General features: G+C 69.2%; 44 protein-coding genes and 1 pseudogene. 28 read left to right on the top strand and 17 right to left on the bottom strand.

The features are described from left to right. Positions 1–318 precede the first annotated feature (318 nt). From AB0D57_RS33210 to AB0D57_RS33195, 4 genes are all read left to right on the top strand, one after another. Entirely contained in the window at positions 319–2874 is a 2556-nt protein-coding gene (locus AB0D57_RS33210; protein WP_362081601.1) for a sensor histidine kinase KdpD, read from the top strand. After that, positions 2871–3554 carry a response regulator gene (locus tag AB0D57_RS33205; protein ID WP_362081598.1) on the top strand — a complete coding sequence of 228 codons (684 nt, stop codon included), beginning with the start codon at positions 2871–2873 and terminating at the stop codon, positions 3552–3554. The genes AB0D57_RS33210 and AB0D57_RS33205 overlap by 4 nt, the downstream gene beginning before the upstream one ends. Before the next feature lie 77 nt (positions 3555–3631). Then, positions 3632–4030 carry an OB-fold nucleic acid binding domain-containing protein gene (locus AB0D57_RS33200; RefSeq protein WP_362081595.1) on the top strand — a complete coding sequence of 133 codons (399 nt, stop codon included), beginning with the start codon at positions 3632–3634 and terminating at the stop codon, positions 4028–4030. Between the two features lie 3 nt (positions 4031–4033). After that, positions 4034–4789 (top strand): DUF3159 domain-containing protein, encoded by a 756-nt coding sequence (locus AB0D57_RS33195; RefSeq protein WP_362081592.1) that lies wholly within the window; start codon positions 4034–4036, stop codon positions 4787–4789. A 262-nt stretch (positions 4790–5051) separates the two neighbouring features. On the opposite strand, the gene AB0D57_RS33190 is transcribed toward AB0D57_RS33195, so the two are convergent. Together AB0D57_RS33190 and AB0D57_RS33185 are read right to left on the bottom strand one after the other, a co-directional pair. After that, entirely contained in the window at positions 5052–5729 is a 678-nt protein-coding gene (locus tag AB0D57_RS33190; protein WP_362081589.1) for a TrkA family potassium uptake protein, read from the bottom strand. Beyond that, the gene (locus AB0D57_RS33185; RefSeq protein ID WP_362081586.1) at positions 5729–6400 is read right to left on the bottom strand and encodes a TrkA family potassium uptake protein; all 672 of its coding nucleotides are present in this window, start codon (positions 6398–6400) and stop codon (positions 5729–5731) included. The genes AB0D57_RS33190 and AB0D57_RS33185 overlap by 1 nt, the downstream gene beginning before the upstream one ends. Before the next feature lie 456 nt (positions 6401–6856). Between AB0D57_RS33185 and AB0D57_RS33180 the strand changes: the two genes are divergently transcribed. Both AB0D57_RS33180 and AB0D57_RS33175 read left to right on the top strand, forming a co-directional pair. Beyond that, positions 6857–8905, top strand: coding sequence for an APC family permease (locus AB0D57_RS33180; protein WP_362081583.1), 2049 nt, complete (start codon positions 6857–6859; stop codon positions 8903–8905). Between the two features lie 74 nt (positions 8906–8979). Then, on the top strand, positions 8980–10308 hold the full coding sequence (locus AB0D57_RS33175; RefSeq protein ID WP_362081580.1) for a TRAM domain-containing protein: 1329 nt from the start codon (positions 8980–8982) through the stop codon (positions 10306–10308). Between the two features lie 305 nt (positions 10309–10613). On the opposite strand, the gene AB0D57_RS33170 is transcribed toward AB0D57_RS33175, so the two are convergent. After that, positions 10614–11081 carry an AMP-binding protein gene (locus AB0D57_RS33170; RefSeq protein WP_362081577.1) on the bottom strand — a complete coding sequence of 156 codons (468 nt, stop codon included), beginning with the start codon at positions 11079–11081 and terminating at the stop codon, positions 10614–10616. Here AB0D57_RS33170 and AB0D57_RS33165 point away from each other — a divergent pair. Next, a complete protein-coding gene (locus AB0D57_RS33165; protein WP_362081574.1) occupies positions 11074–11484 on the top strand; it encodes a DoxX family protein in 411 nt (136 codons plus the stop codon). The two genes, AB0D57_RS33170 and AB0D57_RS33165, sit on opposite strands and share 8 nt — an antisense overlap. A gap of 16 nt (positions 11485–11500) precedes the next feature. Here the strand turns inward: AB0D57_RS33165 and AB0D57_RS33160 are convergent. The 3 genes and pseudogenes from AB0D57_RS33160 to AB0D57_RS33150 all read right to left on the bottom strand — a co-directional run. Continuing rightward, positions 11501–11635 (bottom strand): annotated as a pseudogene (locus AB0D57_RS33160) (sigma factor-like helix-turn-helix DNA-binding protein); the annotation flags it as partial. Between the two features lie 580 nt (positions 11636–12215). Then, on the bottom strand, positions 12216–13595 hold the full coding sequence (locus tag AB0D57_RS33155) for an APC family permease (RefSeq protein WP_362081571.1): 1380 nt from the start codon (positions 13593–13595) through the stop codon (positions 12216–12218). Positions 13596–13643: 48 nt separating this feature from the next. Continuing rightward, positions 13644–14525 (bottom strand): carbon-nitrogen hydrolase family protein, encoded by an 882-nt coding sequence (locus tag AB0D57_RS33150; protein WP_362081568.1) that lies wholly within the window; start codon positions 14523–14525, stop codon positions 13644–13646. 107 nt (positions 14526–14632) lie between these two features. Here AB0D57_RS33150 and AB0D57_RS33145 point away from each other — a divergent pair, with 107 nt between their 5' ends. Further along, a complete protein-coding gene (locus AB0D57_RS33145; protein ID WP_362081565.1) occupies positions 14633–15367 on the top strand; it encodes an FCD domain-containing protein in 735 nt (244 codons plus the stop codon). 94 nt (positions 15368–15461) lie between these two features. Here AB0D57_RS33145 and AB0D57_RS33140 read toward each other — a convergent pair whose 3' ends face one another. Further along, a complete protein-coding gene (locus AB0D57_RS33140) occupies positions 15462–17456 on the bottom strand; it encodes a hypothetical protein (protein ID WP_362081562.1) in 1995 nt (664 codons plus the stop codon). Between the two features lie 245 nt (positions 17457–17701). Between AB0D57_RS33140 and AB0D57_RS33135 the strand changes: the two genes are divergently transcribed. The 6 genes from AB0D57_RS33135 (at position 17702) to AB0D57_RS33110 (ending at position 25852) form a co-directional block, all read left to right on the top strand. Continuing rightward, entirely contained in the window at positions 17702–19093 is a 1392-nt protein-coding gene (locus AB0D57_RS33135) for a sugar ABC transporter substrate-binding protein (protein WP_362081559.1), read from the top strand. Beyond that, the gene (locus tag AB0D57_RS33130; RefSeq protein WP_362081556.1) at positions 19090–20031 is read left to right on the top strand and encodes a sugar ABC transporter permease; all 942 of its coding nucleotides are present in this window, start codon (positions 19090–19092) and stop codon (positions 20029–20031) included. Before AB0D57_RS33135 ends, AB0D57_RS33130 begins: the two co-directional genes overlap by 4 nt. Then, on the top strand, positions 20028–20879 hold the full coding sequence (locus AB0D57_RS33125; RefSeq protein WP_362081553.1) for a carbohydrate ABC transporter permease: 852 nt from the start codon (positions 20028–20030) through the stop codon (positions 20877–20879). Before AB0D57_RS33130 ends, AB0D57_RS33125 begins: the two co-directional genes overlap by 4 nt. Before the next feature lie 8 nt (positions 20880–20887). Beyond that, positions 20888–22708 (top strand): glycoside hydrolase family 36 protein, encoded by a 1821-nt coding sequence (locus AB0D57_RS33120; protein ID WP_362081550.1) that lies wholly within the window; start codon positions 20888–20890, stop codon positions 22706–22708. Continuing rightward, on the top strand, positions 22705–23703 hold the full coding sequence (locus AB0D57_RS33115; protein WP_362081546.1) for a LacI family DNA-binding transcriptional regulator: 999 nt from the start codon (positions 22705–22707) through the stop codon (positions 23701–23703). The genes AB0D57_RS33120 and AB0D57_RS33115 overlap by 4 nt, the downstream gene beginning before the upstream one ends. Before the next feature lie 397 nt (positions 23704–24100). After that, a complete protein-coding gene (locus tag AB0D57_RS33110; RefSeq protein ID WP_362081543.1) occupies positions 24101–25852 on the top strand; it encodes a right-handed parallel beta-helix repeat-containing protein in 1752 nt (583 codons plus the stop codon). A 370-nt stretch (positions 25853–26222) separates the two neighbouring features. On the opposite strand, the gene AB0D57_RS33105 is transcribed toward AB0D57_RS33110, so the two are convergent. The 6 genes from AB0D57_RS33105 to nac form a co-directional block, all read right to left on the bottom strand. Then, a complete protein-coding gene (locus AB0D57_RS33105; RefSeq protein WP_362081540.1) occupies positions 26223–26369 on the bottom strand; it encodes a hypothetical protein in 147 nt (48 codons plus the stop codon). Between the two features lie 96 nt (positions 26370–26465). Then, positions 26466–26618: a hypothetical protein gene (locus tag AB0D57_RS33100; protein WP_362081537.1), complete on the bottom strand. Its 153-nt coding sequence runs from the start codon at positions 26616–26618 to the stop codon at positions 26466–26468. A gap of 53 nt (positions 26619–26671) precedes the next feature. Further along, entirely contained in the window at positions 26672–27700 is a 1029-nt protein-coding gene (locus AB0D57_RS33095) for an L-idonate 5-dehydrogenase (RefSeq protein WP_362081534.1), read from the bottom strand. Positions 27701–27728: 28 nt separating this feature from the next. Then, positions 27729–28499, bottom strand: coding sequence for an SDR family oxidoreductase (locus AB0D57_RS33090; RefSeq protein WP_362081531.1), 771 nt, complete (start codon positions 28497–28499; stop codon positions 27729–27731). Beyond that, complete coding sequence (locus AB0D57_RS33085) at positions 28496–29494, bottom strand: D-glycerate dehydrogenase (protein WP_362081528.1); 999 nt, start codon at positions 29492–29494, stop codon at positions 28496–28498. The genes AB0D57_RS33090 and AB0D57_RS33085 overlap by 4 nt, the downstream gene beginning before the upstream one ends. 102 nt (positions 29495–29596) lie before the next feature. Further along, positions 29597–30568, bottom strand: a complete 972-nt coding sequence (nac, locus tag AB0D57_RS33080) for a nitrogen assimilation transcriptional regulator NAC (protein ID WP_362081525.1) — start codon at positions 30566–30568, stop codon at positions 29597–29599. 321 nt (positions 30569–30889) lie between these two features. Between nac and AB0D57_RS33075 the strand changes: the two genes are divergently transcribed. The 8 genes from AB0D57_RS33075 (at position 30890) to AB0D57_RS33040 (ending at position 38999) form a co-directional block, all read left to right on the top strand. Further along, positions 30890–31672, top strand: a complete 783-nt coding sequence (locus AB0D57_RS33075; protein ID WP_362081522.1) for a 5-oxoprolinase subunit PxpA — start codon at positions 30890–30892, stop codon at positions 31670–31672. Position 31673: 1 nt separating this feature from the next. Beyond that, positions 31674–32387, top strand: a complete 714-nt coding sequence (locus AB0D57_RS33070) for an allophanate hydrolase subunit 1 (protein WP_362081519.1) — start codon at positions 31674–31676, stop codon at positions 32385–32387. Further along, positions 32380–33366 (top strand): allophanate hydrolase, encoded by a 987-nt coding sequence (locus tag AB0D57_RS33065; RefSeq protein ID WP_362081516.1) that lies wholly within the window; start codon positions 32380–32382, stop codon positions 33364–33366. The genes AB0D57_RS33070 and AB0D57_RS33065 overlap by 8 nt, the downstream gene beginning before the upstream one ends. 89 nt (positions 33367–33455) lie before the next feature. After that, complete coding sequence (locus AB0D57_RS33060) at positions 33456–34766, top strand: MFS transporter (protein WP_362081513.1); 1311 nt, start codon at positions 33456–33458, stop codon at positions 34764–34766. Between the two features lie 45 nt (positions 34767–34811). Continuing rightward, positions 34812–35555, top strand: coding sequence for an SDR family oxidoreductase (locus tag AB0D57_RS33055; protein WP_362081510.1), 744 nt, complete (start codon positions 34812–34814; stop codon positions 35553–35555). Between the two features lie 4 nt (positions 35556–35559). Next, the gene (locus AB0D57_RS33050) at positions 35560–36774 is read left to right on the top strand and encodes an aspartate transaminase (RefSeq protein WP_362081507.1); all 1215 of its coding nucleotides are present in this window, start codon (positions 35560–35562) and stop codon (positions 36772–36774) included. A gap of 27 nt (positions 36775–36801) precedes the next feature. Then, entirely contained in the window at positions 36802–37476 is a 675-nt protein-coding gene (locus AB0D57_RS33045; RefSeq protein ID WP_362081505.1) for a 4-carboxy-4-hydroxy-2-oxoadipate aldolase/oxaloacetate decarboxylase, read from the top strand. A 350-nt stretch (positions 37477–37826) separates the two neighbouring features. Further along, positions 37827–38999 carry a N(5)-(carboxyethyl)ornithine synthase gene (locus tag AB0D57_RS33040; RefSeq protein WP_362081502.1) on the top strand — a complete coding sequence of 391 codons (1173 nt, stop codon included), beginning with the start codon at positions 37827–37829 and terminating at the stop codon, positions 38997–38999. A gap of 189 nt (positions 39000–39188) precedes the next feature. Here AB0D57_RS33040 and AB0D57_RS33035 read toward each other — a convergent pair whose 3' ends face one another. From AB0D57_RS33035 to AB0D57_RS33025, 3 genes are all read right to left on the bottom strand, one after another. Further along, positions 39189–39557, bottom strand: coding sequence for a cupin domain-containing protein (locus AB0D57_RS33035; RefSeq protein WP_362081499.1), 369 nt, complete (start codon positions 39555–39557; stop codon positions 39189–39191). A gap of 182 nt (positions 39558–39739) precedes the next feature. Beyond that, positions 39740–40159 carry a TOBE domain-containing protein gene (locus AB0D57_RS33030; protein ID WP_362081496.1) on the bottom strand — a complete coding sequence of 140 codons (420 nt, stop codon included), beginning with the start codon at positions 40157–40159 and terminating at the stop codon, positions 39740–39742. 141 nt (positions 40160–40300) lie between these two features. Continuing rightward, complete coding sequence (locus AB0D57_RS33025) at positions 40301–44395, bottom strand: bifunctional nitrate reductase/sulfite reductase flavoprotein subunit alpha (RefSeq protein WP_362081493.1); 4095 nt, start codon at positions 44393–44395, stop codon at positions 40301–40303. Positions 44396–44636: 241 nt separating this feature from the next. Between AB0D57_RS33025 and AB0D57_RS33020 the strand changes: the two genes are divergently transcribed. The 6 genes from AB0D57_RS33020 (at position 44637) to AB0D57_RS32995 (ending at position 48524) form a co-directional block, all read left to right on the top strand. Further along, positions 44637–45026: a cell division protein SepF gene (locus AB0D57_RS33020; RefSeq protein WP_362081490.1), complete on the top strand. Its 390-nt coding sequence runs from the start codon at positions 44637–44639 to the stop codon at positions 45024–45026. Positions 45027–45118: 92 nt separating this feature from the next. Continuing rightward, on the top strand, positions 45119–46288 hold the full coding sequence (locus AB0D57_RS33015; RefSeq protein WP_362081488.1) for an ATP-binding protein: 1170 nt from the start codon (positions 45119–45121) through the stop codon (positions 46286–46288). Further along, the gene (locus AB0D57_RS33010) at positions 46285–46617 is read left to right on the top strand and encodes a nucleotide pyrophosphohydrolase (RefSeq protein ID WP_362081485.1); all 333 of its coding nucleotides are present in this window, start codon (positions 46285–46287) and stop codon (positions 46615–46617) included. The genes AB0D57_RS33015 and AB0D57_RS33010 overlap by 4 nt, the downstream gene beginning before the upstream one ends. Positions 46618–46858: 241 nt before the next feature. Continuing rightward, positions 46859–47356, top strand: a complete 498-nt coding sequence (locus AB0D57_RS33005) for a DUF6099 family protein (RefSeq protein ID WP_362081482.1) — start codon at positions 46859–46861, stop codon at positions 47354–47356. Between the two features lie 156 nt (positions 47357–47512). Then, positions 47513–47869, top strand: coding sequence for a recombinase family protein (locus AB0D57_RS33000; RefSeq protein ID WP_362081479.1), 357 nt, complete (start codon positions 47513–47515; stop codon positions 47867–47869). Between the two features lie 166 nt (positions 47870–48035). After that, positions 48036–48524 carry a recombinase family protein gene (locus AB0D57_RS32995; RefSeq protein ID WP_362081604.1) on the top strand — a complete coding sequence of 163 codons (489 nt, stop codon included), beginning with the start codon at positions 48036–48038 and terminating at the stop codon, positions 48522–48524. A 95-nt stretch (positions 48525–48619) separates the two neighbouring features. On the opposite strand, the gene AB0D57_RS32990 is transcribed toward AB0D57_RS32995, so the two are convergent. Further along, complete coding sequence (locus tag AB0D57_RS32990) at positions 48620–49414, bottom strand: DUF559 domain-containing protein (RefSeq protein WP_362081476.1); 795 nt, start codon at positions 49412–49414, stop codon at positions 48620–48622. Between the last annotated feature and the right edge of the window lie 189 nt (positions 49415–49603).

Raw genomic sequence — 49603 nt, 5'->3', positions numbered from 1 at the left:
CGGTGAGCGGGGTCTGGTGCGTGCGGCTGCAAGGCGGAGGAGGGCGTCGATGCGGAGCATCGGCAACCGACGACAACGCCGCAGATGCGCGTGCCGGACCCCGCGTCCGCGGCGTGATCCACGACAGGCCCTAGCCCGGCCGGGCGCTCGGTGGCGACCGAGGCGCCCGGCCGACGTCCCTGGTCACCCCATATGTCGCGGCGCGCATCAGGGTTGTGTCAAAGAGGGCTGTCGACCGACCCGCTGCCCGATATGTCGAGATTGTTGGCCGTAAGGTCGACGCTGAGTACAAAGCGGTGACGGGAAGACAATAGGACCATGGGACGCGGCAAGCTTCGGATCTACCTGGGCGCGGCGCCGGGCGTCGGCAAGACGTACGCCATGCTGTCCGAGGCGCACCGCCGTATGGAGCGGGGCACCGACTGCGTGGTCGCCTTCGTGGAGCACCACAACCGGCCGCGCACCGAGGTGATGCTGCACGGTCTGGAGCAGATCCCCCGCAGGGACCTGGAGTACCGGGGCGGCGCCTTCACCGAGATGGACGTCGACGCCGTGCTGGAGCGTGCCCCGGCCGTCGCCCTGGTGGACGAACTCGCGCACACCAATGTCCCCGGTTCGCGCAACGCCAAGCGCTGGCAGGACGTGGAGGAGCTGCTCGCCGCCGGGATCGATGTCGTCTCGACCGTCAACATCCAGCACTTGGAGTCGCTGGGGGATGTGGTCGAGTCGATCACGGGCGTACGGCAGCGGGAGACGGTGCCGGACGAGGTCGTACGGCGGGCGGACCAGATAGAGCTGGTCGACATGTCGCCGCAGGCGCTGCGCCGCCGGATGGCGCACGGCAACATCTACAAGTCGGACAAGGTCGACGCGGCGCTGTCCAACTACTTCCGTCCCGGCAACCTCACCGCGCTGCGCGAGCTGGCGCTGCTGTGGGTCGCGGACCGGGTCGACGAGTATCTGACCGAGTACCGCAGCGAGCACCGGGTCTCGAAGATCTGGGGTTCGCGGGAGCGGATCGTCGTCGGACTGACCGGTGGTCCGGAGGGGCGCACGCTGATACGTCGTGCCGCGCGGCTTGCGGAGAAGGGCGCGGGCGGCGAGGTGATGGCCGTCTACATCGCCCGCAGCGACGGCCTGAGCTCGGCCTCACCCAAGGAACTCGCCGTCCAGCGCACCCTGGTCGAGGATCTCGGCGGCACCTTCCACCACGTCATCGGCGAAGACGTCCCCTCGGCGCTGCTCGACTTCGCGCGTGGTGTCAACGCCACGCAGATCGTCCTCGGCTCCTCGCGCCGCAAGACCTGGCAGTACATCTTCGGACCGGGCGTCGGCACCACCGTCGCCCGCGAGTCAGGTCCCGACCTCGACGTCCACATCGTCACCCACGAAGAGGTCGCCAAGGGGCGGGGCCTGCCGGTCGCGCGGGGTGCGCGGCTGGGCCGGTCCCGGATCATCTGGGGCTGGCTGGTCGGCGTGGCAGGCCCGATCGTCCTGGCACTGCTGCTGAACACCGTCGATCTCGGTCTCGCCAACGACATGCTGCTGTTCCTGGCGGTGACGGTGGCGGCGGCGCTGCTCGGCGGGCTCTACCCGGCGCTGGCCTCGGCCGCGTTCGGCTCACTGCTGCTCAACTACTACTACACGCCGCCACTGCACCGGCTGACGATCGCCGACCCGAAGAACATCGTCGCCATCGCGATCTTCGTCGGCGTCGCCGTCTCCGTGGCCTCGGTGGTGGACCTGGCGGCCCGCCGCACCCACCAGGCGGCCCGGCTGCGCGCCGAGTCGGAGATCCTCTCCTTCCTCGCGGGCAGTGTGCTGCGCGGCGACACCAGTCTGGAGGCCCTGCTGGAGCGGGTCCGGGAGACGTTCGCGATGGAGTCGGTGGCGCTGCTGGAGCGGGAGAGCGACGTCGACCCGTGGACCTGCGCGGGCAGCGTCGGACCGCAGCCGTCCGTCCGCCCCGAGGATGCCGACGTCGACATGCCGGTCGGCGACAACATGGCGCTCGCCCTGTCCGGCCGGGTGCTGCCCGCCTCCGACCGCCGGGTCCTGGCCGCGTTCGCCGCCCAGGCCGCGGTGGTCCTGGACCGTCAGCGGCTCCAGCTCGAGGCCGACCAGGCAAAGGAGCTGGCCGAGGGCAACCGCATCCGTACGGCGCTGCTGGCCGCTGTCAGCCACGATCTGCGTACCCCGCTGGCCGGCATCAAGGCGTCGGTGTCCTCGCTGCGTTCGGACGACGTGGAGTGGTCGCAGGAGGACCAGGCGGAGCTCCTGAAGGCGATCGAGGAGGGCGCCGACCGCCTCGACCACCTGGTGGGCAACCTTCTGGACATGTCTCGCCTGCAGACCGGCACGGTCACCCCGCTGATCCGCGAGATCGACCTCGACGAGGTGGTCCCGATGGCGCTCGGCGGCGTACCCGAGGACAGCGTCGAGCTGGACATCCCGGAAAGTCTGCCGATGGTCGCCGTCGACGCCGGGCTGCTGGAGCGCTCGGTCGCCAACCTCGTCGAGAACGCCGTCAAGTACAGCCGCGTCGACGACCGTGTGCTGGTGTCGGCGAGCGCCATGGCCGACCGGGTGGAGGTGCGGGTCGTGGACCGCGGCCCGGGTGTCCCGGACGAGGCCAAGGAGCGTATCTTCGCGCCCTTCCAGCGATACGGTGACGCTCCGCGCGGTGCCGGTGTGGGCCTCGGTCTCGCGGTCGCCCGCGGCTTCGCCGAGACCATGGGCGGCACCCTCAACGCCGAGGACACCCCCGGCGGCGGACTCACCATGGTCCTCACGGTCCGGGCGGTGGACGGCCGGCCCGAACTGGCCACGACAGCAGACCTGGCCACGGCAACAGCAGAAAGGCAGGCTTCATGACCAGGGTCCTCGTGGTCGACGACGAACCGCAGATCACCCGAGCCCTCGTGATCAATCTGAAGGCACGCAAGTACGAGGTCGACGCGGCCCCCGACGGAGCCACCGCGCTTCAGCTCGCCGCCGCCCGGCATCCCGACGTAGTCGTCCTCGACCTCGGGCTGCCCGACATGGACGGCGTCGAGGTGATCAAGGGGCTGCGCGGCTGGACCCGGGTGCCGATCCTGGTGCTCTCCGCCCGGCACTCCTCCGACGAGAAGGTCGAGGCGCTCGACGCAGGCGCCGACGACTACGTCACCAAGCCCTTCGGGATGGACGAGCTGCTGGCCCGGCTGCGCGCCGCCGTCCGCCGCGCGGAGCCCACTCGGGAGGGCGAGGACGATGTCGTCGTGGACACCGAGGACTTCACCGTCGACCTGGCGGCCAAGAAGGTCCACCGCGCCGGACGCGATGTCCGCCTGACCCCCACGGAGTGGCACCTCCTGGAGGTCCTGGTCCGCAACACGGGGCGCCTGGTCAGCCAGAAGCAGCTGCTCCAGGAAGTGTGGGGGCCGTCGTACGGCACGGAGACGAACTACCTGAGGGTTTACATGGCGCAGCTGCGCCGCAAGCTGGAGGTGGACCCCTCACATCCGCGGCACTTCATCACTGAGCCGGGGATGGGGTATCGGTTCGAGAAGTGAGCCGGGGCGTTGGTCGCCGGTTCGAGCGGGGGCGTCGCGGGTACGTTGTTGTCGGCGCACCCCGGTACGCTTTCGGTATGAGTGCTGTTCCTCGTTCCGAAAAACCGGCGGGCCGGTTCCGGCGCATGATGGACCGGCTCTCCTCGTCCCGGGAGGACCTGGAGTCCGAGGAGCTGCGGGAGGACGCCGAGACCGCGGGTTGTACGCGGATAGGCGACTGCCACGACCGACAGATCGTCACGGTTACTGGTACCTTGCGCACGGTCACTCTGCGGCCACGCGCCGGGGTCCCGGCCCTGGAGGCCGAGCTGTTCGACGGCTCGGCGGCACTGGATGTGGTCTGGCTCGGCCGACGTTCCATCGTCGGCATCGAGCCCGGGCGCAAGTTGATTGCATCGGGCCGCATTTCGATGAGCCGGGGCCGTAGGGTGCTGTTCAATCCGAAGTACGAACTCAGACCGCTTGGACGGGAGTAGCCGGTGACGTCGCTCGACAAGCCGACCCAAGACGCCCAGCAGGATGCGAGGGCGGTGACCGAGGCCGCGCTCTTCGAGGCGTTCGGCGGCCTGCGGGGCATGGTCGAGACGGTGCTGCCCGGCCTCCTCTTCGTCACCATCTTCACGATCAACAAGGACCTGCACTGGGCGGCGATCGCCGCCCTCGGGGTGTCCCTGTTGCTCGTCGTGGTGCGCCTCGTGATGCGTGACACCGTCAAGCACGCCTTCAGCGGCGTCTTCGGCGTCGCGTTCGGCGTGGTCTTCGCGATGATGACGGGCAACGCGAAGGACTTCTACCTGCCGGGCATGCTCTACACGCTCGGCCTGGCCATCGCCTATATCGTCACGACCCTCGCGGGCGTCCCCCTGATCGGCCTGATCCTCGGCCCGGTCTTCAAGGAGAACCTCTCCTGGCGCACCCGCAACCCCGGCCGCAAGAAGGCCTACGCGAAGGCCAGCTGGGCCTGGGGCCTGATCCTGCTCGCCAAGTGCGCGATCCTCTTCCCGCTCTACTGGTGGGCCGACACCACTCAACTGGGCTGGGTCCTGATCGCCTTGAAGATCCCGCCCTTCCTGCTCGCCGTCTGGCTCACCTGGGTGTTCCTGGCGAAGGCACCGCACCCCATCGACGTGTTCGCGGAGATGGAGGCCGAGGAGCAGGCCGAGAAGGAGCGCAAGGCCGCCCTCGCGACGGAGGACGCCGAGGCCACGGCCGGGCGTCACCGCCGGGACGCGTAGTTTCCCGTACGACGTTGGGGGCGCCCGGAGATCTCCGGGCGCCCCCAACGTCGTATCCCCTGGAAGAGAATGCGTTGGCCGGGTGTGTGCGCCGGCGTCAGAATCTCCGGCCGAGGGGCCTGATCTCCGGCCGAGGGGCCAGATCCTCGGCCAAGGGGCCTGTTTCGCTGGTGGGGAAGCCTCCGCCGTCGGACTGCCGTCAGCAGTGAAGCCTCCGCGGGACTGCCCGCGGAGGCTTCACTGTCAGGGCTGACAGCGGGGTTCAGCCCGTCGCGTCCTCGCGGCGGACCGAGAGCAGGTCCTCCAGCTGTTCCTCGCGGGCCTGGGCCGCCACGAAGAGGAGTTCGTCGCCCGCCTCCAGGGAGTCCTCCTGGGAGGGGGTGAGGACCCGGGTGCCGCGGATGATCGTCACCAGGGAGGTGTCCTCGGGCCACTCGACGTCGCCCACCTGTGTGCCGGCCAGGGCCGACTCCGGCGGGAGCGTCAGCTCGACCAGGTTCGCGTCGCCGTGGCTGAAGCGGAGCAGCCGGACCAGGTCGCCGACGCTGACGGCCTCCTCGACGAGGGCCGACATCAGGCGCGGGGTGGAGACGGCGACGTCGACGCCCCAGGCCTCGTTGAACAGCCACTCGTTCTTGGGGTTGTTGACGCGGGCGACGACCCGTGGGACCCCGTACTCGGTCTTCGCGAGCAGCGAGACGACCAGGTTGACCTTGTCGTCACCGGTGGCCGCGATGACCACGTTGCAGCGCTGCAGCGCCGCCTCGTCCAGGGACGTGATTTCGCAGGCGTCGGCGAGCAGCCACTCCGCCTGCGGGACGCGCTCGACCGAGATGGCGGTCGGCGCCTTGTCGACCAGCAGGACCTCGTGCCCGTTCTCCAGCAGTTCGCCCGCGATCGAGCGGCCCACGGCGCCGGCACCGGCAATGGCGACCCTCATCAGTGACCGCCTTCTTCTTCAGGTCCCTCGGCGAACGACGCCTCGACCTTCTCGACGTCGTCCGTGCGCATCATCACGTGCACCAGATCGCCCTCCTGCAGCACGGTCTGCGAGGTGGGCAGCATCGCCTCGCCCAGCCGGGTGAGGAAGGCCACGCGCACGCCGGTCTCGTCCTGAAGGCGGCTGATCTTGTGGCCGACCCAGGCCGAGGAGGCGTGCACCTCGGCGAGCTGCACCCCGCCGGTGGGGTCGCGCCACAGCGGCTCGGCGCCCGAGGGCAGCAGACGCCGCAGCATCTGGTCCGCCGTCCAGCGGACGGTGGCGACGGTCGGGATGCCGAGGCGCTGGTAGACCTCGGCGCGGCGCGGGTCGTAGATGCGGGCCGCGACGTTCTCGATGCCGAACATCTCGCGGGCCACCCGGGCGGCGATGATGTTCGAGTTGTCACCGCTGGAGACGGCGGCGAACGCGCCGGCGTCCTCGATGCCCGCCTCGCGCAGGGTGTCCTGGTCGAAGCCGACTCCGGTGACACGACGGCCGCCGAACCCGGAGCCCAGTCGTCGGAAGGCGGTGGGGTCCTGATCGATCACAGCGACCGTATGCCCCTGTTGCTCCAGGGTCTGGGCGAGAGCGGAACCCACTCTTCCGCAGCCCATGATGACGATGTGCACGACCGTCCTTCCGAATGTAAATGGTTACGGCTCAGGCTGAACAGGGTCTCAGACCGTCGCCCAAGCTACACACACGCGGTCTGCCGGGGGCACCCCTGTGCACGCTCGCCTGCGAGTTCTCGGCGACGGGGTGATCAGCGGCGGCTGATGCTGCGCACGCTCAGAAGAGTCAGGACCGCCAGGCCGACGAGTCCGGCGGCGGCGCCGATGAGCTCCGCGGTCGCATGCATGGAACCTCCAGGACGGTACGGGGTGGACTTTTGTCATATAGGCACGTGGATCTCCACGACTGCGGAATCCGCAGCGGGACCCGTCCCGGATTTCACCCGGAGAGCAGATGGAGAGCAGATGAAGATCGATCGGGGAGCGGACGGGGGGGCGCTCGAGGTGCGTTCGCGGAGGGGGTGTGAGACGGCGGGTGGGCTACCACCCGTTCGAACGCTTACGATCCTGTGCGTGTCCAAACTGACCGACGTGCCCAAACGGATCCTGATCGGGCGCGCACTGCGCAGTGACCGGCTCGGAGAAACGCTCCTGCCGAAGCGCATCGCACTCCCCGTCTTCGCCTCCGACCCGCTCTCCTCCGTGGCCTACGCACCCGGAGAAGTGCTGCTGGTCCTTTCCATCGCGGGCGTGTCGGCCTACCACTTCAGCCCCTGGATCGCGGTCGCGGTCGTCGTACTGATGTTCACGGTCGTGGCGTCGTACCGGCAGAACGTGCACGCGTATCCGAGCGGCGGCGGCGACTACGAGGTGGCGAACACCAACCTCGGTCCCCGGGCCGGCCTCACCGTCGCCAGCGCGCTGCTCGTCGACTACGTCCTCACCGTCGCCGTGTCGATCTCGTCCGGCATCGAGAACCTCGGCTCGGCGATCCCGTTCGTGATCGAACACAAGGTGCTGTGCGCGGTCGCCGTCATCGTGCTCCTCACGCTGATGAACCTGCGCGGGGTGAAGGAGTCCGGGAAGCTCTTCGCGATTCCGACGTACGTCTTCGTGGCGGGCGTCTTCATCATGATCGCGTGGGGCGCCTTCCGCGGGCTCGTCCTCGACGACACCATGAAGGCGCCGACCGCCGACTTCCACATCGAGCCCGAGCACCAGGGTCTCGCGGGCTTCGCGCTCGTCTTCCTGCTGCTGCGCGCCTTCTCCTCGGGCTGTGCGGCGCTCACCGGCGTCGAGGCCATCTCCAACGGCGTCCCCGCCTTCCGCAAGCCCAAGTCGAAGAACGCGGCGACCACGCTCGCGATGATGGGTCTGCTTGCCGTCACCATGTTCTGCGGGATCATCGCGCTGGCCATGGCGACAAACGTCCGGATGGCCGAGAACCCGGCCGCCGACCTGATCCACAACGGCGTGGCGGTCGGCTCCGGCTATGTCCAGAATCCGGTGATCTCGCAGGTCGCCGAGGCGGTCTTCGGCAAGGGCAGCTTCCTGTTCATCGTGCTGGCCGCCGCCACCGCGCTGGTCCTGTTCCTCGCCGCCAACACCGCGTACAACGGTTTCCCGCTGCTCGGCTCGATCCTCGCCCAGGACCGCTACCTCCCGCGCCAGCTGCACACCCGCGGCGACCGCCTGGCCTTCTCGAACGGCATCGTGCTGCTCGCGCTGGCGGCCGCGCTGCTCGTCTGGGTCTACGGCGCCGACTCGACCAAGCTCATCCAGCTCTACATCGTCGGCGTGTTCGTCTCCTTCACGCTCAGCCAGACCGGCATGGTCCGGCACTGGAACCGCCATCTGCGCACGGAGACGGACCAGGCCAAGCGCCGCCACATGGTCCGCTCCCGGGCGATCAACACCTTCGGCGCCTTCTTCACCGGCCTGGTGCTGGTCGTCGTACTCGTCACGAAGTTCACCCACGGCGCGTGGGTCGCGCTGCTCGGCATGGTGATCTTCTACGCGACGATGAGCGCGATCCGTAAGCACTACGACCGGGTCTCCGAGGAGCTCGCCGCCCCCGAGGGCCCGTCCGACGACAGCGTCCGCCCCTCCCGTGTGCACTCCGTCGTACTGATCTCCAAGATCCACCGTCCGACACTGCGCGCGCTCGCCTACGCCAAGCTGATGCGCTCCGACACCCTCGAAGCGCTCAGCGTCAACGTCGACCCGGCCGAGACGAAGGCCCTGCGCGAGGAGTGGGAGCGGCGCGGGATCGACGTACCGCTGAAGGTCCTCGACTCGCCGTACCGCGAGATCACGCGCCCCGTCATCGAGTACGTGAAGGGCCTGCGCCGGGAGTCCCCGCGCGACGCGGTGTCGGTCATCATCCCCGAATACGTGGTCGGCCACTGGTACGAGCACCTGCTGCACAACCAGAGCGCACTGCGGCTCAAGGGCCGACTGCTGTTCACGCCCGGTGTGATGGTGACCTCCGTGCCCTATCAGCTGGTGTCCTCCGAGGCCGCGAAGCAGCGGGCCGGCAGGCGGCAGGACTGGAGCGCGCCGGGTGCGGTGCGCCGTGGACCGGCGGAGGAGCGTCCCAAGGAGCCCAGCGCGAAGAACTGACGACGTCGGTGAGCACGTAGACTGGTGGGCTGTTGTCCGGCCGTTCCCCCTTTCTCATCTGGAGTCACCCCGCCATGCAGGCAGAACCGAAGAAATCGCTGGTGGGGGAGGAATACGAGGTCGAGGTCGGCCCCGTGGCCCATGGGGGGCACTGCATCGCCCGTACGACCGAGGGCCAGGTGCTCTTCGTCCGGCACACCCTGCCCGGCGAGCGCGTCGTGGCGCGTGTGACGGACGGCGACGAGGGCGCGCGCTTCCTGCGGGCCGACGCCGTCGAGATCCTGGACGCGTCGAAGGACCGCGTCGAGGCCCCCTGCCCCTACGCGGGTCCCGGCCGCTGCGGCGGCTGCGACTGGCAGCACGCCAAGCCGGGGGCGCAGCGCCGCCTCAAGGGCGAGGTGATCGCCGAGCAGCTACAACGGCTCGCGGGTCTCACGCCCGAGGAAGCGGGCTGGGACGGCACCGTGATGCCGGCCGAGGGCGACAAGCTGCCGGCGGGTGAGGTGCCGCAGTGGCGCACACGCGTGCAGTACGCGGTGGACGCCGACGGCAACGCCGGTCTGCGCCGTCATCGTTCGCACGAGGTCGAGCCGATCGAGCACTGCATGATCGCGGCACCGGGCGTCAGCGAGCTGGGCATCGAGCAGCGTGACTGGTCCGGCATGGAGTCGATCGAGGCGATCGCGGCGACGGGGTCGCAGGACCGCATGGTGATCCTGGAGCCCAAGCCCGGCGCCCGCCTGCCCCTCGTCGAGCTCGACAAGCCCGTCTCCGTCATGCGTGTCGAGGAGAAGGACGGCGGCATCCACCGCGTCCATGGCCGTGCGTTCGTGCGCGAGCGCGCCGACGGACGTACGCACCGCGTCGGCAGTGGCGGCTTCTGGCAGGTCCACCCGATGGCCGCCGACACCCTGGTCAAGGCCGTCATGCAGGGCCTGCTGCCGCGCAAGGGCGAGATGGCGCTCGACCTGTACTGCGGTGTCGGCCTCTTCGCGGGCGCCCTCGCGGACCGCCTCGGCGACAAGGGCGCGGTGCTCGGTATCGAGTCGGGCAAACGCGCGGTCGAGGACGCCCGGCACAACTGCGCCGACTTCGACCGCGTCCGCATCGAGCAGGGCAAGGTCGAGGCGGTCCTCCCGCGCACCGGCATCACCGAGGTCGACCTGATCGTCCTCGACCCGCCCCGCGCCGGCGCCGGCAAGAAGACGGTCGAACACCTCTCGTCCCTGGGCGCCCGCCGTATCGCCTACGTGGCCTGCGATCCCGCTGCGCTGGCCCGCGATCTGGCGTACTTCCGCGACGGCGGGTACAAGGTGCGGACGCTGCGGGCGTTCGATCTGTTCCCGATGACGCATCATGTGGAGTGCGTTGCCATCCTTGAGCCGGCGGTTAAGGGCTCCTGACCTGCGATTTTCCTCGCGCACATGATGTGCGGTGTGGGGGTTACGGGCGATATCCAGACGCTGGAACGACGCTCATTCGACGCTTTTTCTGGCGGGGTGTCAGGTTGGCGGCCAAGCTGCTGAGGCCGGTTGCGCCTGACGTTCGCTTTTCCGCGTGGTGGGACCTGGTTGCCTCGCGGACGGACGTGTCCAGCCTCGTCAGGAGACGCCGCAACGCTGGGGTCTCATCGCTCTCCTCGGAGATCGTCCAACGGCCCTCCGCATCGAACGGCCAAGCATGCGCGTAGGCGTCGACATCGAGCAGGTCACGCAGAGCTTCGCGACTGGCCGGGGGAGGCGGCGGAGTCCGTAGCGGCGAAGCCGAGCGGGTCGATCCGTGCCGTGTACGCCTCGGTCCACTCAAGCCATTCCACGCCGACCGCCGGAGCCGGCGCCTCATCGGCCCGTGTGCGGGCTGACAGGCAGAAGCCGCGGATCACGGGCACCACGCCCGCAGGCAGGCAGGCAGGCAGACAGGCGAGGGTGAGGACCACGAACTCCCAGCCGTTGCCCAACTGCACGACGATCCGGTCGCCCGCCGCGATACCCAGGTCCAGCAGCCGTACGGCGGCGTCTGCCCGTTCGGCGAGTTCCGCGTGCGTGAAGACGCAGGCCGGCGGTTCAACTCGGTCATCCTCTGAACAAGCGGTTCTTCGGTGAGCAATACGGATTCGGTCGCCGTACAAGTCGAAGAATCCGAAGAAGTCGAAGCACCCAGGAGTACCGATGAACATCCCGCGCCTGAACGACTGGCTCGCCACGCGCCAGCCCCTTGTACTGGGCCTGTTCCGTATGGTCCTGGGTCTGCTGTTCACCACCGAGGGCGCCGCCACGGTCTTCGGGGTGCTGGACCGGAAGGCGAGCCCGGTGGGCGACTGGCCGTTCTGGTACGCCGGAGTGATCGAGCTGGTCTGCGGCGTTCTCGTGCTCCTGGGGATCGCCACGCGCGGGGCGGCGTTCATCAGCTCGGGCATCATGGCCTTCGCCTACTTCACGGAGCACCAGAAGGACGGACTCTTCCCGTTGCAGAACGGCGGACTCGCCCCGGTGCTCTTCTGCTGGGGCTTCCTGCTCCTGGTCTTCGCCGGGCCGGGGGCCCTGTCCCTGACGGGCCTGACCAGGCGGCCGACGGCCTGACCCTCTGGCGCAGGGAGCGCACGGCGCAGAAGAGACGGGACTTGACGGTGCCCAGGGGGACGTCGAGCACCCAGGAGGCTTCCTCGGCCGTCCAGTCGAGGAAGTCCGTCTCGTAGAGCACCTCCCGGTGCACCGGAGAAAGAGACTTCATGGCGTCGGTCACCACCAGGGAGGACAACACGCTTTCGATCTCGTCGAATTCGGAGATCTCCTGGGCGAGTACGTCCGAACCGTCGTGAGCCAGAGGATGATCCGTCTCCTTGCGGCGCCCGTCGATGACCAGGTTGCGGGCGACCGCGAACAGCCAGGGCCGCAGCATCGCGCAGTCGTTGGCCGCAGGCGGTGCGCCCGCACGGCATACCTGCCGGTGAGAGCCAAGGGATGTCGGAGCCGAGCGCGATCACATCCGCCAGGAGCCGCGTGTGCAGCTCCGGCATGTCCGTCACACGGCTGCCCGGGTGCGGGAGGCGAGCTCGGGGAAAGCGTCTTCCCATACGGCGCGCACGGTGCGACCGATGAGGGTGCGCAGCACCGGCTACATCTGGAGGAGCAGATCCTTTTCTCCCGGTACAGCGCGAGGTCCTCGGCGTCCGCTCCCGAGAGGTCTCTCGGCGCGGGTGCGGGATGCTGTGGGCTGGAGGGCAGAGGGCGCTGGTCGGCAGCCTGTTCCGCCCCGAAGAGAGGGATGGACTGTTCGTCTCAAGACGAGCACCCCTGCCGTCCAGGCACATTCATCCGGCCACGGATGCAGTCTCCTGGTCGTCCTCTGCCTCGTTGAACGCCATGCTGGGCGGCGGTTGGCGGAACATCCTGGTGAGGTAGGCGAGATAGATCACGCCCAGACCCAGCCAGATGAAACCGAGGGTGAGCGCCGCGCCGTCCAGGTTGTACAGCAGGTAGAGATCCACAGCCGCGCCGATCGTGGGCGCGACGGCGTACGTCAGCGGATTCGGCCTCTCGCCTTCCCGGCGCATGCGGATGTAGGTGGCGATGACGGCGACATTGACGAAGGTGAAGGCGACGAAAGCGCCGAAGTTGATGAAGGAGGTTGATGTCGCCACGTCGAGGCTCAGCGCGATGAGTCCGATCGCTCCGGTCAGCAGGATGTTGAGGGCGGGAGTGCGGTAGCGGGGGTGGACGCGCGCGAAGAATCTGCGGGGCAGGGAGCCGTCACGGCCCATGGCGAGCAGGAGGCGGGAAGCGCTGGCCTGGGCGGCGATGCCGGAGGCGAACTGGGCCACGACGAGTCCGGCGAGGAAGATCGATGAGAAGAGGTCACCGCCGATGCTTCTGGCGATTTCGAAGGCGGCCGATCCCTCGTTGTCGAATCTGGCGCCAGGGTGGGCGAGCTGGGTGGCGTAGGCGACCGTGACGAAGATGGCGCCACCGATCAGAGCGATCAGCAAAATCGCGCGGGGCATCGTGCGCTTCGGCTCGATGGTCTCTTCCGTAAGAGTGGTGACGGCGTCGAAGCCGAGGAAGGAGTACGCGGCGATGGCGGCGCCGGCCGAGACGCCGGCCAGCGTGGTGGCACTGTTCGCGAAGGGGCTGGTACTCGCCAGGGCTCCGGTGCCGTCGAGGTTGAAGACGTGGCGTAGGGCCAGCGCCACGAAGATCACTATGACCAGGACCTGGAAGATCATCAGCAGGTCGTTGACGCGTTCGGCCGTTTTGATGCCGCGGATGTTCAGTGCTGTGGTGAGGGCGATGAATCCGACGATCCAGACCCAGAGCGGGACGCCGGGGAACTGTGCCTGGAGGTATGCGCCGCCGATGAGCCAGATGACCATGGGGAGGAAGAAGTAGTCGAGCAGGGTCACCCAGCCGACGAGGAAGCCGAGACGCGAGTCGAGGGCCTTGCGCACGTAGGTGTACGAGGAGCCTGCCACCGGATAGGTGGCGGCCATGCGCCCGTAGCTCTGCGCGGTGAACAGCATGGCGAGCAGGGCGAGCAGGTAGGCGGTGGGGACGGTGCCGCCGGTGGTGGTGGCGACCACGCCGAAGGTGCCGAGGACGATCATCGGGGTCATGTAGGCGAGACCGAACAGGACGACGGCTCTGAGCCCGAGGGTACGGGCGAGTGTGGGTGCGGCTTCGTTGCCGTGGGACATGGAGTGCTCCGGGTACTCGAAGGGCAGGGCGGAGTGCCGCAGGGATGCTCAGGCTGTCGGGTGGCCGTGCGGACGCCAGGTCCGCGGGTTGATTTGTCCGCCGTAGAGCGGTAGGTCGATGGGCGCGTCGTCGTGGGTGAACTGATCCCAGATGCGGGTCACGCCTGCGGTGCCGTGCGTCCGGACACGTGTCACGTCGTCCAGGTCGATGACGTCGGTGAGGATGGTGCTGCCGTCCCCCGTGGCTTCGGCGCGGACGCGGCCTTCAGGGTCGACGACAAGGCTGTGGCCGCGGCCCAGGGGGCCGGCGGTGTTGACGCTGACCACATACACCTGGTTGACGATGGCGTTGGCGCGGGCCAGGACGGCTTCCTGGGCCCGGTCGGCGGTGGTGGTCATCACGGGGTTGACGATGACCTCGGCGCCCATCCAGGCGAGGTGGCGGGCGACTTCCGGGAACCAGGCGTCGTAGCAGATAGCGAGGCCGATCCGCCCGGTGCCGGGGATGTCGAACACGACGAATCGATCGCCCGGGTCGTAGGGTTCGCTGGGCCTCCAGGGAAAGATCTTGCGGTACGAGGCCGCCAGCCGGCCCTCGGGCGAGAAGACGACGGCGGTGTTGTACAGCTGCCCCTCGGGGCCGCGTTCGCACACCGTGCCGGGAAGCAGCCACATGCCCAGGTCGCCGGCCAGCTCTCCCAGCGCCTTGACCCGGGGCCCGTCCAGCGGCTCGGCGATCTCCCGCAACTGCTCGTGCGCCTGTGCGCCGAGGCCGTCGACGCCGCAGAGGTGCAACTCGGGGAAGACCGCCATACGGGTATGCGGAAAGCGGGACTGGATGCTCTCCACCTCGGCAGCAAAGTCCCTGAGCTGCGTGTTCGCAGGGATGGAAGGGAGCTGAGCGAGAGCAAGCGGAAGGGGTCGGGACATGCGCGAGAAATTAGTTCACAATGAGCAGTTAAGCAAGGGGTTCCCCGGGAGGCCAGTTCCATGAACAATGCGCCGCCTCCCCGGGCGCGCCCGTTAGGGTGACGCGCATGGTCAGTACTGACGGCACCACGACAATCCCCTTCGCCACCCTGAACGGCGTGAGCAGGCTGTCCGCGCTGGAGGGCGTGCGCGCCAGGATCGCCTTGGCTGTGGACCTCGGACTGCTTGCACCCGGAGATCGTCTTCCCGGCACCGCTCAGATCGCCGACGGTCTCGGCGTCGGCGAGATCACCGTCCGCCGGGCGCTGGTCTCCCTGTGCACCGATGGCGTTCTCGAACGCAGACGGGGTCGCAACGGCGGCACGCACGTCGCCGAGAACCCGACGCACGGCACGGTTGTCGGCGCGGAGGCGTACCGCTCCGACAGTGCTGCCGTCCATCGCCTGATCGACCACCGACTCGTCCTGGAATGCGGCATCGCCCACCTCGCCTCGGCCCACGCCTCACAGGACGACCTGTCCGAACTGCAGGACCTGGTCGAGGAGATGGATCACATGCCGAGCTGGGCGGAATTCCACGGCTGCGACGAACGCTTCCATCTCCGGCTGGCGCAGGCGACAGGCACCCCGTCGATCACAACCCCCTACAGCGCCGTTCTTCGCGAGCTCTACCGCTACTACTTGCCCTATCCGATGGAAGCTTTGCGGGAATCCAACATGGAACACCGTCGACTCATCGACGCACTGCGCCGCAAGGACGCGGCCGAGGCCGGCGAAGTGGCCCGACAGCACGTCGAAGTGCTCCACCGCACCATGTTCGTCGGCCTGATGGACACGGATTGAAAGTTCGTGAAGGCCCGCCAATTTGGCATGGACACCTTGAGGCGCATCAGCGGGGCGCGAGCGATTCGGCGCGGACCAGGAAGTAGCGTTCGCGTCAGTCGATCACCTGCACCACCGCCGTTGCCCCCGCCCGCACCGTCGGCGTCGCGTACGTGTACGTCACGCCGTCGACCGTCTTGGTGCGCACGCGCTGCGGTACACCGTTGACCGTGATCTTCTTGTGGACCCCCTGGAAGCGGGCCTCCCAGCGGTAGGCGCCACTGTGCGCGTTGTTCGTCAGCGTGGTCCTCGTCGCGCCGTCGTGCCGGACGGTGATCGTGCTCGTGCCGATGGGTACGTCCGCCGCCTGGAGCCACTTCATGCCGGACGGCAGTCGCGACTGCGTGGTCACCTTGTGGTCCGCCGCGTCCGGTGCGATACCCATCAGGCCCTCGACGGTCTGGCTGACCAGGGTGAACGACACCTCGGGGTAGTCACCGTTGGGGCCCTGGCTGGAGTTGATGTGCTGGAGTTCCCGCTGGCCGTAGATCTTCTTCATCCATGTCCAGGCGGTGTCGTTGCGGTTGTTCTTGAAGAACATGTCGGGCAGGTACGTCGTCGACTCGATGTTGGGTGACCCTTCCGGCCCCAACTCCTGCGCCTGGATGTAGTCGAGATAGGCGTCGCCCCGCGCGCCGGGATCGAGGATCTGCTTCAGCGGCACGAACACGCTGTTCTCCTTGCCCCAGCCGGTGACCGGGGCGCCGGAGGTGGTGTACGCGCGGACCATGTCGGCTCCGCTTCCGCTGCCGCTCCATTCGTCGTTGAAGTACGCCTTCAGATCGGCGGCGCGCCGGTCGTACGTCTTGGCCAGCGCGGTGTCGCCCTTGCCGCGCGCGAGCGTGGCCATCGCCAGATAGGCCTGGTACTGCGAGGCGATGCCGTCCCCGGCCTCGGCGAGGCCGTCGCCGTCCTGCTCGTTGTAGCTGGCGGCGCCGGCGAAGATGCCGTTGCCCGTGCCCTCGGCGACCTTGACCTTGCCGTTGGGCTTGGCGGCGTTGTGCAGGTCGATGAACTCCTCGGTGGAGTGCAGGTAGAAGTTCCACAGCGCAGGGTCGTCGACGTAACTCTGGTCGCCGGTCCATCGGTACGCCTGTCCGGCCTTCTCGACGAGTTCGAAGACGGCCGGCACCTCACGCACGTAGTTGTCCGGGCTCTTGTAGTCGATGCTCAGGTAGGTCTTGGCATCGAAGTTGAGGGCCCACACCGGGAAGTACTTGTGCTCGGCGGTGGCCGACGACGCGTACGAGCGGAGCATCGTCTTGTTTGCGGCGTCGAGGCCGAGGATGTGGGCGCCGGCGAGCTGGTGGGTCATGTCGCGGGAGTAGTAGGCGCTGCGGTTGGCGTATCCGGCCCAGTAGGTGGCCGCGTACTGCGCGGTGCCGGTGCCGCCGGTCTGGTACTCGTCGACGTTGATCGGGCCGGTCGTGCCGGGCAGTTGAGCCCAGCTGTTGGCCTTCTTCTTGGCCCAGCCGAACATCTCGACGACCTCGGGGTCGGACGAGGTGACCTTGGGGTCGGCGGGCGCGGCGGGCGAGATCATCAGGTCGTCGGCGTTGACCCAGGAGCTGCCGGAGCCGAAGGCGATCTCCAGCCGGTCACCGGCCTTCAAGTCGACGCGGCTGATGGTGTACCGGGCGTACGCGCGGCGCTCCGGCAGGGTGATCGTCTCGACGGTCTCGCCGTTGCGCCGGACCGTGTACGTGCCTCCGGTACCGGCGCTCCCGACCCACGCGGAGAAGTCGTAACTGCCGTTTCGGGGCGCGACGAGGGTCAGCGTGGCGCTCTTGCCGGCTCCGGAGTCGAGGTAGAGGAAGCGGGCGCCGCCGTGGGAGTTGCCGGTGCCGACCCCGGTGCCCGCGCCGAAGGTCCAGCCCGTGCCGCCGTTCTCGAAGCCGGAGTCAGGGATGGCGAGTTGGGGGCGGGCGGCGGAGGCGGTGTCCGACGCGGGAGCCGAGCCGTCTCCCGGTGCCGCCGTGGCCGACAGCGCGGGGGCCATCGGCGCGAGCAGGGCAACAGCGGTGAGCAGCACAAGCCTTGAGGGCTTCATCGGGTCTCCCGGTCTTCGGTTACGGCGGGCGGGGCGGCCGAGTGGTGGCGGAAAGCTAGCAGGGGCCGAAGAGGCGATTCAATGGTCATGCGCAAGAAACACGTAAGACATGCAGCCTGAATGCCATGTTGAATGTTCAGTGAGGCAGAAAGTTTTCACCTATATCTTGCAAGTGGGATCAGTCGCTTGTTAGCTTCCAGCCGCGCTACAAGAGCCGCGCACCCGCCGGACCCCCCGGAGCAGCCATGGACGCCTCGCCCCTGAACCAGCCACCGCCGGACGAGCCTCCGCGAAACGGTCTGGACCGACGGCGCCTGCTCACGCTCGGCGGTTCGCTGTTCGCCGCCGGGGCCGGAGCCTCGCTGCTCGGCGCCTGCTCGGTGACCGGTGCCACCAAGGCGGGGAGCCTCGGCGACCCGGACCGGGCCGCGATCACCGTCTGGAGCTGGCAGGGCCCCGCAGCCGCCATGAAGGCCCTGGTCCCCGCCTTCAAGGCGCAGCATCCCGGGATCGACGTCACCGTGCAGGACATCGGAAACCCGGCGATCTGGGACAAGATCACCACGGCAATGGCGGCCGGCGGGCAGGGCCTTGCGGACGTCCTGCACATCGGCGTCGACTATCTTCCGGCCTACACCGAGAAGTTCCCCGACGGTCTCGCCGACCTCGGCCCGCTCGGCGCCGACCGCTACCGTGACGCCTTCGCCGACGGCATGTGGCAGACCGTCACCCGCAAGGGCAAGGTCAACGCCTTTCCCTGGGAGGCCAATTCGGCCGGGTTCTACTACCGGGCCGACCTCTTCGAGGCCGCCGGTGTCGACGGCGAGGCGATGGCGACGTGGGACGACGCCATCGATGCCGGGAAGAAGATCAAGAAGAAGACCGGAGTCCATCTGCTGGGCATCGACAAGCCCGCGTCCCAGCCGGACGCCGCCAACTTCTTCCAGATGCTGCTCCAGCTCCAGGGCACGTTCTACTTCGACGCCGAGGGCCGGATCACCCTCGGTTCCCCCGAGGCCGTCACCGCGATGACCCTCATCAAGGAGATGAACGACGCCGGCCTGGTCAGCGATCTGGCGGGTGGCTGGACCGCGCTGGAGAACTCCATCAAGTCCGGCACCGCGGCCGTACTGCCCTGGCCCACCTGGTTCGGCAGCATCATCGAGGGCCTGGTCCCCAAGGAATCCGGCAAGTGGAAGGTCCGCCTCCCACCGGCGGTGAAGCCCGGCGGCACCACGGCCGCGACCGTCAACTCCACCCATCTCGCCGTCGCCGGCTCCAGCGTGCACCAGGCCGCCGCCTGGACGTTCGTCGAGTACGTCCTGACCAGGCCGGCGTCGCAGGAGGCCATCTACCGCAGCAAGGGCATCGCCCCCGCCCTGCTCCAGGCGTACGAGGCCCCCGTCTTCCACGAGCCGTCGGCGTTCTTCAGCGGCCAGCACAAGGGCGAGATCTTCCTGAACGCGCTCAAGGCGCGCTCGCCCGCCGTCAACTACTCCGCCGACTACGCCCGCGCGCTCAAGACCGTCGCCGACGCGCAGACCCAGGTGCTGCTCAAGGGGGCCGACCCCGGCCGCGCCCTGCACAACGCCGCCGACCAGCTCGCCCGCCAGACCGGACGGGAGCTCGCCTCATGACCACGACCGCCACCCCCGACGGTGTACTGAAAGCCCCCGGTGCCTCCCGCCCGGCAGCCGCGCCCCGCCCCACCGCGCGGATCCTGCGCCGGCGGGCCGTCCCGTATCTCTTCATCCTCCCCGCGCTCGTCCTCTTCGCGGTCTTCAAGCTGTATCCGATCGGCTCGTCGTTCCTGATGAGCCTGTACGAGAACGTCAACGGCACCCAGGAGTTCGTGGGCGCGGGCAACTACACGCGGGCGCTGGACGATCCACTGCTGTGGACCGCGCTGAAGAACACCGCGATCATCCTGGTCGTCCAGGTGCCCCTCATGCTGGCGCTGGCCGTCGGCATCGCGGTCGCCCTCAACTCCACGCTCCTGCACGGCCGCGCCCTCTTCCGGCTCGGCTTCTTCCTGCCGACGGTGACCGGACTGGTCGCGTACGGCATCATCTTCGCCGTCCTGCTCAACACCCAGTACGGACTGGTCAACTGGCTGCTCGGCCTGGTCGGCATCGGAGAAGTCCCCTGGCTGACCGACCCGCTGTGGGCCAGGATCTCCCTCGGCCTCGCACTGACGTGGCACTACACCGGCTACAACGCGGTGATCTTCCTCGCCCGGCTGCAGTCGCTGCCCACCGAGCTGTACGACGCGGCGGCCGTCGACGGCGCCTCCGCGTGGCAGTCGTTCCGCCATGTCACGCTGCCGGGGCTGCGGCCCGCGCTCCTGCTGACGACGGTGCTGTCCACCATCGGCACCCTTCAGCTCTTCGACGAGCCGTACGTCCTGACCGGCGGCGGGCCCGACAACGCCACCCTCACCATCGGCGTGTACCTCTACCAGAACGCCTTCAAGTACTTCGACTTCGGCTACGCCTCGGCCGTCGCGTACATCCTCACCGTCCTGATCGGCATCTTGGGCATCGTGCAGTTCCGCCTGCTGGGAGAGAAGTCGTGACCCTCACCACCACCCGGCCGCGGCGATCCCGCACCCACACCCGGTCGATCCTGCTGACCTCCTCGCTGGGCATCGCCGTGGCGGCTGTCCTGCTGCCCTTCTACTGGCTGATCATCGCCGCCACCCACAGCTCGAAGGACATCTTCGACAGCCCGCCGCCGCTGCTGCCCGGCGGGCACCTGATGGACAACCTCTCCACCCTGGAGTCATCGGCGCAGTTCAGCAAGGTCATCGTCAACTCGCTGCTGATCACGGTCATTTACACGATCGCCGCCGGAGCGATCTGCACGCTGGCCGGATACGGCTTCGCCAAGTTCCGCTTCCGCGGCAGCGGCGCGCTGTTCGGGCTGCTGATGCTCGGGCTCGTCATCCCCACACAGGTCACACTGATCCCGCTGTTCAAGATGATGGTCGACCTGGAGTGGCTGGGCACCTACCAGGCCGTCATCATGCCCAACCTCGCCCTGCCGTTCGGGATCTTCCTGATGCGGCAGTCGATGGCCGCGCTGCCCGACGAACTCATCGACTCCGCTCGGATGGACGGCTGCGGGGAGTTCAGGCTGTTCCTCAAGGTCGTCCTGCCGCCGATGAAACCGGCGCTCGCGGCCCTCGCCATCTTCCTGTTCCTCTTCCAGTGGAACGACTTCATCTGGCCGCTGGTCGTCCTGCGCGACGCCGGCGAGTTCACGATCCCTGTCGCGCTGGCGTCCCTCCAGGGCCTGGACCAGACCGACTACGGCGCCCTGCTCACCGGCACGGCCCTCGCCGCGATCCTGATGGCCCTCGTCTTCCTCGCACTCCAGCGCCACTTCGTCTCCGGTCTCCTCGCCGGTGCCGTGAAGGAATGATCCCCGCGATGACCCTCAGCACCACCCGGCCCGTCACCACGGCCGAACTCCCCTCGGCGCGCTACGAGCCACTCGTCGACGGCGTCCGTATCGCGGTCCTCGCCCACGCGCCGGGCGCCGGCGCGCACTGGACGTTGACCGAACTCGGCGACGGGCAAGCCCTGTTGGAGATCCGGACGGACGGTGGGCCGGTACCGACGGAGGTGCGGATGAGCGTGCCGCTCGGCGACGCGGCCGGCTACTGGCACCCGGGCGCCGGTTGGGAGCGCACCCTCGTCGCCGACTGGGCGGGCCGCTCGCGCGTCAGCCTCGTCGACGGCACCGCCGCCGGCTGTCTCTACGACCACGACGGCCGCACGCGGCTCACCTTCGCCGTCGCCGACCCGGTCCCCGAGACCGATGTCGTCTTCGGGGTCTCGGAGGAGAACGACACCCATGTGGTGCACCTGCACCTGGCTCCCGCGCCCGACGGCGGCCCGCGCCGCGTCATGCTGGCCCGCTCGGCGCCCACGGTCGCGACGGCCCTGCGCGGGCTGCGGGAGTGGTTCGCCGCGCAGCCGCAGTGCGCCCCCATGCCGGTCCCCGCCGGCGCCTCGGCGCCCGTCTACTCCACCTGGTACGCCTTCAACCAGCGCGTGGACGCCGCATCGGTCGAGGCGGAGGCCCGCGTAGCCGCCTCCCTCGGCTGCGAGGTGCTCATCCTCGACGACGGCTGGCAGGAGTACGGCAGCGGTCGCGGCTACGCCGGATGCGGCGACTGGCGCCCCGACCCGACGGCGTTCCCCGACTTCACCGCGCATGTGTCGGCCGTGCGTGCGCGGGGCCTGCGCTACCTCGCCTGGGTCGCTCCGCTGCTGCTCGGCCCCGACGCGGACTGCGCCGAGCGGCTCACCCCCTACGCCCCCGCGCCCGCCGGTGTCCCGGGCGCCCATGTCCTCGACCCGCGCCGCCCCGAGGTCCGCGACCACGTCATCCGCCTGTGCACCCGGCTGGTCGCCGACCACGGCCTCGACGGGCTCAAGATCGACTTTCTGGACGAGGCCATGGCGTACCGCGGCGACGGCGCGTACGCCCACCACGAAGGCACCGACATCAGCGATGTCGGCCGGGCCATGACCGTCCTGCTCACCGACCTGCGCACCGCGCTCGAAGAACTGCGGCCCGACGGCGGACTGCTGCTGGAACTGCGCCAGCCCTACGTCGGACCCGGCATGGCCCCCTTCGGCAACATGCTGCGCTCCTTCGACTGCCCGGGTGACGCCACCGGCAACCGGGTGCGCACGCTCGACACCGCCCTGCTCGCCGTCGGCGGCGCGGTCCACGGCGACATGCTCCTGTGGGACCGCGATGCGCCCGCACACGCGGTGGCACGGCAGCTGATCGGCTCCCTGCACTGCGTCCCGCAGATCTCCGTACGGCTGACCGGCCTGTCCGACGAGCACCGCGAGACGCTGGCGTTCTGGCTCGCCGAGTGGCGGCGGCTGCGGCCGGTGCTGCTGCAGGGGGACGTCGAGCCAGGCCGGCCCGACGAGCTCTACACCCTGGTCACCGCGGCGCGGGGAACGGCCTGCGTCACCACCGTGCACAGCGACCGGATCGTGCCCGTCGACACCACCGCGTACGACGACATCACCTTGGTCAACGGCACGGCGTCGGACCGGCTGGTGATCGAGGTGACCGGCGGGCAGCGCCCGTTGCACATGACCGTCCGTGACGAGCGTGGACGTATCATCGACGACTGCGAACGGTCGCCGGCACCGGGGCTGCACAGCGTGTCCGTACCTCGCTCGGGGCTGGTGGCACTACGGGTGACGGAGGGAACCGCATGAAGGTCGGCATCACCGAGGTCGCGGACCGGGCACAGGTGAGCGAGGCCACGGTCAGCCGCGTCATCAACCGGCGCCAAGGTGTGTCGCGCAAGACCCGCGAGGCGGTCGAGCAGGCGATGGCCGACCTGGGGTACGAGCGGCAGACGCGGGGTCAGCTCATCGCGGTCATCACCGAGTTCGTGTCCAACCCGTTCTTCGCCGACGTCTGCGAACGGATCGAGTCCACCCTCGCCCCGCACGGCCTCAAGACGATCCTGTGCCCGTGCTTCCCCGGCGGAGTGCAGGAGCTGGACTTCGTGACCTCCCTCGCCGACCGGGGCGTCGCCGCCGTCGTCTTCCTCTCGTCCAGCAACACGATCGAGGGCGCGGACCCACAGGCGTACGAACTCCTGCGCTCCCGCAGGATCCCGTTCGTCGGGGTCAACGGACAGTTCGAGGGCGTGAGCGAGGCGCCGGTCTTCTCCACCGACGACCTGCTGGCCGCCGAACTCGCCGTCGACCATCTCCACCGGCTCGGTCACCGCCGGATCGGCATGGCGTCGGGCCCGGTCGGCAACCGCCCGGCCGACCGCCGCGTCAGCGGCTTCGTCTCCTCGCTCGCCAGACGCGGTGTCGAGGATCCGGAGCAGTGGGTGGTCCGGCAGTCCTACACCGTCGAGGGCGGCCAGTCCGCCGCGATCTCGCTCCTCGGCCGCGAGGCCACGGCCATCGTCGCCGCCAGCGACTACATGGCCCTGGGCGCGATCCGGGGCGCGCGCCGTCAGGGGTACGACGTTCCGGGCGACGTGTCGGTCGTCGGCTACGACGGCGCCATGATCATGGACTTCGTCGACCCCCCGCTCACCACGGTCCGCCAGCCGGCCGACCGCCTGGCCTCGGAGGTGGCCCGCAGCATCCTCGCCCTGGTCGGCAACCGCGACGTCCCCGTCGGCGAACTCCTCTTCGACCCCGAACTGGTGATCCGCGCGAGCACGGCGGCGCCGAGGACGGACTGAGGCGCTCGGACAGAGGCCGGCTGCTGTCAAGGAGTGCGGCGTGCCGCGCGTATGCCGTCCGTCGTGGCCACGGACGGTATTTCCCACCTGCGGGCGCTGAACTGCTGGAGATCAAAACGAAGTTGAGGGCCTGTCGGCGCTCGGTATCAACATCAATGGCTCGGTCCACGCCATTGACCTAGAGATCGGATGTATGGAGACTCTGGACCCGGGTTAAGGCCGGTTCCGGCCGAGCAGATGACGACAACTTCGTGTATTCATCGGGTGTTTCGTGGTTTTCGGATGCTCTGGAGGGGCGATGTCTCGGTTCGTATTTCTTGGGGTGGCACTCGCGTTGCTCGGAAGTGGTGCCAGTCCCGCCGCCGCGGCGCCGAGGGTGACGCCGGTGGTGGTGAAAGTGGACGCTTACGGAGCCGACCCCACGGGCCGGACGGACTCGACGCCCGCTGTCGCCGCGGCGCTGCGGCACGCCAAGAGCGTCGATCGGCCGGTCAGGGTTGTCTTCTCGAAGGGCACCTACCAGCTCTTCCCCGAGCGGGCCGAGACGCGTGAGCTGTACGTGTCCAACACCGTCGGCGCCGACCAGCGTTACCGGGACAAGAAGATCGGGCTGCTCGTCGAGGACATGCACGACGTCACCATCGACGGCGGCGGGGCCAAGCTCGTCTACCACGGCCTTCAGACGGCGTTCGCGTCGATCCGCTCGACCGATGTGACCTTCCAGAACTTCTCCTTCGACTACGCGGCTCCCGAGGTCATCGACGCGACCGTCGCCGCCGCCGGTGTCGCCGACGGGCACGCCTACCGCGTCCTGAAGATCCCCGCCGGCAGCCCGTACCAGGTGAACGGCACGCACATCACCTGGCTCGGCGAGACCAGTCCGGCCACCGGGCAGCCGTACTGGTCGGGTGTCGACGGACTCCAGTACACACAGATCCACGACCCCAAGGCGCAACGGACCTGGCGCGGAGACAACCCGCTGTTCAACGACGTCGCCGCGGTCACCGACCTGGGCGGCCGGCGGATCCGGATCGACTACACCACCGCGGCACGGCCGGCGGACGCCGGGCTCGTCTACCAGATGCGCCTCATCGAGCGAACGGAACCGGGCGCTTTCATCTGGGAGTCCAAAAACGTCACGATGCGCTCGATGAACGCCTATTACCTGCAGTCCTTCGGTGTGGTGGGGCAGTTCAGCGAGAACATCTCGATCGACAAGGTGAACTTCGCACCCGATCCGGCGTCCGGCCGGTCGACATCCTCCTTCGCGGACTTCGTGCAGATGTCCGGCGTCAAGGGGAAAGTCTCGATCACCAGGAATGTCTTCGACGGCCCGCACGACGACCCGATCAACATCCACGGCACCTACCTCGAGGTCGTCGGCAAACCCGGGCCGTCCACCCTCACCCTCGCCTACAAGCACCCGCAGACCGCCGGATTCCCGCAGTTCGCCCCGGGTGACGAGGTCGAGTTCGCCTCCAAGCGCACGATGACCCCGCTGGGGGACGCGCACGCGGTGGTCACCGCGGTCGACGGGCCGAGCGGGATGGACCACGACAAGCCGCTGACCACGATGACCGTCACCTTCGACCGGCCGGTTCCCGCCGGGGTCGAGATCGGTGAGACGGTCGTCGAGAACATCACCGCCACCCCGTCGGTCGTCATATCCGGCAATGTATTCCGCAACGTGCCGACCCGCGGCATTCTGGTCACCACCCGCAAACCTGTCCTGATCACCGGCAACCGGTTCGACGGGATGTCCATGGCCAGCATCTACGTCTCCGCCGACGCCTACCAGTGGTACGAGTCCGGGCCGGTCGCCGACCTCACGATCCGCGGGAACTCGTTCACGCGGCCCAGCGGTCCGGTCATCTTCGTGGAGCCGACCAACCAGGTCATCGACCCGGCGAACCCGGTGCATCACAACATCTCGGTCGAGCACAACTCGTTCGACATCGGTGACGTCACCGTCGTCAACGCGAAGAGCGTCGGCGGGTTCGCTTTTACCGGCAACACCGTCCGGCGGCTGGACGGAGCGGATCACCCGCCGTACACCTCCCCGCTGTTCGTCTTCCACGGCAGTTCAGGCATCCGGATCGCGCGCAACCACTATGACAAGGGCCTGAACACCTCCGTCGTCACGGACTGACTTGATCACTCGGTTCGGTAACGGCCGTACGCCAGAGCGGTCTCCCGACGAACATCTGCGCACATCGGCACGCGACTCGAGCGCCCTGATCCTCCGGGCGCTCGCCACCGACTCGACCACGACACAGCTCAGCGAGCTGCCCAGTGAACTCGGGCGACTCCGGGCCCGCCAAGGCGTGCGGGGCGAGGATCTCGTCGCCGCGGTACGGCTCGACTTCGGGGTCGTACGGTCCGCGATGCTCGCCCAGGCCCGGGCCGACGACATGGCCGTACTCGCGCTGCACGCCGGGAGCCTGTGGTGGGTGGTGGACGACTATGCCCGCGCCGTCCAGCAGTCCTACTTGGAGGAACGGGCCCTCATGGCCGCTGCCTCACGCGACGAGCAGTTCACCTATCTCGCGGAGCTGCTCGGGCCGGCAGGCCGCTCGCCTCGGGACATGCTGAACATCGCCCGAGCCCTGGTCGTCGAGGCCGATGACACCTTCTGTGTGGTCGTGGCCGACGCGACCGCGTCCCACGACGCGCAGCGGGCGGGCGCTCAGATCGGCGCGCTCGGCGAGCGGCTCTTCGTGCTCAACCAGCCGGGACGAGTCGTCCTCGTATGGCCGGCTGCGTCATCGGGCCCGCAGCACGACCGGCAGCTGCGACAGCTGCGGGGGATGCCGGGCGGCATGGTCCCTGACGGGGCTCGGAGCCGTACCCGCGGCGGCGGAGACGGCGTACGAGATCTGCCGAACCCTGCGGCTGGTCGCCACTGGTCTGGTCACGCTCGCGGCTCTGGCCTGGACCACACTGATGGCCCGGGAGGCCGATTCCTTCGTCAGGCACGGGTCAGGTCCAGGAGGACCTTGGAGGCGACGGCCCGGTCGTGGGCGATGTCGAAGGCGGCGCGGGCCTCGGCGAGCGGGAAGGTGTGCGTCACGACCGCGTCGACGGGCAGGCCCTGGGCCAGCAGGTCGATCGCTTCGTCGAACTCGGAGTCGAAGCGGAAGGCGCCCCGAAGCTCCAGTTCGCGGGTGACGGCGATGTTACCCAGCAGGGGCACCTCGCCGGGTGGCAGCAGACCGAGGAGTACGACGGTGCCCCCGCGGCGTACTCGTTCGATACAGCTTCGTAGTCCCGCGGGCGCTCCGGACGCCTCGACGGCGATGTCGAACGGGTCCGGCCACGCACCGGCCTCGGCATCGCCCGCCCGTAGCGTGGCGGTGGCTCCGGATGCGGCGGCGATGCGCAGGGGGGTGTCGAGGAGGTCGCTCACGACGACCTCGGCAGCGCCCCTGTGGCGTAGAACGGCGGTGACCAGGCAGCCGATCGGCCCCGCCCCGGTGACCATGACTCGCTTGCCCGCCACGTCACCGGCCCGGTGCACGGCGTGCAGGGCCACCGACAGGGGCTCGGCCAGGACCGCACGGCGCAGGCCGAGCTCCGGCGGCAACGGGCGGATCTGTGCCGCGGGCACGGTGACGAGTTGGGCGAAGCCGCCTTGGACGTGGGGCGTGCGGGCGGCGCTGCCGAGGTAGCGGGTGTCGGCGCAGATGTTGCGGCGGCCGGCCGCGCAGTGGGGGCAGTGGTTGCACGGTGTGGCGGGGTGGATGGCCACCGGGGTTTCGACAGCCGGTCCCTCGCCGCCGGGTCCCAGGGCGGCGACGTGGCCGACGACCTCGTGTCCGAGGACCATCGGCTCCCGGACGGTGAAGTCGCCGACCCTGCCGTGGCGGTAGTAGTGCAGGTCCGATCCGCAGATTCCGCCGAGGGCGACGGCGACGGTCACCTGGCCGGGCCCGGCCGGGGCGGGGGAGCGGTGCTCGACCCGGAGGTCTCCTGCCGTGTGCACGACGCAAGCTTGCATGGTGGGGTTCCTTCCGTTGCGGCGTCCGTCACAGGACGGAGAGCATGCCGCCGTCGACATAGAGCAGTTGTCCGTTGACGAAGTCGGACGCGGGGGAGGCCAGGAAGACCAGAGCGCCCACGAGGTCGTCGACGTCGCCCCAGCGGCCGGCCGGTGTGCGGGTGCGGACCCAGGCGCTGAATTCCTCGTCGGCCACCAGGGCCGAGGTGAGTTCGGTGGCGAAGTAGCCGGGTCCGATGCCGTTGACCTGGATGCCCAGCGGGCCCAGGTCGGCGCACATTCCCTTGGTGAGCATCTTCAGGCCACCCTTGGTGGCGGAGTAGGCGGCGATACCGGGCCGGACCGCTTCGCTCTGCAGTGAGCAGATGTTGACGATCTTGCCGTGGCCCCGGGGCGCCATGCGCCGCGCCACCTCGCGCCCCACGAGGAAGGCACTGGTGAGGTTGGTGTCGAGGAGACGGTGCCAGTCGTCGTCGGTGAACTCCAGGATGGGGCTGCGGTGTTGGACTCCCGTGTTGTTCACCAGGATGCCGATCGGTCCGGCCTCCTCCTCGATACGAGAGATGCCCGCGGTGACGGCCGCCGAGTCCGTCACGTCGAAGGCGGCGGTGTGTACCCGGTCCCCGAAGGAGGCCGCGAGTTCCTTGGCGGTCGCCTCCAGGGCCGTGGTGTTCCGCCCATTGAGGACGACTGTGCAGCCGGCCTCCAAGAGGCCCTTGGCGAGCGCCTTGCCGATGCCGCGGCTGGAGCCGGTGACCAGGGCTGTCTTTCCGGTGATGTCGAACAGCGGGTGGCTCATGAGCGTGCTCCGGCGGGGGTGCCCGGCACCGCCGGACTGCCGGGGAGGGGGGTTCGGGCGGGGCGTTCGGCGAGGACGTCGAGGATGTTGTCGACCGCCAGGTCGACCATGGCGGCCCGAGTGGCCTCGGTGGCCGACCCGATGTGGGGCAGCGTGACCACGTGCGGCTCTGCCACCAGCGGCGACACCTTCGTTCCCATCGGTTCGCGTTCGAAGACATCGAGCCCGGCCGAGTGCAACCGCCCCTCCCGGACGGCATGGAGCAGGGCCTCCTCGTCGACGACGCCACCGCGGGAGGTGCTGACGAGTGTGGCCGTGGGCTTCATCGTGGCCAGTTCGCGGGCCGAGATCAGGTGCCTCGTCTCCTCGGTGAGCGGTACGTGCAGCGACACGATGTCGGACTCGGCGAGCAGCGTGGTCAGACCCACCGAGGTCGACAGGTCGTCGTCGGGGGCGTAGGGGTCGTGGTGGAGCACGCGCATGCCGAACCCATGGGCCCGGCGGGCCACCGCGCGGCCGATCTGTCCGTAGCCGATCAGGCCGAGGGTGGCTCCGTGGATGTCCAGGCCGAGGTAGTCGTGCATCCGGAACAACTCCCAGGAACCTTCCGCGAGACTCGCTTCGGCGGCGCCGAGCCGACGGCGGGCGGCGAGGATCAGCGCGAAGGTGAGGTCGGCGGTGGTCTCCGCGAGCACGCGAGGAGTGTGGGTGACGACGATGCCGCGCTCGGCGGCGGCGGCCCGGTCGACGTTGTCGAATCCCATGCTCGCCAGCGATATGACGCGTAGCGAGGGGCCCGCCGCGTCCATCAGCGCGCCGTCCACCGGGTCGTTGCCCAGCGCCAGAACGCCGCTCACTCCGGAGGCGAGCGCGGCGAGGTCGGGGGGTCCGGGCTTCCCGGTCCCGGCCCAGGCCACCACGTCCGCCGCCTCGGACAGGCGGTTCAGGCCGTGGCCGGGCAGGTTTTCACGGGTGGTGAGGACACGCTTTTTCATCTTTGTCTCCAGTGACGAGCCATGCATTGTCGACCGGGCGGCTGGTTCTGAAAAACGCTAGCCGGGGAGGTCACCGGAAACAAATAACGGATTCGTGTGACGCTATTGGCGATCCTTATTCTCGCCGGGGATCCGGTTCTCTCCGGGGTTCTCTCCGGGGTTCTCGCCGGGGGATCCCTCAAAGGTGGTGATCAGTTCGAGGAACAGATCGTGCACTGCCAAGGCGGGCTCCGAGAGCGGCTGATTGTCCGACGTGACCAGAGACAGCTTGACCTGGATGACGGGATCCACGATGCGGCGCACGGACAGGGAGCGGACGTCGAGGATGGCGCGTGCGGCCGACCAGGGCAGGACCGTGGCGCCGAGGCCCGCGTCGACGGCGTTGACGAGCGTCAGCGCGGATTCGACCTCGCCCACCACGTTCAGTTGGAGCGACGCCTGCTGGAAGGCGGTGTCCACGACCTGTCGGATCGTGTGGATGCGGCTCGGGAGCAGCAGGGGCACGCTCGTGAGTTCCGCCAGGGTCACCTCGCCCTGTCCCGGCGGGGCCGTTTCGCCGGGTGCGCCGATCAGGAACAGGTCCTCCGTGCGTACGGGCTCGAACTGCACACCCCGCAGCGGGCCGGCCCCGTAGATGAACGCCATGTCCATCCGTCCGGTCATGATGGCCTCGCTGATCACGCCGCCGAAGTTCTCGTTGATGTGCAGCAGGATGTCCGGGTAGCGCTCGCGCGCGCTCTTGAGGAGCGGCAGCGCGAGTGCCGCGCCCAGGCTGTACGGCGCGAGGCCCACCGACACGCTGCCGGCGGGAGCACGGCCGGAGACCTCGACGGCGGCGCGCGCGAGGTCCACCTGCCGGAGGATCAACTGGGCGTGCCGGTACAGTGCCCGGCCTGCCTCGGTGGGGGCGACCCCCCGTTTGCTGCGGATCAGCAGTTGCTGTCCGAACTGAGCCTCCAGTGCGGACAGTTGCTGGCTGAGCGCGGGCTGTGCGATGTGCAGGATGTCGGCCGCGCGCGTGATGCTCCCCGCGTCGATGATCTTGATGAACGAGTACAGACGCCTGGTGTCCATGCGGGGCCTTCCACGGGGAGCGGAGCCTCATCGTAGGGAGGGGGCACCCCGAAGCACAGCCCCGGCGAGCCTCGGGTGTGAGGTGAGTCATAACCGTTCGCGATAACGCCAGACCGAACGCATATTGGCGGTCACGTGAGCAGGTGATTAAGTTGAGCGGAACATCCACCCGGAACCGCCCGGCAAATTCGAAGTGTGTCGCTGCCCAGGGATTCTGTCTGCTCGCGATCGCCGTTTGTGTCCGAGAAACGCGGATCCTTTTCGGGATATCACGAAGACGTGATGGGATTTCCTTTCCAGCATTCTCTCCCGGAGGACGTCATGGCCCGCATGGTTGATCTCGTCGCCGATCTCGGCGAGGGATTCGGCGCCTACACGATGGGCGACGACGAAGCCCTTCTGGAGATGCTGACCTCCGCCAATGTGGCCTGCGGGTTCCATGCAGGTGATCCGCGCATCATGGATGCCACGGTTCGGCACTGCGTGGAGAAGCAGGTGGCCGTGGGTGCTCATCCGAGCTTTCCCGACCTGGTCGGCTTCGGCCGCCGCGCGATGGACCTCACTCCGGAGGAGGTCCGTACGGACGTGCTGTACCAGATCGGTGCCCTCCAGGCGTTCGCCGTCGCGCACGGCACTCGGGTGCACCACGTCGCCCCGCACGGACGCCTCGGCAATCTGGTCGCCGTACGCCCCGACTATGCCCGTGCCGTCGTGGACGCCGTCGCCTCCCTGGACGAGTCGCTGATCATCCTTGCGCAGGACGGCGAACTCGCCGCCGCCGCCCGCGCCCGCGGACTGCGCGTGGGCATCGTCGGCATCGCCGACCGCGCGTACCGCGCCGACGGGACGCTCGTCCCCCGCTCCGAGCCCGGGGCGGTGATCCACGACCCCGACGAGGTCTCCCGGCGGACACTGCGGATGGTCACCGAAGGCGTCATCCGCAGCGTCGACGGCACGGACGTCCCGGTCGCCTGTGACACCGTCCTGCTGCACGGAGACAGCCCCGGAGCCATAGCGCTGGCCGACCGCATCCGCGAGCAACTCCTCGCCGCCGGTGTCGCGATCACCTCTCTCGACAAAGTGCTCAGCGGTAAGGGCGTCTGACATGAACGGCAACGTCACGATCACGGACTGCGGCGACTCCGCCTTGGTCGCCAAGGCCGTGGGCCTGGACGCCGAAGACGCCTGGCGGCTCGTCCACGCCCTGGCCGACGCCCTGGACGCCGTCCGACTCACCGGTGTCCACGACGTGGTGCCCACCTACGACGCCCTGCTCGTGGAGTTCGACTGCGCCGGCACCGACCACGACACCGTCAGGCGAGTCCTGTCGCACGAGGCGGCCCGCCTCGGGCCGCACCCCGCAAGGACGGCGCCACCCCGGCGTTTTGTCGTACCCGTCGTCTACGGCGGCGAGTACGGGCCTGATCTGCCAGAGGTGGCCGCGCAACTCGACCTGACCGAGAGCGAGGTCGTCGCCTTCCACTCCGGGTCCGATCTCACGGTGCGCTGCCTCGGCGCGCCGGCGGGCGCGCCGATGATGGACGGGCCACCCTTCCCGGGGCCGGTGCCGCGGCTGGCGTCACCTCGCACCCGCGTCGATCCCGGCTCGGTCGCCGTCGCCGGCCGGCAGGCGGTCATCTGTCCGATGCCCTCACCCGGCGGCTGGCCGCTCCTCGGGCGTACCCCCGTGCGCGTCCTCGACCTGCATCGCGACCCGATCACCGCGTACCAGCCCGGCGACATCTTCCGCTTCGTTCCCATCACGCCCGACGAGTGGGACGACTACGCCGATACGCCCCTGGCGGCGTGTCATGGCTGACACCCTCACGATCCGCACCGCGGGCATCGTCACCGTGCAGGATCTCGGCCGTGTCGGTCGCTCCCGCTACGGTCTGCCCGCCAACGGTGCTGCCGACCAGTACTCGGCGCGTGTCGCCAACGTCCTGTGCGGCAACGACGAGCGCGCCCCGCTGCTGGAGATCACGGCTCTCGACTTCGCGTGCGTTCCCTCCAGCGACATCCTCATCGCTGTGACCGGAGCGCCCGCCGACGTGACCGTCGAAGGAACGGTCCGCCCACAGTGGGAACCCGTTTCCGTGCGCGCCGGCGAGACCGTCCGTGTCACCGGCATCCGGCGGGGGCTGCGCGTCTACCTCGCCGTGCTCGGTTCGTTCGAAGCGGACTACCTTCAGGGCAGTTGCGCTCCCGACACCATTCTCGGATTCGGCCCCGCCCTGCGAAACGGCGACGAACTCGTGCTGCGCACGGCCTGCCCGCCCATCGACCACCCCTTTTCGCGGATCCCGCTGTTCCGCCTGCACGCACCCGTCCCCCGGTTCCCCATCACCTGGACCATAGACGTCACCGACGGCCCCGACCGGGCCGAGTTCGGAGACACGGGAAGGCGCCTGTTCGACGGACCCTTCACCGTCAGCCCGCAGAGCAATCACATCGGCCTGCGGCTGCAGGGCCAGGTGCCCCGCCGAATCACCAAGGGCGAGGTGCTCTCCCGCGGCGTCCCCATCGGCGCCGTCGAAGTACCGGCAGGAGACGAACTCCTCGTGCTGCACCGCGGCCGCGGCGTCACCGCCGGCTACCCCGTCCTCGCCGTCGTCACCGCCACCGGTCTGTCCGACCTGGGGCAGGTGCGCCCGGGACAGACCATCCGCTTCCGCCACCGCACCCGCGACCAGGCGGTCACCGCCCACCGCTCGCAACGCAACGCCATCGACGCCCTGAGAACCCGAGTCCGCACAGCCTTCGACACCCTGCGTATTCGCGCTCCCCTCGGCAGCTGACGTCCCCCGCCCCGCTCAGCTGCCCCCTTCGCCCGCCCGCACGGAGCCGAACGCCCCTCATCCCCAGCCTGCTGCCAGACAGGAGAGCCATGAGCACCGTGGCCGCTCAGCCCGTCCCCAACACCGTCGACCCCAGAACAGCCCGAAAGGTCACCCTCGCGGGGTGCGTCGGGATCTTCGCCGAGCTCTACGACAACGGCATCTTCGGCTTCATGGCCGGAACGCTCGCCGCCGTCTTCTTCCCCGGCTCCGACAACGCCATCCAGCTCGTCTTCCTCGGCTACGCCGTCTCCTTCTTCTTCCGCCCGCTCGGAGCCGTCATCTGCGGCCACCTCGGCGACCGCATCGGACGCCAGCGGATGCTGGTCTTCGTCATCCTGCTCATCAGCGCCGCCACCGCGGCCATCGGCGTCCTGCCCACCTACGCGAGCATCGGCATCGCGGCGCCCGCCCTGCTGATCCTGTTGCGCGTCGCGCAGGGCTTCTCCGTCGGCGGTGAGGCGTCCGGCGCCATGAGCTTCCTCGCCGAGCACGCGCCGGAGGGCAAGCGCGGCCTCTACACCAGCTACGCGCAGATCGCGTCGTTCCTCTCCCTGCTCACCGGCACGCTGATCGCCGCCGCCATGACCAGCGGACTCGGCGCCGAACGCATGGAGTCCTGGGGCTGGCGCATACCGTTCCTGCTCGCCGTCCCGCTCGGCATCACCGGCATCTACATCCGGGGGCGCATCAGTGACACGCCCAACTTCACACGCCTGAAGGAAGAGGGCGGCCTCTCCAAGAACCCCCTCAAGGAGGCGTTCACCTCCGCCGAACACCGCCGCGCCATGCTGCTGGCCCTGTTCATCCCCCTGATGAACGGCTCCGGTTACTACGTCCTCTTCAGCTACATGCCCACCTTCATGAGCAGCGAGCTGGACTTCGGCAAGGTCCAGGGCCTGCTCGTCACGGCCTCCAGCCTGGTGGCGATCTGTATCGCCATCCCCTACATGGGCCGCCTCTCCGACCGGGTCGGGCGCAAGAAGGTCATCGCCGGATCCGCGATCAGCATGGCCGTCATCGGTGTCCCCTGTTACCTCCTGATCGGCACCGGCAACGTCGCCCTCGCCGTCGTCGGCGCCTGTGTCATGGCCGTCGTGTTCGCCGGACACACCGGCGTCATCCACATCCTGCTCGTCGAACTCTTCCCCACCCGCGTGCGCTACTCCGCCTACGGCCTGGGCTACAACGTCTCCTCCGCACTCTTCGGCGGCACGGCCCCCCTGCTGATGACCTACCTCATCGACCGCACCGGCAACGTCAACATGCCGGCCTTCTACGCCGTCGTCACCGCCCTCGGCACGCTCATCGCCGTGTCCCGGGTGCAGGACCGGGCCCACCTGCCCCTGCGCGACGCCTGACCGACCTGCGCACCCGCACGCCCCCACATCAAGGAGCACATCAGCATGCCCATCTCCGACTACAGGACGGCCCTCGTCACCGGAGCGTCGACCGGCATCGGAGCCGTGGTCGTCGAGCGTCTCGCCAAGCGCGGCCTCGAAGTTCACGCCGTGGCCCGCAACGCCGGACGGCTCGACGCCCTCGCCCGCGACACCGGCTGCATCCCGCACGCCGTCGACATCACCGACACCGAGGCGCTCACCGCCGTACTGGACGGCCTGGAGATCGACGTCCTGGTCAACAACGCGGGAGTCTCGCGCACCGGCAACATCCTCACCGCCGACGAGTTCGCCGTCGACGAGCAGATCGCCGTCAACATCCAGGCGGTCCTGCACCTCGTACGTCTGCTCATGCCCGGCATGGTCGAGCGCGACCTCGGCCACATCGTCAACATCAGCTCGATCGCCGGCGTCTACAACTTCGGCGGCAACACCATCTACCACGCCACCAAGGCGGCCGTGCACACACTCTCCCGCCAACTGCGGGTCGACGGCTACGGCCGCCGGATCCGTGTCAGCGAGATCTGCCCGGGGCGCGTGGAGACGGAGATCTTCGGGCGTCTGCTCGGCGACATGGAGGAGGCCCAGCGGCAGTACTACGACGGCTACGAGTCCCTCAAGCCGGAGGACATCGCCGACGCCATCGAGTTCGCCGTCGACGCGCCCCGGCACGTCAACATCGGCCACGTCGAGATCCTGCCCACCTTCCAGGTCCCCGGCGGCCTGAACTTCGAACGCCGGGAGGGCTGACCACATGGACACCGCAGAGCGCGTACGGCGTATCAACCCCTCGCCGAGTACGGCGGCGGCGCAGCGCGTGCGCGAACTCAAGAGCCAGGGGCTCACCATCCTCGACCTGACCGTCGGTGAGCCCGACTTCGACACCCCCGACCACGTCAAGGCCGCCGCGATCCGGGCCATCGAGGCGGGCGAGACCAAGTACACCCCGGTGAACGGCACCCCGAGGCTGCGCGCCGCGATCGCCGAGAAACTCCGCGAGCGCCACGGGCTCGAGTGCACCGACGCGCAGATCACGGTCGGCGGCGGAGCCAAGCAGGTCATCTTCCTCGCCCTGATGGCCACCCTGGACGAAGGGGACGAGGTCATCGTTCCCGCCCCGTACTGGGTTTCCTATCCCGACATGGTCCGCGCCAACGACGGCACCCCCGTTGTCGTCGACTGCCCCGAGACGGACGGCTTCAAGCTGACCCCGGAGCGGCTCGGGGCCGCGCTCACCGAGCGCACGCGCTGGGTCGTCCTGAACACCCCTGGCAATCCGACCGGATCCGCCTACACCACCGGCGAACTGCACGCGCTGGGCCAGGTGTTGCTGGAACACCCCCACGTGCGCGTCCTCACCGACGAGATCTACGACGAGATCTGGTACCGCGAGGAGGACACCCCGTCCCTGGCAGCCGTCGAACCCCGGCTGGCCGACCGGGTGTTCCTCACCAACGGCGTCTCCAAGACGTACGCGATGACCGGGTGGCGCATCGGGTACGGGGTGGGTCCGACGGACCTGGTGACCGCGATCAACACGCTGCAGTCCCAGACCTCCTCCTGTCCCTCCTCCGTGAGCCAGGCCGCCGCTGCCGCCGCGCTCACGGGACCGCAGGACTTCGTCCGGGAAACCGTGCGCGTCTACCGGGCACGCCGCGACGCGACCGTGAAGCTCATCAACGACGTTCCCCGGCTCAGCTGCACCGTCCCGGACGGAGGCTTCTACCTCCTGGTGAACTGCCACGACGCCATCGGGCAGTTCACCCCGTCGGGAAGCCGGATACAGAACGACGAGGACTTCGCCCGCTACCTGCTCGACAGCCGGCAGGTGGCGGTGATCCACGGAGCCGCGTACGGCGCACCCGGCTACTTCCGCATCTCGTTCGCCACGTCGACGGACGTCCTCACCGAGGCCTGCGAGCGCATCGCGGCGGCCTGCGCCGCACTGTCCTCCACCACGTCCGTCTGATTCACCCGATTCATTCGAAAGGCCATCATGATCCGCGTCAGCACCAAGTTCGAGCGGCCGGAGCCCGCCGTGGTCGAGCGACTGGGCGCCTTCTCCTCGGCCACCATCCACGAGGCACAGGGCCGGCTCGGGGCGCTGGACTCGGCCATCAAGCCGGTCGACCATCGCATGTCCCTGTGCGGCATCGCCTTCACCGTCCAGTGCGCACCACGCGACAACCTGATGCTGCAGACCGCCATCGCCTACGCCCGCCCGGGGGACGTCGTGGTCGTGTCCGCCGGCGCCTACGAGGAGGCGGGCTCCTTCGGAGACGTGCTCGCCAACGCCTGCCAGGCCAAGGGCCTCGGCGGCCTGATCACCGACACGGGTGTCCGGGACACCGAGGACCTGCGCGCCCTGGGATTCCCGGTCTTCTCCCGCAGTGTGTCCATCAAGGGCACGGTCAAGGAGACCGTCGGACCGATGTGCGAACCGGTCACCGTCGGCGGCGTGCTCGTCCGCCCCGGCGATGTGATGCGGGCCGACGCCGACGGCGTGGTCGTCGTCCGCCGAGAGGACGTCGCCGAGGTGGTCGCCGCCTCACAGGAGCGGGTCGACGCCGAGGCGAGCTACATCGCCGCGTATCGGGAGGGCAGGACGGTCGTCGAAATGTGCAATCTCGCGCCGCTTCTCGCGGCGAAGGGGCTGGTGATCGAGGACTAGCGATATTGCCCAGGGCAATGCCGGAGGGCGTCGGCTGTGGCGGGTGGCGCGTCGTACTGTTCGTCGGGCCTGTGACGCTCATTCGACGCTCCGGCCGCCGGAAACCGCGCACACTGGACTGGAACCCGCCGTCACCCGTCACCAGGCCGAGAACGCCCACTTTGAATGATCTCTGGACCTGGACCTGCGGATCCTTCGAGCTCAAACGAGCGGCGGGCGTTCCGCGGCGGGGACGGGAGTACGGTGGCGGTACCGAGCGCACCTCGCACGCCGTCATCCATTTCGGCGTCGCCCTCGGGGAACGGCAATGCCGGAGCACATCGTGCCCGGTCGGAAATGAGCCGCCCCACATGAGCCTGATGAGTCTCGGAGTGCTCGCCTCCTCCCACAAGGAGAACGAGTTCCGGCTGCCGCTGCACCCCCAACACCTCGACCGGATCACCCCGGACGTACGCGAGAGGATCTTCCTCGAACAGGGCTACGGCCGACGGTTCGGCGTCGCCGACGACGCGCTGCGACCACTCGTGGCCGGCCTGCGCTCCCGCGAGCAACTTCTCGCCGAGTGCGACGTCCTGCTGCTGCCCAAACCGATGCACGACGACATCGCCGAACTGCGCGAGGGCCAGGTGCTGTGGGGATGGCCGCACTGCGTGCAGGACGAGAAGATGACCCAGATCGGCATCGACCGACGGCTGACCCTGATCGCCTGGGAAGCCATGAACCACTGGACCTCCACGGGCGCCTTCAGCGTCCATGTGTTCCACAAGAACAACGAGCTCGCCGGCTACTGCTCGGTGCTGCACGCCCTGCAACTCGGCGGGCTGACCGGCCACTACGGACGCCGCCTGCGCGCGGTGGTCATCAGCTTCGGCGCCACGGCGCGCGGAGCGGTCACGGGCCTGGGCGCCATGGGGGTCACCGACGTCACGGTGCTCACCCAGCGCGCCGCCGCGGCGGTGGCCTCGCCGATGCCCTCGGTCGTGATGGGCCACTTCGAGGAGCAGGAGGACGATCCGTCGCGCCTGCGGGCAGTCACCGCGGCCGGTTCCATGCCGCTGGCGGAGTACCTGGCCGGGTTCGACATCATCGTCAACTGCGTCCTGCAGGACACCGACGCGCCGCTCACGTTCGTCACCGACGAGGAACTCGCCCTGTTCCGGCCGGGGACCTTCTTCGTCGACGTCGCCTGTGACGAGGGCATGGGCTTCGCATGGGCCCGCCCGACCACCTTCGGCGAGCCCATGCACGAGGTGGGGCAGGGCTGCCACTACTACGGGGTGGATCACAGCCCGTCCCACCTCTGGAACTCCGCCACCTGGGAAATCAGCGAGGCGCTCCTTCCCTACCTGCGCAAGGTCATGAGCGGCCCCGCGGCATGGGACACCGACGTCACGGTCAGAAAGGCCATCGAGATCCGCGACGGCGTCGTCCAGAACCCGAAGATCCTCTCCTTCCAGCACCGGTCAGCCGCCTACCCCCACGCTCCCGAGGTCCCGGCGACTCCGCTGAGCTCAGAGGTCTAGAGATCGTTCATCGGGCACTTCGCGGGCCTGCCGGTCGGGGACGAGGCCGCCGAACAGCGCTGTCGTCGTCGGGGGCATCGTTGGCGTGACTCTTCCGGGCCGTTCGTACGGTGGTGCTGTGCCGCTCGCGACACGGGCCCCCGGCTCAATCGCTCCGATGCCGGGGGCCCGTTGGTCCTGTGCGTGTCGTCAGCGGGTGCCGGTGCGCGGGCCGTTGTACAGCTCGTCGGTGACCTTCTCCAGCCACTCGGTCTCGGGGCTGCCGTCGCCCCGGCCCTCCCACAGGGCGAGGTGCTCCATGAAGGCGTCGGGGGCGGCGCCGTGCCAGTGCTCCTCGCCGGCCGGGGTGAAGACGGTGTCGCCGGGGCGGGCCTCGATGATCGTGCCGTCACGGCCGCCGATCAGCGCGATGCCGGAGACGATGTGCAGGGTCTGGCCGAGGGTGTGGGAGTGCCAGTCGGTGCGGGCGCAGGGCGCGAACCGTACGAGGTTGAGGCGGGCGCGGGAGGGTTCCTGGCCGGCGCAGCAGCTCGTGGTCTGGACCGCCGAACCCGGCACGCCCTCCCACGACGGCCTGCGCCTCCTTGCCTCCTGGGCCGCGAGCGCGGACCAGCCCGCATCCGCGCCGGCCGACACCCGTACCTACGGGGAACCGGCACCCTGGGCCGTACTCGGCCCCTGAGTCCTTCGGTTTCAGGGAGCACGTCTCAAGGTGAGGGCGGTGAAAGCGCGTTCGCGGCTCAGGCGTTGGAGAGGGACACCTCGGTGGACTTGATGAGCGCCACGACCGGTGAGCCGGCCGCCAGGCCGAGTTCCGTGGCCGCGTCCTTGGTGATCGCGGAGGTCAGTTCGCCGCCCGCGACCTCGACCTTGACGCGGGCCATGGCCCCGCCCGCGGACACGTCGGTGACCGTGCCGGGGAGCTGGTTGCGGATGCTCACCCCGGCGACCGGGCCGGTCGCCAGGGACACCTCCGTCGACTTGACCAGGGCGCGGACGGTCGAGCCCGCGGTGAGGCCCAGGTCCTCGACGGCCTCCCGGGTGATGGCCGCGGTGAGGTCCTGGCCCCCGTCGAGTCGGATCTTGACCGTCGCCATCACCTCGCCCGGCGTGATGGAGGTGACGGTGCCGGGGAGCTGGTTGCGGATGCTCAGGCTCATGCGGCAATTATGTGCACGGAGCGGCTCGCGAGGCGCAGGTCACCGGCCGTGTCTCGGCGGACCTCGCGGACGTACGCACTCCGCGTCGCGGACGCACTCAACAGACGTCGCACGCACTCTCGGCAGAAGTCGCACGCACTCTCAGTAGACGTCGCGGACGTACCGCTTGTCCGCCGCGAGCTGTTTGACGTACGCGGAGGCCTCCGCCTCGCTCAGACCGCCGTGCGTGACGGCGATGTCGCGCAGCGCCCGATCGACGTCCTTGGCCATGCGCGAGGCGTCCCCGCACACACGGAAGTGGGCACCGTTCTGGAGCCAGTGCCACAGCTCGGGCCCGTGCTCGCGCATCCGGTCCTGTACGTAGACCTTGGCGCGCTGGTCGCGCGAGAACGCCGTGTCGAGCCGGGTGAGGGTGCCGTCGTCGAGCAGTGCGGTCAGCTCGTCCTCGTAGTAGAAGTCGGTGGCGCGGTGCTGTTCGCCGAAGAACAGCCAGTTCGGCGCCCGGTGACCGAGCGCCCGCCGCTCCTGAAGGAAGCCGACGAACGGCGCGACTCCGGTGCCGGGGCCGACCATCACCATGGGCGTCGTCCCGTCCGCGGGCGGCCTGAAGTGCGGCGACCTCTGCACGAAGACGGGCACCGCGGTGTCCGGCTCGGCGTCGGCGAGGAAGGGCGAACACACTCCGCCCCGCTGCCGCCCGCGCAGATTCTCGTACCGCACGACGGAGACGGTCAGTGAGACGAGGTACGGGTCGACGAGCGGGCTCGACGATATCGAGTACAGCCGGGGCTGCAGCCGCTTGAACACCTCGGCCCACTCGCGCGCCGATGCCCGCACCGGATGCTCGGTCACCACGTCCACGGCCTGCCGCCCCCACGACCACCGAGCCAGCTCGCCCTGGTTGTCCGGCCGCAGCAGCTTCTTCAACTCCCGGTCGTCACGCGTACGTTCACCGACGAAGCGGAGCAGATCCGGGGTGATGCGGGTGATGTCGAGATCGTGCAGGAGGGCCTCGGCGAACGGAACGTCGCCAACTCCGTCGATCGTGATGGGAGTTGTCGCGTCAAGACCGGTCACCTCCAGCCATTCGGTCACCAGATCCCGCGAGTTGACGGGCCGCACCCCGAGTGCGTCCCCCGCATCGTAGATCAGCGGGCTCTCGCTCTCCCGGGTGTCGAAGGTGAACTGGCGGACTTCCTTGCCCGCGCCGGGAAGGCTGAGCAGCCGGTTGCCGGTGAGGCGGGCGGTGGCGGGCGCGGGTTTGGGTGTCCGGGGTATCCGGGGTGTCTTCGGGGTGACCTGTCCGCTGTTTCCGAGTGCGGTGAGGATCTGCTCGAGCCAGACGTCCGCGGAGGGCTCGTAGTCCGGTTCGCAGTCCGTCCGCGGAGCCAGCCGGACGCCGCCCAACTCGTCGAGCCGCGCGTCCAGTCGGCGGCCGTGTCCGCAGAAGTCGTCGTACGAGGAGTCGCCGAAGGCCAGCACGGCGTAGCGGACGCCGTCCAGGCGCGGGGCCTGGTGCCCGGACAGTGTGTCCCAGAAGCCGGACCCGTTGTCGGGCGCGTCGCCGTCCCCGAAAGTGCTGGTGATGAAGAGCAGATCGGCGCTGTGGGCGAGCGCTCCGACGTCCGCCTCGTCCATGCCGACCAGCCGCGCGATGTGCCCGGTCGCGCTGAGCCGTTCGGCGGCGGCCGTCGCGAACTCCTCGGCGTTCCCGGTCTGCGAGGCCCACAGCACGACGACTTCGCGGTTCGCCGCCTGGGGCGCGGGGGTGTCCGGGGGCGCGGACCGGGAGTACATCCCGGCGAGCACACCGTTCACCCAGAGGGCGTGCGCCGGGGTGAAGGGGGCGTCCGGGGGGAGTACGGGGACGCCGGGGAGACCCGAGTCGAGCCCGGCGAGGAAGCCGGTCAGGTAGTGGCGTTCGTGTTCTGCGAGGACGGGCGGGGGTGTGGTTTCGAGGCCGAAGAGGCCGGCGGGCGCCGGTACGACCTCGGCCCGCGCGAGAGACATCTCGGCCCGTGCGCGTGACATCTCGGCCTGAGCAGGGGCGGCAGGCGCGGCCACCCGCGCCAGCGACACCGCACACACCTTGAACTCCGGCTGGAACGACAGCGGATCCACCGCGTCACTGGTCACCGCGTTGATGCTCAGGTACTCCCCGAACAGGTCGTTCCAGTGGAACGGAGCGAATACGCACCCCGGCCGCACCCGGTCCGTCACCACCGCGGGCAACACGGCCCGCCCCCGCCGGGAGGCGACCTCCACCGAGTCGCCCTCCGCGATCCCGAGAGAGGCCGCGTCCGTCGGATGCAACTCCACGAACGGCCCGGGATTCAGCTTGTTGAGCTTCGCCACCTTCCCCGTCTTGGTCAGCGTGTGCCACTGGTGCTGCAACCGCCCGGTGTTGAGGACGAAGGGAAAGTCGTCGTCGGGCATCTCGGCGGGCGCCAGATGCGGCCGGGCGAAGAACACCGCACGCCCACTGGCCGTCGGAAAGGTGAGGGACGGCACCCCGTTCTCCTCGCCCTCCCCACCCTTCCCGTCCACGTACCGAATCGGATTCCGGGCGGGCCCGTCCTCCCGCGCGACGGGCCACTGCACGGGCTCACCCCGCAGCCGCTCGTACGACGCACCCCGCAGATCCCACCCGGTCCGCGGATTCCACGCCCGCTTGATCTCCTCGAAGACCTGCTCGGCACTTTCGTAGGAGAACCCCTCCTCGTACCCCATCGCCCGCGCGACGGCCGCGATGATCCGCCAGTCCGCCATCGCGTCACCGGGCGGGTCGACGACGGGCCGAGCCAGGGTGAGGGTGCGCTCGCTGTTGACGAGGACGCCCTCGGCCTCGGTCCACAGCGCGCCGGGCAGGACGACATCGGCGTACGCGTTGGTCTCGGTCTCGGCGAAGACGTCCTGGGTGACGACGAACTCGGCGGCTTCCAGCCCCTCGATGACGGTGCGGCGGTTGGCGACGGAGGCGACGGGGTTGGTGCAGATGATCCAGCAGGCCTTGATCTCGCCGTCGGCCATCTTCCGGAACATCTCGACGGTGCCCTGGCCCACCCCGTCCTTGCGGATGGTCCCGCCCGGCAGTCCCCACAGTTCCTCGACGAAGGCGCGCTCGTCGTCCACCAGCACGGAACGCTGCCCGGGCAGCCCGGGCCCCATGTATCCCATCTCGCGCCCGCCCATCGCGTTGGGCTGCCCGGTGAGGGAGAACGGCCCGCTGCCGGGCCGGCAGATCGCGCCGGTCGCGAGATGCAGGTTGACCAGGGCGTTCGTGTTCCAGGTGCCGTGCGTGGACTGGTTGAGCCCCATGGTCCAGCAGCTGGTCCACTCACCGGCCTCGCCGATCAGCCGCGCGGCCTCGCGGATGTCCTCCTCCGGGATGCCGGTGATCTCGGCGACGGCGGCGGGCGGATAGTCGGCGAGGAACTCGGGCATCGCCTCCCAGCCCTCGGTGTGCCGGGCGATGAAGCCCGCGTCCGTGTGCCCGCCCTCGTGCAGCAGATGCAGCAGCCCATTGAGCAGCGCGAGGTCGGTCCCCGGCCTGATCTGCAGGAACAGATCGGCCTTCGCCGCCGTCGCGGTGCGCCGCGGGTCGACGACGATCAGCTTGGCGCCCGCCTTGACCCGCTCCATGAGTCGCAGGAAGAGGATGGGATGGCAGTCGGCCATGTTCGAACCGATGACGAGGAACACGTCCGCGCGGTCGAGATCGTCGTACGACCCGGGCGGGCCGTCGGCGCCGAGCGACAGCTTGTAGCCGGTGCCCGCGCTCGCCATGCACAGCCGTGAGTTCGACTCGATCTGGTTCGTCCGTACGAAACCCTTGGCCAGCTTGTTGGCCAGATACTGCGCTTCGAGGGTCATCTGCCCGGAGACGTAGAAGGCGACGGCGTCCGGACCGTGCTCGTCGATGATCGCGCGAAGGCGCCGGGCGGTCTCGGCCAGGGCCGTGTCGAGGGGGGCGGGGGCCGGCTCCTCGCCGCGATCGCCGCGCATCAGCGCGGTGGTCAGCCGGCCGGGCGCGGCGAGCATGTCGGCCGTGGTCGCGCCCTTGGTGCACAGGCGCCCCGAGTTCGCGGGGTGCGCCTTGTCGCCGGACGCCTTCAGGACCGTACGCCGTCCGTCGGGTCCACTGCCGATGTCCAGGACCATGCCGCAGCCCACACCGCAGTACGAGCAGACCGTCCGCACCCGCGTGCTGCCGGTCTGCGGGTCCTGTGCGGTCACGGGTGCGCCCTTCGTTCGGTATCCGGTGCCGACGATCGTACGAATTGCCCGTTACGCCGATGTCACGGCCCTTGATCATGAGGAGTTACGCACGCTACACAGCCCCGCATCGGGCCGTGTGAGGACCGGGAAACGGTGAGCCGGGGAGTCGCGGACCGTGTCGCTATTGGGCCGAACGGGTGACCATGCGTAAGAATTGGCCGGTGCAGACAATGAGTGCGAGCCAGGACGAGGTGGGCCAGTGAGCGGCCACGACGTCACCGACGAGCAGTGGGAGGGGCTTGCCCAGGTCGTTCCGTTGCGGGGCCGGGACGCATGGCCCTCGGCGGTCAACCACCGGTCGATACCCGAGGCCGTGACCGAGGCGCGGCGCCGCTTCGTGGTCCTGCGGGTCAATGTGTTCGCGGACGCGCGTGATGTCGCCGAGACGCTGATGTCGGGCATCCCCGTGCTCCTCGACCTGACCAGCGCGGAGACCGAGGTCGCCAAGCGGGTGCTGGACTTCAGTACCGGGGTGGTCTTCGGGCTGGCGAGCGGAATGCACCGGGTCGATCGGAATGTGTTCCTGCTCACGCCGCCGGGGACCGAGGTGCGGGGGCTGATGGAGGGGGCGGGGGTTCCCGGGGGCTGAAGTCCCGCGCGGGGTGCGGTCAGGTCCCTCGATAGTAGGAAGGTCATCTGGGCGTAACGGTTCGCCTGACGGCGCGGCCTTACCGTCCACATATGACCGTGTCATCTTTGGCGCCACCCTTGGTGGCCCCCACGCAGGCCGAGGCGCGCCCCGACCGGCCCGGCGCCACCGAGCTCCGGCTCGCCGCCTTCGCCGCGCACCGGCGTGCCCGGTTCCCGCTCGGACCGCTCACCTTCTTCGCCGGACCCAGCGGCAGCGGCAAGACCGGTGCCCTGCGGGCATACGAGGCACTGGCGCGGCTCGGCGGCGGAGCCGAGCTGGGTGAGGTGTTCCCGGACCCGGTCGCCTGCGTGCCCGAGCGGGCCCGGCCCGATGCCCAGCGACGGCGCGGGTTCCGTATCGGCTGCACGGTCGACGGCCCCCAAGGAGCCGTACGGCTCGATGTCGCCGTCCAGGCAGAGCCCGAACTGCGCATCGTGGGCGAGCGGTTGACGGCCGGCGGGTTGACCCTGCTGGAGACGGCGCTACGTGATCCGGAACGCCCCGTCGTCCAGGCGGCCTGGCACACCGCGGGCTCGTCCGCGGTCACCCGGGGCCCGCTCCCCGACGACCGTCTCGGCACTCCTCTCCTCGCGCTGCGTGTCTCAGGCAGGACCGACGGCGAGCGCCGGGTCCTCGCCGCCGCGGAGCAGATGGTGGTCGCCCTGCGGTCCGTGTTCGCCTGCGACCCGAGCCCCCGGCGTATGCGCGCCGCCGTCGTGGTCGGCGCGGGACGGCTGCTCCGGGGCTGCGACAATCTCGCCGAGGTGCTGTGGCGAACCCGGTCGGAGTGCGGCCACCGGTACGCGCACCTGGTCGCGGCGGCGCGCGCCGGCTGCGCGGGCCCGGTCGCGGACGTACTGGCCGAGCCGCTCGGCGACGGCAGGGTGCGTGGGCTGCTCGACCGCGGCGACGGGGTCCGTACGCCCCTCGGGCTGCTCGGGGACGGTGAGTTGAGGTATCTGGCGCTGGCCCTGGTGCTGCTCACCGGGCCCGGGGTGCTGGAGGTCGATCCGGCGGGGGAGGTCCCGGCCGCGCTGCAGGCGCTGACGGTGCTGGCCGACGGTTTCGACCGGGGGCTGGACGCGGGGCAGGCCGGAGAGCTGGTGCGGCTGGCGGCGCGGATGTGCGAGCGGGGGCACATCCGGCTGGTGGGTGCGGTGAGCGATGCCTCCCGGGTGTTCGAGGCACCTGGTGTCACGGTGGTAGACCTGACGCCGTGACGGAACTGGACGTAGCGAAGCTGCAGCGCAGGCTGGCCGAGTTCGCGGCAGCGCGGAACTGGCAGCAGTACCACACCCCCAAGAACCTGGTCGCCGCGCTGAGCGTGGAGGCGTCCGAACTGGTCGAGATCTTTCAGTGGTTGACCCCTGAGGAGTCGGCGCGGGTCATGGACGACACGGACACCGCGCACCGCGTCACCGATGAAGTGGCGGACGTTCTGGCGTATCTGCTGCAGCTGTGCGAGGTGCTCGGCATCGACGCGCTGGCGGCGCTCGACGCGAAGATCGACCGGAACGAACGGAGGTTTCCGGTGTCGGGGGAGTCGTAGGGGGGCTTTGCAGGCCTCTGCAGGCCTCTGCAGGCCTCTGCGGACCTCCGCGGGGCTCCGCGAGGAAGCGCCAAGTCCAATTGTCACTCTTCGGAGTTGTGGAGTTGTCCACATTCAATTCTGTGTCCACAGATTTCGGTCTTCCTCTGGCTTTTCGTCCCCTCCACGTTCACTCTGGGTAGTGGACAGGGGAGTTCGGGCGGACGTGCGAGCAGCGCGTCGGGACAGACGGGGGCAGCGCATGGACGCGGTGCGGCTCATCGTGGCGAGCAGGCGTGCCCTGGCGGGGACCGGGGACACACCTGAGGTGATGACGGAGGTGTGGCAGGCGCAGGCCCTGGCTCAGGCGATAGGCAGTCGTTTCGCCGTCTCGGGGCCACCCGAACTCCGAGGGGAGGCCCTTGGGCTGACAGAGCTGGCGGGCAGGGGGTGCGGTGTCCTGGACACGCCCACACTCGACATCGGCGACCTACGAGCCGCCCAGCTCACCGAGTTGGGCGACGCCCGCGAGGCCCTTCTGTGCCTCGGGGGTCTCCTCGGCGAGGTGGGCATCGCCCTCGTCGGCATCGCCTGCGCGGCGGACGAACAGGCGACGTACTGGCAGTGCATGGAGGCGATCGACGCAGCGGACGAATCCCGGGATCGCGTCCTGGAGATGCTGAGACGCCTGGCGGCCCGTGACCAGGGGCAGGGGCAGGGGCAGGGGCAGGTTGTGGAGCGGGGGTGGGCGACGGGGTAGGGGCGGCGGGGGCGAGGAAACGCCGTCAGGTGCGACCCGGCTCGTCCGCAAGGCCGGGCCGGGAGCCCGACAGATCCGCGTCCAACCGGGACAGATCCGCGTTCACTCCCAGAGCGTATTATTTGGTATGCGATAACCACCGCGAATGCCCAGCTCATGGCAGTGATCTCCACCCGCATCAGTCACGACCCGACCGGCAAGGCCGAAGGAGTCACCCGCCAGGAAGAGGCATGCCGGAAGCTCGCCGCTGACCTCGGCTGGCAGGTCGTCGACGTCAAGACCGACGACGATCTGACCGCGATCGGCAAGCGCGGCCAGCGGGCGCAACGCCCCGCCTTCGCCGCTCTGCTCGACATGCTGTCCGCCCGCGAGGCCGACACCGTGATCGTCTGGCAACCGACCGCCTGTACCGGCAGGCACGTGACCTTGAACCGCATGAAGGACAAGTACGCGGCGAACCGCCGTGCCGGGATCAACCACGGCGGAGGCCGCCCCTTCGGGTACACGCTGTGAAGCCGAAGGCCAAGGGCGAGACCCCCGAGATCCCGAAGTCCCGAAGGCCGACCCGCGTGAAGCGAAGCTGATCCGCGAGGCGGCAACCGCAGTGCTCGCGCACGCCGCTGACCAGAAGACCGGCATGACGCTGACCGGCATTTGAAAGGCGTGGAACGCCAGGGGGATCAAGAGCCCGCGTGGCAAGGAGTGGTCGACCCAGTCGCTTCGCGGAGTGCTGCTGTCGCCCCGGATCGCTGGACGCGTCGCGCACCAGGGCGAGGACGTCGGGCCCGCGCAGTGGGACCCGATCATCGACCGTGGAACGTGGCTCGCGGTGCGCACCGTGCTGACCGACACGGCACGGCGTTCCGGTAACGAGATCGCCAGGGAGCCCAAGTACCTCGGCAGTGGCATCTCACAGGCCCAGGCTGCCGCTGCTCGCGAGCCCGGTCCCCTCGCGGTCCTCGACCTGCCGGAGCTCGCTCGCCGCTACGAGGCCGACCCTGATGATGCCCTCGCCTGGTGGCGCCGGACGTACTTCCTCGCACGGCGCCGGAAGATTCTCGACGCGCTGGCGGTGGTCACTCTGCGGCCGGGACGTCGCGGCCGTCCGGTGGGAGTTGCGGCGGGTGGCGTCGACCCGCAATCCGTGGACATCGAGTGGAGCGAGTGACAGACGGCTCGTCGCCTGACGTCAACGAGCCGGCTGATCAACAACCGCACACGACAGAGTCCGGCCGAGGGGTGGAAGGCCGGGCTTCGTGCTGTCTACCGCTTGAGCTGAGCCAGGAAGTCGTCCACGAACTTCTCGACCTCGTGCAGGGTGTTCACTTCCTCCACGTTCAGGCGCTCGACGAAGGCCACTCCGGCGTGCCGGAGCTGCCGGTCGCGGCTGTGATCGGCGGAGGCGCGGTCCCTGTGATGCGGACCGTCGAGCTCGATGACGGCGACGCGTCCGCGATACGTGATCAGGAAATCGGGTTCGAGGACCCGCCGACGGACCCGCATGCCGCCGAGCGGCATGATCCCGATGGTTTCGTTGTCCGGCAGGGCGGCCTGCCGCTTCTTGAGCACCTGGTACAGCTCAAGCTCGCACTGATTCGTGAAGTGGAGCTGATCCTCCACCGGGTGGCGGGGCTCCAGCCGAACCTTTCGAGCCTGATTGCTGGGCTTGGGCCCGTTGGCTGTCTTCACCTGCTCCCGCCAGCCAGCGGCGAGTCGAGGAATCTCTGGGCGGACGTGAATCTCGTCCACGTCCTTGCCCGCTGGTTCGAGCACCAAGCGCATGGCGCTCCCGATGCTCTTGAGCGCTGCCTCGTCGTAGCGGGGGTATAGACGGGGCTCCACCACGAGCGCGACCCTGTAGCCCTCCTCGTCGAACTGCGTGTTCCACAGCCTGACCTCCAGCGAGGTCACGTCAGCGATCAACTCGGCAGTGTCCGTGGCTCCCTGATGCTGCATGAGGAGCGCGCTCGTGCCCAGTAGCCACTCACTGACGAGGGGGATGTTCTGCGGCGCGTCCAGGGCGAGGGACATGTCGGGCGAGGCCAGCTCATCACTCATGGACGGGATTGTGACAGGCGCCGCTGACAGCGGAAGGGCGTGAACGTCAGGCGGCTCTACCGTCTTGATCGGGTTGATCGAGCCATTCGTAGGGTGGGTCGCCCAGGGGTGCTGGGTGTGGCTATCAGGCGGCTGCCGTCTCGTGGCTTCCCTTGCTTCGCCGCCCGGCGCCCCACGACGACTCGGCCG

Origin of the sequence: Streptomyces sp. NPDC048275 (assembly GCF_040652275.1) — a bacterium.
Lineage (GTDB): Bacteria > Actinomycetota > Actinomycetes > Streptomycetales > Streptomycetaceae > Streptomyces.
This window is presented reverse-complemented; position numbering and strand designations above follow the sequence as displayed.

Coding starts and splice junctions, on each gene's coding strand:
- AB0D57_RS33210 (WP_362081601.1), top strand. CDS start 319: ATGGGACGCGGCAAGCTTCGGATCTACCTGGGCGCGGCGCCGGGCGTC.
- AB0D57_RS33090 (WP_362081531.1), bottom strand. CDS start 28,499: ATGAGCCACCCGCTGTTCGACATCACCGGAAAGACAGCCCTGGTCACC.
- AB0D57_RS33085 (WP_362081528.1), bottom strand. CDS start 29,494: ATGAAAAAGCGTGTCCTCACCACCCGTGAAAACCTGCCCGGCCACGGC.
- AB0D57_RS33120 (WP_362081550.1), top strand. CDS start 20,888: ATGACCCTCAGCACCACCCGGCCCGTCACCACGGCCGAACTCCCCTCG.
- AB0D57_RS33075 (WP_362081522.1), top strand. CDS start 30,890: ATGGCCCGCATGGTTGATCTCGTCGCCGATCTCGGCGAGGGATTCGGC.
- AB0D57_RS33045 (WP_362081505.1), top strand. CDS start 36,802: ATGATCCGCGTCAGCACCAAGTTCGAGCGGCCGGAGCCCGCCGTGGTC.
- AB0D57_RS33015 (WP_362081488.1), top strand. CDS start 45,119: ATGACCGTGTCATCTTTGGCGCCACCCTTGGTGGCCCCCACGCAGGCC.
- AB0D57_RS33030 (WP_362081496.1), bottom strand. CDS start 40,159: ATGAGCCTGAGCATCCGCAACCAGCTCCCCGGCACCGTCACCTCCATC.
- AB0D57_RS33200 (WP_362081595.1), top strand. CDS start 3,632: ATGAGTGCTGTTCCTCGTTCCGAAAAACCGGCGGGCCGGTTCCGGCGC.
- AB0D57_RS33115 (WP_362081546.1), top strand. CDS start 22,705: ATGAAGGTCGGCATCACCGAGGTCGCGGACCGGGCACAGGTGAGCGAG.
- AB0D57_RS33140 (WP_362081562.1), bottom strand. CDS start 17,456: ATGAAGCCCTCAAGGCTTGTGCTGCTCACCGCTGTTGCCCTGCTCGCG.
- AB0D57_RS33135 (WP_362081559.1), top strand. CDS start 17,702: ATGGACGCCTCGCCCCTGAACCAGCCACCGCCGGACGAGCCTCCGCGA.
- AB0D57_RS33205 (WP_362081598.1), top strand. CDS start 2,871: ATGACCAGGGTCCTCGTGGTCGACGACGAACCGCAGATCACCCGAGCC.
- AB0D57_RS33175 (WP_362081580.1), top strand. CDS start 8,980: ATGCAGGCAGAACCGAAGAAATCGCTGGTGGGGGAGGAATACGAGGTC.
- AB0D57_RS33170 (WP_362081577.1), bottom strand. CDS start 11,081: ATGTTCATCGGTACTCCTGGGTGCTTCGACTTCTTCGGATTCTTCGAC.
- AB0D57_RS33070 (WP_362081519.1), top strand. CDS start 31,674: ATGAACGGCAACGTCACGATCACGGACTGCGGCGACTCCGCCTTGGTC.
- AB0D57_RS33150 (WP_362081568.1), bottom strand. CDS start 14,525: ATGTCCCGACCCCTTCCGCTTGCTCTCGCTCAGCTCCCTTCCATCCCT.
- AB0D57_RS33130 (WP_362081556.1), top strand. CDS start 19,090: ATGACCACGACCGCCACCCCCGACGGTGTACTGAAAGCCCCCGGTGCC.
- AB0D57_RS33060 (WP_362081513.1), top strand. CDS start 33,456: ATGAGCACCGTGGCCGCTCAGCCCGTCCCCAACACCGTCGACCCCAGA.
- AB0D57_RS33050 (WP_362081507.1), top strand. CDS start 35,560: ATGGACACCGCAGAGCGCGTACGGCGTATCAACCCCTCGCCGAGTACG.
- AB0D57_RS33000 (WP_362081479.1), top strand. CDS start 47,513: ATGGCAGTGATCTCCACCCGCATCAGTCACGACCCGACCGGCAAGGCC.
- AB0D57_RS33095 (WP_362081534.1), bottom strand. CDS start 27,700: ATGCAAGCTTGCGTCGTGCACACGGCAGGAGACCTCCGGGTCGAGCAC.
- AB0D57_RS33190 (WP_362081589.1), bottom strand. CDS start 5,729: ATGAGGGTCGCCATTGCCGGTGCCGGCGCCGTGGGCCGCTCGATCGCG.
- nac (WP_362081525.1), bottom strand. CDS start 30,568: ATGGACACCAGGCGTCTGTACTCGTTCATCAAGATCATCGACGCGGGG.
- AB0D57_RS33165 (WP_362081574.1), top strand. CDS start 11,074: ATGAACATCCCGCGCCTGAACGACTGGCTCGCCACGCGCCAGCCCCTT.
- AB0D57_RS33145 (WP_362081565.1), top strand. CDS start 14,633: ATGGTCAGTACTGACGGCACCACGACAATCCCCTTCGCCACCCTGAAC.
- AB0D57_RS33155 (WP_362081571.1), bottom strand. CDS start 13,595: ATGTCCCACGGCAACGAAGCCGCACCCACACTCGCCCGTACCCTCGGG.
- AB0D57_RS32990 (WP_362081476.1), bottom strand. CDS start 49,414: ATGAGTGATGAGCTGGCCTCGCCCGACATGTCCCTCGCCCTGGACGCG.
- AB0D57_RS33040 (WP_362081502.1), top strand. CDS start 37,827: ATGAGCCTGATGAGTCTCGGAGTGCTCGCCTCCTCCCACAAGGAGAAC.
- AB0D57_RS33005 (WP_362081482.1), top strand. CDS start 46,859: ATGGACGCGGTGCGGCTCATCGTGGCGAGCAGGCGTGCCCTGGCGGGG.
- AB0D57_RS33065 (WP_362081516.1), top strand. CDS start 32,380: ATGGCTGACACCCTCACGATCCGCACCGCGGGCATCGTCACCGTGCAG.
- AB0D57_RS33055 (WP_362081510.1), top strand. CDS start 34,812: ATGCCCATCTCCGACTACAGGACGGCCCTCGTCACCGGAGCGTCGACC.